44 protein-coding genes and 19 pseudogenes (1 of these 63 running past the window's edge) are annotated in these 57,309 nt (G+C 59.9%); 36 read left to right on the top strand and 27 right to left on the bottom strand.

From position 1 onward, the window contains the following. Positions 1-1,072: 1,072 nt before the first annotated feature. The 5 genes from B0G69_RS18795 (at position 1,073) to B0G69_RS18775 (ending at position 5,689) form a co-directional block, all read left to right on the top strand. A complete protein-coding gene (locus B0G69_RS18795) occupies positions 1,073-2,632 on the top strand; it encodes a tannase/feruloyl esterase family alpha/beta hydrolase (protein WP_241991391.1) in 1,560 nt (519 codons plus the stop codon). A 192-nt stretch (positions 2,633-2,824) separates the two neighbouring features. Next, complete coding sequence (locus tag B0G69_RS18790) at positions 2,825-3,559, top strand: IS6 family transposase (protein ID WP_121319966.1); 735 nt, start codon at positions 2,825-2,827, stop codon at positions 3,557-3,559. A gap of 143 nt (positions 3,560-3,702) precedes the next feature. Further along, positions 3,703-4,629 (top strand): transposase, encoded by a 927-nt coding sequence (locus tag B0G69_RS18785; RefSeq protein WP_241991390.1) that lies wholly within the window; start codon positions 3,703-3,705, stop codon positions 4,627-4,629. Between the two features lie 494 nt (positions 4,630-5,123). Further along, entirely contained in the window at positions 5,124-5,354 is a 231-nt protein-coding gene (locus B0G69_RS18780) for a hypothetical protein (RefSeq protein WP_121319964.1), read from the top strand. Then, a complete protein-coding gene (locus B0G69_RS18775; protein ID WP_121319962.1) occupies positions 5,351-5,689 on the top strand; it encodes a hypothetical protein in 339 nt (112 codons plus the stop codon). Before B0G69_RS18780 ends, B0G69_RS18775 begins: the two co-directional genes overlap by 4 nt. A gap of 72 nt (positions 5,690-5,761) precedes the next feature. Here the strand turns inward: B0G69_RS18775 and B0G69_RS18770 are convergent. Together B0G69_RS18770 and B0G69_RS18760 are read right to left on the bottom strand one after the other, a co-directional pair. Then, positions 5,762-5,986: pseudogene (locus B0G69_RS18770) on the bottom strand (DDE-type integrase/transposase/recombinase); the annotation flags it as partial. Between the two features lie 507 nt (positions 5,987-6,493). Further along, positions 6,494-6,817 (bottom strand): annotated as a pseudogene (locus B0G69_RS18760) (transposase); the annotation flags it as partial. A 173-nt stretch (positions 6,818-6,990) separates the two neighbouring features. Between B0G69_RS18760 and B0G69_RS18755 the strand changes: the two are divergent. Next, positions 6,991-8,784, top strand: coding sequence for a radical SAM protein (locus B0G69_RS18755; RefSeq protein WP_121319958.1), 1,794 nt, complete (start codon positions 6,991-6,993; stop codon positions 8,782-8,784). 56 nt (positions 8,785-8,840) lie between these two features. Here B0G69_RS18755 and B0G69_RS43000 read toward each other — a convergent pair whose 3' ends face one another. After that, positions 8,841-9,224 carry a hypothetical protein gene (locus tag B0G69_RS43000; protein WP_121323762.1) on the bottom strand — a complete coding sequence of 128 codons (384 nt, stop codon included), beginning with the start codon at positions 9,222-9,224 and terminating at the stop codon, positions 8,841-8,843. A 229-nt stretch (positions 9,225-9,453) separates the two neighbouring features. Here B0G69_RS43000 and B0G69_RS41895 point away from each other — a divergent pair. The 7 genes and pseudogenes from B0G69_RS41895 to B0G69_RS18720 all read left to right on the top strand — a co-directional run. After that, positions 9,454-10,461: pseudogene (locus B0G69_RS41895) on the top strand (O-antigen ligase family protein); the annotation flags it as partial. A 303-nt stretch (positions 10,462-10,764) separates the two neighbouring features. Next, positions 10,765-11,910: a glycosyltransferase family 9 protein gene (locus B0G69_RS41890; protein ID WP_241991530.1), complete on the top strand. Its 1,146-nt coding sequence runs from the start codon at positions 10,765-10,767 to the stop codon at positions 11,908-11,910. A 421-nt stretch (positions 11,911-12,331) separates the two neighbouring features. Next, positions 12,332-13,498: a radical SAM protein gene (locus tag B0G69_RS18740; RefSeq protein ID WP_121319954.1), complete on the top strand. Its 1,167-nt coding sequence runs from the start codon at positions 12,332-12,334 to the stop codon at positions 13,496-13,498. A gap of 227 nt (positions 13,499-13,725) precedes the next feature. Continuing rightward, a pseudogene (locus B0G69_RS18735) lies at positions 13,726-14,340 on the top strand (IS6 family transposase); the annotation flags it as partial. 130 nt (positions 14,341-14,470) lie between these two features. Further along, positions 14,471-15,489 (top strand): annotated as a pseudogene (locus B0G69_RS18730) (IS110 family transposase). A 281-nt stretch (positions 15,490-15,770) separates the two neighbouring features. Further along, positions 15,771-15,857 (top strand): annotated as a pseudogene (locus B0G69_RS41435) (IS6 family transposase); the annotation flags it as partial. Positions 15,858-15,944: 87 nt separating this feature from the next. Next, positions 15,945-16,136: pseudogene (locus tag B0G69_RS18720) on the top strand (IS30 family transposase); the annotation flags it as partial. A 23-nt stretch (positions 16,137-16,159) separates the two neighbouring features. Here the strand turns inward: B0G69_RS18720 and B0G69_RS18715 are convergent. The 7 genes and pseudogenes from B0G69_RS18715 to B0G69_RS18690 form a co-directional block, all read right to left on the bottom strand. Next, a complete protein-coding gene (locus tag B0G69_RS18715) occupies positions 16,160-17,254 on the bottom strand; it encodes a phosphoserine transaminase (protein WP_121319948.1) in 1,095 nt (364 codons plus the stop codon). After that, the gene (locus B0G69_RS18710; RefSeq protein WP_147440742.1) at positions 17,254-18,522 is read right to left on the bottom strand and encodes a RimK family alpha-L-glutamate ligase; all 1,269 of its coding nucleotides are present in this window, start codon (positions 18,520-18,522) and stop codon (positions 17,254-17,256) included. The genes B0G69_RS18715 and B0G69_RS18710 overlap by 1 nt, the downstream gene beginning before the upstream one ends. A 630-nt stretch (positions 18,523-19,152) precedes the next feature. Next, a pseudogene (locus B0G69_RS18705) lies at positions 19,153-19,295 on the bottom strand (DDE-type integrase/transposase/recombinase); the annotation flags it as partial. Beyond that, the gene (locus B0G69_RS41030; protein ID WP_158608951.1) at positions 19,286-19,444 is read right to left on the bottom strand and encodes a hypothetical protein; all 159 of its coding nucleotides are present in this window, start codon (positions 19,442-19,444) and stop codon (positions 19,286-19,288) included. The pseudogene B0G69_RS18705 and the gene B0G69_RS41030, both read right to left, overlap by 10 nt. Positions 19,445-19,524: 80 nt before the next feature. Beyond that, a complete protein-coding gene (locus B0G69_RS42995) occupies positions 19,525-19,773 on the bottom strand; it encodes a transposase (RefSeq protein WP_347232486.1) in 249 nt (82 codons plus the stop codon). Then, positions 19,691-19,975: a hypothetical protein gene (locus tag B0G69_RS41025; protein ID WP_158608950.1), complete on the bottom strand. Its 285-nt coding sequence runs from the start codon at positions 19,973-19,975 to the stop codon at positions 19,691-19,693. The genes B0G69_RS42995 and B0G69_RS41025 overlap by 83 nt, the downstream gene beginning before the upstream one ends. A gap of 200 nt (positions 19,976-20,175) precedes the next feature. Beyond that, a pseudogene (locus tag B0G69_RS18690) lies at positions 20,176-20,726 on the bottom strand (transposase); the annotation flags it as partial. Between the two features lie 447 nt (positions 20,727-21,173). On the opposite strand from B0G69_RS18690, the gene B0G69_RS18685 reads away from it, so the two are divergent. From B0G69_RS18685 to B0G69_RS42990, 3 genes and pseudogenes are all read left to right on the top strand, one after another. Then, complete coding sequence (locus B0G69_RS18685; protein ID WP_121319940.1) at positions 21,174-22,841, top strand: alkaline phosphatase family protein; 1,668 nt, start codon at positions 21,174-21,176, stop codon at positions 22,839-22,841. 730 nt (positions 22,842-23,571) lie between these two features. After that, on the top strand, positions 23,572-24,912 hold the full coding sequence (locus B0G69_RS18680) for a PAS domain-containing protein (protein ID WP_347232485.1): 1,341 nt from the start codon (positions 23,572-23,574) through the stop codon (positions 24,910-24,912). Beyond that, positions 24,834-25,148 (top strand): annotated as a pseudogene (locus B0G69_RS42990) (diguanylate cyclase); the annotation flags it as partial. The gene B0G69_RS18680 and the pseudogene B0G69_RS42990, both read left to right, overlap by 79 nt. Here B0G69_RS42990 and B0G69_RS18675 read toward each other — a convergent pair. The 5 genes and pseudogenes from B0G69_RS18675 to B0G69_RS18655 all read right to left on the bottom strand — a co-directional run. Continuing rightward, a pseudogene (locus tag B0G69_RS18675) lies at positions 25,069-25,524 on the bottom strand (IS30 family transposase); the annotation flags it as partial. The pseudogenes B0G69_RS42990 and B0G69_RS18675 sit on opposite strands and share 80 nt — an antisense overlap. A 142-nt stretch (positions 25,525-25,666) precedes the next feature. Continuing rightward, positions 25,667-27,241, bottom strand: a complete 1,575-nt coding sequence (locus tag B0G69_RS18670; RefSeq protein WP_121319815.1) for an IS66 family transposase — start codon at positions 27,239-27,241, stop codon at positions 25,667-25,669. Positions 27,242-27,271: 30 nt separating this feature from the next. Continuing rightward, positions 27,272-27,625, bottom strand: coding sequence for an IS66 family insertion sequence element accessory protein TnpB (tnpB, locus tag B0G69_RS18665; protein WP_014194213.1), 354 nt, complete (start codon positions 27,623-27,625; stop codon positions 27,272-27,274). Continuing rightward, the gene (locus tag B0G69_RS42760) at positions 27,613-28,032 is read right to left on the bottom strand and encodes a transposase (protein ID WP_121319813.1); all 420 of its coding nucleotides are present in this window, start codon (positions 28,030-28,032) and stop codon (positions 27,613-27,615) included. The genes tnpB and B0G69_RS42760 overlap by 13 nt, the downstream gene beginning before the upstream one ends. A 121-nt stretch (positions 28,033-28,153) precedes the next feature. Next, positions 28,154-28,339: pseudogene (locus B0G69_RS18655) on the bottom strand (IS30 family transposase); the annotation flags it as partial. Positions 28,340-28,395: 56 nt separating this feature from the next. On the opposite strand from B0G69_RS18655, the gene B0G69_RS18650 reads away from it, so the two are divergent. Beyond that, positions 28,396-29,373 carry an IS5 family transposase gene (locus B0G69_RS18650; protein ID WP_121319938.1) on the top strand — a complete coding sequence of 326 codons (978 nt, stop codon included), beginning with the start codon at positions 28,396-28,398 and terminating at the stop codon, positions 29,371-29,373. Between the two features lie 1,038 nt (positions 29,374-30,411). Here the strand turns inward: B0G69_RS18650 and B0G69_RS18645 are convergent. Then, the gene (locus B0G69_RS18645; RefSeq protein WP_121319936.1) at positions 30,412-31,716 is read right to left on the bottom strand and encodes an acyltransferase; all 1,305 of its coding nucleotides are present in this window, start codon (positions 31,714-31,716) and stop codon (positions 30,412-30,414) included. 99 nt (positions 31,717-31,815) lie between these two features. Between B0G69_RS18645 and B0G69_RS18640 the strand changes: the two are divergent. Beyond that, positions 31,816-32,567: pseudogene (locus B0G69_RS18640) on the top strand (IS5 family transposase). Positions 32,568-33,065: 498 nt separating this feature from the next. Here the strand turns inward: B0G69_RS18640 and istB are convergent. Further along, a pseudogene (istB, locus tag B0G69_RS18630) lies at positions 33,066-33,775 on the bottom strand (IS21-like element helper ATPase IstB); the annotation flags it as partial. A 112-nt stretch (positions 33,776-33,887) separates the two neighbouring features. Here istB and B0G69_RS18625 point away from each other — a divergent pair. The 10 genes and pseudogenes from B0G69_RS18625 (at position 33,888) to B0G69_RS18580 (ending at position 41,448) form a co-directional block, all read left to right on the top strand. After that, entirely contained in the window at positions 33,888-34,223 is a 336-nt protein-coding gene (locus B0G69_RS18625) for a PepSY domain-containing protein (protein ID WP_121319934.1), read from the top strand. Positions 34,224-34,277: 54 nt separating this feature from the next. Further along, positions 34,278-34,874 carry an undecaprenyl-diphosphatase gene (locus B0G69_RS18620; protein ID WP_121319932.1) on the top strand — a complete coding sequence of 199 codons (597 nt, stop codon included), beginning with the start codon at positions 34,278-34,280 and terminating at the stop codon, positions 34,872-34,874. Positions 34,875-34,942: 68 nt separating this feature from the next. Then, complete coding sequence (locus tag B0G69_RS18615) at positions 34,943-35,725, top strand: hypothetical protein (protein WP_121319930.1); 783 nt, start codon at positions 34,943-34,945, stop codon at positions 35,723-35,725. 27 nt (positions 35,726-35,752) lie between these two features. Next, positions 35,753-36,205, top strand: coding sequence for a hypothetical protein (locus B0G69_RS18610; protein WP_121319928.1), 453 nt, complete (start codon positions 35,753-35,755; stop codon positions 36,203-36,205). An 11-nt stretch (positions 36,206-36,216) separates the two neighbouring features. Then, positions 36,217-36,604: pseudogene (locus B0G69_RS18605) on the top strand (hypothetical protein); the annotation flags it as partial. Between the two features lie 22 nt (positions 36,605-36,626). Then, positions 36,627-37,292 carry a response regulator transcription factor gene (locus B0G69_RS18600; protein WP_121319926.1) on the top strand — a complete coding sequence of 222 codons (666 nt, stop codon included), beginning with the start codon at positions 36,627-36,629 and terminating at the stop codon, positions 37,290-37,292. Beyond that, complete coding sequence (locus B0G69_RS18595; RefSeq protein ID WP_121319924.1) at positions 37,268-38,653, top strand: ATP-binding protein; 1,386 nt, start codon at positions 37,268-37,270, stop codon at positions 38,651-38,653. The genes B0G69_RS18600 and B0G69_RS18595 overlap by 25 nt, the downstream gene beginning before the upstream one ends. A 37-nt stretch (positions 38,654-38,690) precedes the next feature. Further along, positions 38,691-38,834, top strand: a pseudogene (locus B0G69_RS42985) (IS110 family transposase); the annotation flags it as partial. Between the two features lie 720 nt (positions 38,835-39,554). Beyond that, a complete protein-coding gene (locus tag B0G69_RS18585; RefSeq protein WP_018422420.1) occupies positions 39,555-40,127 on the top strand; it encodes a phosphatase PAP2 family protein in 573 nt (190 codons plus the stop codon). A gap of 517 nt (positions 40,128-40,644) precedes the next feature. Further along, the gene (locus B0G69_RS18580; RefSeq protein WP_147440741.1) at positions 40,645-41,448 is read left to right on the top strand and encodes a DUF6675 family protein; all 804 of its coding nucleotides are present in this window, start codon (positions 40,645-40,647) and stop codon (positions 41,446-41,448) included. 399 nt (positions 41,449-41,847) lie between these two features. Here B0G69_RS18580 and B0G69_RS18575 read toward each other — a convergent pair. Then, positions 41,848-42,327, bottom strand: a pseudogene (locus tag B0G69_RS18575) (response regulator transcription factor); the annotation flags it as partial. Between the two features lie 2 nt (positions 42,328-42,329). After that, positions 42,330-42,517 (bottom strand): annotated as a pseudogene (locus B0G69_RS18570) (DUF3579 domain-containing protein); the annotation flags it as partial. A 447-nt stretch (positions 42,518-42,964) separates the two neighbouring features. On the opposite strand from B0G69_RS18570, the gene B0G69_RS18565 reads away from it, so the two are divergent. The 7 genes and pseudogenes from B0G69_RS18565 to B0G69_RS18535 form a co-directional block, all read left to right on the top strand. After that, positions 42,965-43,978 (top strand): ABC transporter substrate-binding protein, encoded by a 1,014-nt coding sequence (locus tag B0G69_RS18565; protein ID WP_121319916.1) that lies wholly within the window; start codon positions 42,965-42,967, stop codon positions 43,976-43,978. Positions 43,979-44,081: 103 nt separating this feature from the next. Further along, positions 44,082-44,879 (top strand): ABC transporter ATP-binding protein, encoded by a 798-nt coding sequence (locus B0G69_RS18560; protein ID WP_121319914.1) that lies wholly within the window; start codon positions 44,082-44,084, stop codon positions 44,877-44,879. Between the two features lie 44 nt (positions 44,880-44,923). Next, positions 44,924-45,766, top strand: a complete 843-nt coding sequence (locus B0G69_RS18555; RefSeq protein WP_199731385.1) for an ABC transporter permease — start codon at positions 44,924-44,926, stop codon at positions 45,764-45,766. Between the two features lie 103 nt (positions 45,767-45,869). After that, positions 45,870-47,240: a sensor histidine kinase gene (locus B0G69_RS18550; protein ID WP_121323761.1), complete on the top strand. Its 1,371-nt coding sequence runs from the start codon at positions 45,870-45,872 to the stop codon at positions 47,238-47,240. A gap of 10 nt (positions 47,241-47,250) precedes the next feature. Then, complete coding sequence (locus B0G69_RS18545; protein WP_121319910.1) at positions 47,251-47,925, top strand: response regulator; 675 nt, start codon at positions 47,251-47,253, stop codon at positions 47,923-47,925. Between the two features lie 192 nt (positions 47,926-48,117). Continuing rightward, a complete protein-coding gene (locus B0G69_RS18540; RefSeq protein ID WP_121319908.1) occupies positions 48,118-49,245 on the top strand; it encodes a porin in 1,128 nt (375 codons plus the stop codon). Positions 49,246-49,359: 114 nt separating this feature from the next. Beyond that, positions 49,360-49,473, top strand: a pseudogene (locus B0G69_RS18535) (hypothetical protein); the annotation flags it as partial. 46 nt (positions 49,474-49,519) lie between these two features. Here B0G69_RS18535 and B0G69_RS41430 read toward each other — a convergent pair. From B0G69_RS41430 to B0G69_RS18525, 3 genes are all read right to left on the bottom strand, one after another. Continuing rightward, entirely contained in the window at positions 49,520-49,693 is a 174-nt protein-coding gene (locus tag B0G69_RS41430; RefSeq protein ID WP_199731433.1) for a hypothetical protein, read from the bottom strand. A 665-nt stretch (positions 49,694-50,358) separates the two neighbouring features. Further along, positions 50,359-51,057, bottom strand: coding sequence for an IS6 family transposase (locus B0G69_RS18530; protein ID WP_121319906.1), 699 nt, complete (start codon positions 51,055-51,057; stop codon positions 50,359-50,361). Positions 51,058-51,288: 231 nt separating this feature from the next. Further along, positions 51,289-51,540 carry an IS3 family transposase gene (locus tag B0G69_RS18525; RefSeq protein WP_121319904.1) on the bottom strand — a complete coding sequence of 84 codons (252 nt, stop codon included), beginning with the start codon at positions 51,538-51,540 and terminating at the stop codon, positions 51,289-51,291. Between the two features lie 367 nt (positions 51,541-51,907). Here B0G69_RS18525 and B0G69_RS18515 point away from each other — a divergent pair, with 367 nt between their 5' ends. Next, positions 51,908-52,942 (top strand): IS630 family transposase, encoded by a 1,035-nt coding sequence (locus tag B0G69_RS18515; protein WP_199731291.1) that lies wholly within the window; start codon positions 51,908-51,910, stop codon positions 52,940-52,942. Positions 52,943-53,128: 186 nt separating this feature from the next. On the opposite strand, the gene B0G69_RS18510 is transcribed toward B0G69_RS18515, so the two are convergent. The 5 genes from B0G69_RS18510 to B0G69_RS18485 form a co-directional block, all read right to left on the bottom strand. Continuing rightward, positions 53,129-53,380: a hypothetical protein gene (locus B0G69_RS18510; RefSeq protein ID WP_121319900.1), complete on the bottom strand. Its 252-nt coding sequence runs from the start codon at positions 53,378-53,380 to the stop codon at positions 53,129-53,131. Positions 53,381-53,741: 361 nt separating this feature from the next. Beyond that, the gene (locus B0G69_RS18505) at positions 53,742-54,788 is read right to left on the bottom strand and encodes a glycosyltransferase family 2 protein (RefSeq protein ID WP_121319898.1); all 1,047 of its coding nucleotides are present in this window, start codon (positions 54,786-54,788) and stop codon (positions 53,742-53,744) included. A 1,250-nt stretch (positions 54,789-56,038) separates the two neighbouring features. Continuing rightward, entirely contained in the window at positions 56,039-56,587 is a 549-nt protein-coding gene (locus B0G69_RS18495) for an MbcA/ParS/Xre antitoxin family protein (RefSeq protein ID WP_121319894.1), read from the bottom strand. 3 nt (positions 56,588-56,590) lie between these two features. Next, positions 56,591-56,842: a hypothetical protein gene (locus tag B0G69_RS18490; protein WP_121319892.1), complete on the bottom strand. Its 252-nt coding sequence runs from the start codon at positions 56,840-56,842 to the stop codon at positions 56,591-56,593. A gap of 295 nt (positions 56,843-57,137) precedes the next feature. Then, positions 57,138-57,309 carry the 3' end of a hypothetical protein gene (locus B0G69_RS18485; protein WP_121319890.1) on the bottom strand. Its footprint extends 224 nt past the window's final position, so only the last 172 of its 396 coding nucleotides appear in the window; its start codon lies off the right edge, out of view — the gene reads right to left on this strand; its stop codon occupies positions 57,138-57,140.

Genomic DNA, 57,309 nt, shown 5'->3' with positions numbered 1-57,309 from the left:
AACAGCCGATGCATTGACCTCGCTCCTTAAGATTCTCGGAGGGCCTAAGCTTCTGCTCCACATACTGTTTTTTCACACAGAGCAGTTAGCGCTGGAGCTCATGGCGAGAGCACGGAAATTCGAAGAACAGGATCGACGGCCTCGTCGAGAAAAAACCTGTCGCGCACTCGATGGCAGCATGCCGCTCCTGGCGCGTACCGATCTGCGTTCGTGGCTCTTCACGACCATGCATGACCTCTTTTTCATACAGATACGCAAGACATCGGTGCACCGATATGTGGACGATGCTCTGCCCGCTACGCGCCTCGCGAACATCTGCCGTGCACTTGATCTCCATTCGTCGTCCGATATGAGTGTGAACGACCATCATGTATTGAACAATTCTTTCGGGGTCCGTTAGAACTGTATGCTGCGTGAGCTGGTTCCGTTTCGACTTCGATAACCGAACGCGGCGGACTTTGCCGCATTGCGGCTCGACCGGTCGAGGCCAGGCGGGACGACTGCCGCGCAGTTTTGGCATTAATCGTCGGGCGTTTGCTGAAGCGCAATGATCGACCCGTCCTGCGGCAGATGCATCGCTATGCGTGGGGAAAGCGCTTAACCGTATCTCTCGCACCGCACCGCGCCGCGAACGCTAATGCTACGACCTTCGCAAATTGCGTCGACGGGCCGGCGAAGTCTTCTACTGGGTTGACCGGTTTGATTATGCGGTGTCGGGCGGGTATCGCGCGCAGCACTGTGTTGATCGACGTGCACGCGGTAGCCGCGCACTTGACTCGAAAGGGATACGGGTCACGTGTGCGTTGTGTGGCATAGAGGCCGATGCCGCAACGTCCGACGCCGTCTCCGTGCCTCATTTGAAGGAGACAAGGTGATGAACTCGATCAAGGGATTGTGGCGCGCGTCTGGGTGCGTGCGGTCGTGGCGGGGTGCGTTCTGTGCGCTAGCACTATGCGCCATGTGGAGCGGCGGCGTGTATGCGGCATCTGCGGCAAGCTCTTGTCGAGGCGCTGCATGCCGATCAGGCGGGGCGCCCACATCGTCGAAAGCAAGTTGTCCGCAACTGAAGGGGTTGACCATCCAGGCCAGCTCGATTGGCCTGCCGACAACCGGCGCCGTCGTCACATCAACGACGCAGATGGCGGCGAGCGGCCGCGGTGCGACGGCTACCGGGTCGTACTGCCTTGTGGCCGGCGCGATTCATCCGATCGATCCGTCCGCACCGGACATCCTGTTCAACGTCGCGTTGCCGGACCAGTGGAACAGCAAGATCCTCATGCTCGGCGGCGGCGGGTTCAACGGCTCCATTCCCGACGTGACAGGCAACGTGCCGAGCGCGCCGGCCAATCTGCAAGGACCGCTGTCGCGCGGCTACGCGGTGTTCGCGAGCGACTCCGGGCACGAGGGAGTTGACTCGGTGGACGGCGCCTTCTCCGTCAACGCAGAGGCGTACGACAACTTCATGGGCAACGCGCTAAAGAAGACGCATGACGCCGCGCTCATTATCATCAACAGGCGTTACGGCACGCATCCGTACAAGGCGTATTTCGCGGGTGGCTCAACTGGCGGGCGCGAGGCGCTGACCGTCGCGCAGCGCTGGCCGCAGGACTGGGATGGTGTGATCGCGTTTTATCCCGCGTACGACTTCACGACGCTGATCCTGCAGCTGTTGCGCGTGACGAAAGGCTTCGCGGCGCCTGGTGCGTACCTCGACACGGCGCAGCGCGCGCTGCTCCTGAAAGCGGTGATGCAGGCGTGCGACGGGCTCGACGGCGCCGCCGACGGGCTGATCAGCAACGTGCAGGCGTGCAATGCGACGTTCAATCCCGCGACGGCTTACGTCGACGGCAAGCGACTGCGCTGCCCCGGCGGTGCGGCGCGCGGCGACACGTGTCTGTCGAACCGGCAGATCGCGGCGCTCAATACGATGAACACGCCCCTCGTGTTTGAGTATCCGCTCGAAAGCGGCGAAACGCAGTACCCTGGCTTTAACGTGTATGGCGCAGATCTCGGCATGGGCAGCAGTTCTCCACTCGAGGAAACGGTCACGTTGCTCGCGCTCGGTACGACGCAGCCGTCGTACCCGCTGCAGATCACCACGATGTTCGACGGACAGATCAGCGATGAGTTCGCCCGCTACACGGTGATGGGCAATCCCAACTTCAACTCGCTAAAGTTCAATCCGGCGCTTGCCGGTCAATGGTCCGGGCGGATCAGCGCGCTGTCTGGACTCGACGCGACCAACGCGAACCTGACGCCCTTCATGCAGCACGGCGGCAAGCTGCTGATGGCGCACGGCACTGTGGACCTGACCGCCAGCACGCGGGCAACCGAGAACTACTATCAGCGCCTGGTGCTGACGATGGGCTCTGGCGCCGTCGCATCGTTCATGCGCTACTACGAGATTCCAGGGATGCAGCACGGGAGCGGCACAGAGTTCAACGCATCATGGGACTCGCTGACGACGCTGGAGAACTGGGCCGAACACGGCAAGCAGCCGGTGCATCAGGTGGTCACCGACACTGCGGGCGTACCGGGACGCACGCGACCGCTGTGCCAGTATCCAACGTGGCCTAGCTATAACGGCGCGGGCAACGCGAACAGCGCGGCATCGTTTACCTGCGTGCAGTAAAAGCGCACGCAGGCCGTGACGCGCGAGCGGCTACCACACCCGGTGTCGCCGCGCGTCTCGTGTCAACTGCAATCTGGACACCCGAAAGTCCCATCACGCTATCGAAGGTGATACACGCGGGGCGCATCGTTGACGATCCTGCTCGCAACTCGGCGTTGTCACGTTACCGTGGCGGTCGCGTAAGATGTCGCGATGAAAAAGACGAACTCGCTCTATCACGGTCACCGCTTTCCCGCCGCAGTCATCAGTTGCGCGGTGCGTTGGTATTTCCGCTTCCAACTGAGCCTGCGCGATATCGAGGAATTGCTGTTCGAACGCGGCGTGGTGGTGAGCTACGAGACGATCCGCCGATGGTGCGACAAGTTCGGCGTGGGCTTCGCGCATCGCGTCATGGTTGCGCGCCGCAAACCGGGCAGCACCTGGCATCTCGATGAGATGTTCGTGACGCTGCGCGGTGAGCCATACCTGCTGTGGCGGGCCGTCGATGAGCATGGTGCCGAACTCGAGATCCTGTTGCAGAAGCGGCGTGACAAGGCTGCAGCCAAACGTTTCTTGAACCGCGTACTTCGCTCATGCCCTGTGCCGCGCAAGATCGTGACCGGCCAATTGCGCAGCTACCCGGCCGCAAAGGCCGACATTCCCGAATTGGCGAACGTCAAACACGTGTTCGTTAAAGCCGCGGCGCGCGTGAACAACCGAGCGGAGAACAGCCACCAACCTGCCCGCGAACGCGAGCGTCGCATGCGGGGATTTCGCGACTGCAAGCGCACGCAGGCATTCCTCTCGTGTGTCGGTCCGATACGGCAGCATTTCGCGCTCAAGCGGCATCTGCTGCGTGCTTCGCTCTATCGCAAACACCTCGCGGCCCGATTCGCTGCGTGGCACGAATTCACCGACCTCACCCAGAATCCGTCGAATGCTTGCTGAGCAATGGTGACCTCTGCCACCATTTCGTCTCGCTACCGGCAAGTTGATAATCATTGAAAGGCCTCCTGGCCGCCCAAGAAAAGGGGGCGGCCAGGGTCTAGAGTTGAGATGCAGCCCTCAACCGACCCTTTCAGGAGGCTGAAATGAAGTATAGCGGCATCGATCTGCACTCGAACAACGCCGTAGTCGCCGTGATTGACGACCGGGACCGGGTGCTGTACTGCAAGCGGCTTGCCAATGATCTACAACTCATAGTGGCCGCGCTGGAGCCCTATCGGGATGAACTGCAGGGAGTGGTCGTGGAATCAACGTTCAACTGGTACTGGCTTGTCGACGGACTGATGGCCGACGGTTTTGCCGTACATCTGGCCAATACTGCAGCGATCAAGCAGTACGAGGGCCTGAAGTACTCAGGTGACGAACACGACGCCGTATTCCTTGCCCACATTTTTCGGCTTGGATTGCTGCCCGAAGGCTACATTTATCCGTCTCACGAACGCGCGTTACGCGACCTGGCGCGCAAGCGCATGCAGCTTGTCCAGCAACGTACCCTGAACATCCTGAGTATCAAAAGCCTGCTCGCCAGGCAGCTCAATCTACGCATCAATGGAGAACACGTGCAACGTCTCGACGACGCAGCGGTGCGAGCACTCGTGTTGCCGCCGCACGTCGAGCGCGCGCTGATGGCTAACCTTGCCGTGCTCCATACGCTGTGCACAGAGATTCAGGCGCTTGAGGCCATTCTCCACAAGGAAGTCAAGCTGCGCCCACAGTTCGACATCCTCAGGAGTGCGCCCGGAATCGGCAACATCCTTGCGGCCACCATCATGCTCGAAACCGGCACCATCGCACGCTTCGCCAGCGTTGGCCATTTCAGCTCCTATTGCCGCTGCGTGGACAGCAAGCGCATCTCCAACGGCAAGAAAAGGGCGAAGGCAATGCACGCAATGGCAACCGTTACCTTGCCTGGGCATTCGTCGAGGCCGCCGCTGGAGCGTTGCGCTGCTGTCCACAGGCCAGGCGTTTCTATGACCGCAAAAAGTCAAAGCGCCTGCCCGTCGTGGCTATGAAGGCACTCGCACACAAGCTCGCGCGTGCCGCTTATTACATGATGAGGGAGGGCAAACCCTTTGACCTCAACCGATGTTTCGGCTGACCTTGGCGGGGGGTGACGAGCCCGACGGCATTGTTGGCATCAAACCAGCAAGTTGATTGGGACACACCCCCGGCCATTCCCGATGCAGCGTAACGACTGAGACGCCCAGACCACGAGCCCGAGCAAGCCTGGTACCCACACGGGTAACCACATTGTTGTCTCACCCCTTGGACATTGGCCTGGTACCGACGGTTTTCTGGGGCTCCACGTGAGCCAGGGGCGAAGGCCAGAACACCGGCACTCGCCTTGAACCCGATGGGTGACTGGTGCGGATCAGCTCCGCAACCAGATGAACGAAATACCGGGTGCGCCGCGACGTTTCGCTTCGCACGGGGCCAGCGACCGCTTTGCAACAACGCAAGGCCGCGCCTTGTGGCTAGTGCTGTACCGCTTTCCAACGGCCTTTCAATGGGTGACAAAGCCTTGCTGACGTATGTCGGCATTCATGCGGGCATCGGGCTTCTGTTTCTGATCAGCAATCTACTGCGCATCGGCGCCGGCTTCGTCTCGCCGCGACGGCTCACGGACCTGCGGCTCACTCGCTTGTGGCTCGACTACACGCTGACGACGGGCATCATTGCGCTGGTCCTCGTGCTCGCGCTGCCCTCGCTGGTCGCGATGCTGGGAGCACGGCCATGAACGGACGGCCGCTTGCGCCACGGCGTTTGTGGTGGCTCGCCGTGGGCTTCACCATCTGGTGCGTTGCGCTCGTGATCCTGTATGCGCTGCACGCGATCGGCTGCGCGTTCGGCTGGCCGAGCGGGCCGCTGCGTGTGAGCCTTGCCATCGTGTTGCTGCTGCATCTGGTCGCGATCGGCTGGCTGTGGCGCTATCGCGCGGCGGCCATGCGCGATCCGGGTCCCGAGCGCATCAGTACGTTCATGCATACCGTCGTCATCTGGACCTTGATCGCGGCGCTGGTTGCCACGGCTATCACGTTTGGGCCCGCGCTCTTGCTGACTACTTGCATTTGAACGCGACGACCGGCGACGGTTGTGTCGCAGTAAGACGGGAGGGACGAGAAAATGCGATATCCAAAGGATACCTTATGAAACGAGCGAGTAGAACTGCTGCGCAGCGGACAGCGGGATTTTACCCCGGCATTTCATCTGCCCTTTCTTGATCATGTGCATGGTCTCAATGCCAGTGAGAATAACGCGAGCACAGTCAAAGTCCTTGAACCCCTGCATCGGCCGAGTGATGCGTTTGATGGCCCGATGGTCCTGTTCGACCACGTTGTTCAAATACTTGACTTGACGCATCACGTCCAGCGGATAGTGCAACCGGTGCAGCACCTTGGCAACGCCAGCAGCAAGGGCCATTTGTGGTGTTGCGGTCTTCTTCATCGTGGGCACAAGCAAAGTTCTGCCAACCTGCACTTGACCGCAGCATCGCTATTGCGACAAAACCAGATAGCGGACCTTTGTCCCTCAACAATCCACGTCGCGTTCATGCTACCAGGGATAGAAGCCCGAACCTACTGGCCGGGGAACGCCATCGAACATGTCACCGAAAGGTGGGCCGATCGCCAAGCGCACGCCCGGTTTGTTGACCGCCTGGTCGCAGGTTTGTCTACAGCACATATTCAGGAATGCGGCATAACTGCCGTGCCGCTTCGGCATAGAATCCTCTGAGGAGGTTCCAGTTATGGCAGCTATCAAGCGCATCGATCCGGGCCATCCCGCCTATCAGGCCGCGCCGCACAGGACAACCCGCTACCCTGCGGAGCACGTTACGTTGACGGTCGGCTCCAGGAAGAGGCTGCGCCGCTGTGTGCCTCATTTCAAGGTCGGGCGCGGCAAGGTCGGCGTCGGTGGCGTCAGGTTGTAGGCCGCCTGCGTCAGGAGGAACCACTGCTCGACCCGCTCGCGGCCACGATACATCGCCTGACGAATCCGGCCTACCGTCTTGCTCCAGCCGAAGACCTGCTCGATGCATTTGCGCTTGCGCTGGCTGATGGCGTAGCCGGCCCGGCGTGTCGTGCGACCGTCAATCGCTGAGCCACCTCCGCGGCCGTCGTTTTGCGCCACATGCGGCGTCACACGATTGGCGCGGCAACTCGCCGCGAAGCCCGCCGTGTCATAGTTCTTGTCGGCCCCAACAGGATCCCAATCCTCGAAACTTGGCGCCTGCGGCATTGTAAACACAGCAGGGGGCCAAGCGGGTAGGATGCGGGTTGTTGTACTGCTTGCCAGTTTACGATCCATCTCCGATTTTCTGAAGACGGACGACCTTCACGGTTTTGTGACTTCCAGACAGGGCTACAGAGCAGACCATGGACACGATCTACTCGATTTCTGACAGTTTCCGATTCTCTCTCGTCCTCATCAAGCCGACGCATTACGACGACGACGGCTACCCGATCCAGTGGCTCCGCTCGGTCATGCCTTCCAATACACTGGCCTGTATGTATGCGCTCGCTGATGACGCGCGAAAGCGAGAGTTGCTGGGCCCTGGCGTCCATTTTGAGATCGAAACATGCGACGAAACCAACCAGCGGGTGTGGCCAGAGCGCATCATTCGTGACCTGAAGGCAAAGGGCGGGAGATCGATGATCGGTCTGGTCGGTGTGCAGTCGAACCAGTACCCGCGCGCACTCGACCTCGCCCGCCAGTTCCGTGCCGCAGGCTTGCCGGTTGCGATCGGTGGCTTCCACGTTTCTGGCTGCATCTCCATGCTGCCCGAGATGCCCGCTGAACTTAAGGAAGCACAAGCAATGGGTGTGGCGCTATTCGCTGGGGAGGCCGAGGAACGGCGTCTTGATGAAGTCCTTCTCGACGCGTGGAATAGTGCAATGAAGCCCTTGTATAATTTCATGGACACGTTACCCTCGCTCGAAGGTGCTCCCCAGCCCATCTTGCCGCGCAAGCATATCGAACGCACGGCAGGTACCTATACCTCGGTTGACCTCGGTCGTGGTTGCCCGTATCAGTGCTCGTTTTGTACCATCATCAACGTGCAGGGGCACAAGAGTCGCTTTCGCACCCCCGACGATCTCGAGAAGATCATCCGCGAGAACGCAACGCAGGGCATCGACCGGTTCTTCGTCACGGATGATAATTTCGCACGCAACCACGACTGGGAGATCCTTCTCGACCGCGTCATCGAACTTCGGGAAAAGGAAGGCATTCACTGCGGCTTCACGATCCAGGTCGACACGCTCTGTCACAAGATTCCAGACTTCATCGAGAAGGCAACGCGCGCGGGTGTGCGTCGCGTGTTCATCGGGCTTGAGAATATCAATCCCGAGAATCTGATCGCGGCCAAGAAGCGGCAGAACAAGATCACCGAATACCGCGCCATGCTGCAGAAGTGGCGCGCCCACGGCGCGATTACCTACGCTGGCTATATCATCGGATTCCCGGCGGACACGAAAGAATCGATCCTGCGCGACATCGAGATCATCAAGCGTGAATTGCCAATCGACATTCTCGAATTCTTCATGCTCACCCCACTTCCAGGCTCCGAGGATCATCAGACGATGATAAGGAACGGTGAATGGATGGACCCGGACATCAACAAATACGACACCAACCACCGGGTCACGCACCACCCGAAAATGTCGGACGCTGAATGGGAAGAAGCGTATCGGTGCGCCTGGAGCGCGTTCTATTCGTACGAGCACATCCGCACGATCGTCAAGCGGGCAGCGCAGATCCCGAACGGCCGACCGAAGACGATCATGCGCACAATCGCCTGGTTCAGACTGATGATCGAACACGAGGGTGTGCATCCGCTCGAAGGGGGAGCCCTGCGGATGAAACACCGCCGTGACCGCCGTTGGCGGCTACCGGTCGAATCGCCGCTTCGCTTCTATCCGCGCTACTGGAGTGAGACCGCTGTCAAGGCGACAAAATATCTGCGCTTCTACCTCAGGACAGAGGCTATCCTCAGGGAAGTCGTGAAGGCTCCGGAACGTTACGCCTACACGGATATCGCCATCACGCCGCTGCAGGAAGAGGAGTTCGAGCAGCTTGGACTCTTTCACTCCACGAGCGGCGGCGAGGCAGCGCTGGCTGTCCACCACCGGCGTATTGCCATCCGGTCATCGGGCCCGTCTGCAGCGTGATATCGTTGACAATGTCATCCAGTTTTCCTAGTACACATGCGACACAAAGCAGTAGATCAGTCTTGTCGCGGTAACAGCACGAACGACTGGTGTACATTCGTAAGCTGCCGTAGATTAGCTCCGGAATTGAAGGGCAGTTCAGGGTCGAATTCTGCCCGACGCGGACCGATCGATGGCGGCTCACTCTGCCAGTTCAACGTCGGACCGGGTTCGGTCTTTTCTGGAAAGCAAAGGCGCAGATTGACAAGTACAACATGTTTGCGGCGACTGGGAAGCGCATACGCCGCTGCACCGAGCGCGCTGCCAAACCTCGCGACCAAAGAGTATGGAAGCACTGAGAATGCTCGCGACAGCATTGCGACGAGGAGGTAACCGAGTTGTGCCACGATCTTTCCTGCGGGTAGTGGATGGTTGCACCAGGTGGGAATGTTGTCATGCATTGACAACGGACACTTGAGAGCGGCCTTTGCCACAATCTCGCGCCGAGCTGCGGAAGTAGGTCGGTCACCGAAGCTCAAGCCTAACGCGTCGGAGCGGGCCGGTCGAACGATTTCGAATTTCCGGGCTCGGCTCAGCTTGAGCCATTCGCTTCTCCATTCAATATGGACGCCGCGCATGGCCCAATCGGCTTGGGCTGCTGCTCCTCGCTAGACTTCAGGTTCTGACGTGATGCGTACCAACCAACTATCAGGCTGTGTCGCTACCTTGGCTGTCGTCTTGTCGCCGGCTGTAATGCTGTCGATCAGAGGGGGCACCGGCTACTGCTTTTTCGTTATTTTCGCGCTCGCTTTGGTCTACCTTGGCAAAGCCGAGCATCGGCGTTGCGCGGCGGCGCTGTTTCGCGAGCATCGGCTCTTCGTGCTGGGTCTGATCGGCCTGCCGGCGGTCGTGCTGTTCCAGCTAGCGGTTTTTCGAAGCAGCACGTTCCCGGCTCTCGATCCATTCCTGCGGCTGGCTCTCGTCGTCCCCAGCTTTTTCTATCTGACGTCGCTGGCGTACCGGCAACTCCGCCTCGTGCAATGGGGATTTGTGGCGGGCGCACTGGGCGTCGGTACGTGGGCCATCTACGCGCACTTTCATCCAGCCGTCTGGGTCGCCCCCGGTCGCCTCGGCAATTCATTTACCAACCCGATCCCTTTCGGCGACACAGCATTGCTGCTCGGTTTCCTGTCGATTGTGTCGATTACGCGAGGCAGGCGCGCACGCATAACAGAAGTGGCGATCAAGATCGCGGCGTTTCTGCTCGGCGGATATGCGTCATATCTGTCGGGCTCGCGCGGGGGCTGGATTGCGGTGGCGCTGCTCGTATGGACAACCGTCGGCGGCCGGCACTGGCTAGCCAGCAGGCGGGCACGCATGACATTGGGCTGTGCGATCGTGGCGTTTTTCGTGGCACTCGGATCCACCAGCATTGTTCGCCAGCGGGTCGACGCGACCGTGTCCGACATCAAGCAAATGCAGCAAGGCAACATCGATACGTCGCTTGGGCTGCGGCTTCAATTGTGGCGCGCGTCCGCGCTCCTGTACTCGCGCCATCCGGCGTTTGGCGTGGGGCGCGGCCGTCTGGAGGAGGCGCTGAACGAGCTTGCCCAACGCGCCGAGGCGCCGCGGGCGATCGTCAACGCGGGCGCACATAGCGAGTTCTTTTCGACGCTTTCCCAAATGGGAACGGTGGGCGTGGCCACACTGCTGCTTCTGTACGTCGGGACCTTCACACCGTTCTGGCGGAACCGGCTCAGCGCGGACGGCGAAATCGCTACCGCATCGTATCTGGGACTCGCCGTGGTTGGCAGTACGATCATCTTCGGGTTGACGATCGACGCGTTGACGCTCGTGATGAGCGCAGCCTTTTTCGCGCTGAATGTAGCAACACTGCTTGCGTGCATCGAGGCGCGCAAGCGGGAAATCGGCGAAGTGGGCAACTCACGTGCGCTGAAGCGGGGACGATCCGCGCGAACGAAGGTGGACAACTCGCGTCCGCTGAAGCTGGAACGGCCTCCGCGAACGATTCTCGTGGCCTGCCCGCGTCGCATAGGCGATGTGTTGCTGGTGACGGCGCTGGTCCGGTCGATGAAGACGCAATGGCCCGAGGCCATGATCGACATGATCGTGTTGCGGGGCACAGAGGGGGTCCTTGAGCACAACCCGGACCTGCGCCGGGTCATTGCTGACGCTCAGCGCGTGCCGCTGCGTGAGCGAATTGCCGGCGCGGCGCGGATCTGGCGGCGTTACGATCTGGCCTGCGCAGCCACCGACTCCGATCGCGCACTGATTTATACGTGGCTTGCCGGCCGCAAGCGGATCGGGCTCGTCAATGCCGATCGTGTGAAGTGGTTCGCCCGCGTCATGCTTCACCGTATCGCGCTCGACCGGCAAGCGCAGGCACACGTGGTGCCGAACACCCTCGAACTGGCGCGGCTGGTGGGCGTGACGCCTCGCGGGGAGGTGATCGCACCGGGCATCGGTCCCGATCCCGAGCGCAGGGCCCGGTTCGAGGCGCGGTTCAACGCGCCGCCCGGCGCGATGCCGGGGCAGCCCATGGTCGTGCTGCACCTGTGCGCCATGTACGGGTATAAGCAATGGACCGTCGATGGCTGGGTCGCGACGATCCGCTGGCTGCGCGCGCAGGGCTTTGCTGTCGCGCTGAGCGGAGGACCAGCGCAGGCCGAGCGCGCGTATGCCGCGCAGGTGGTCGTGGCGGCTGGCGAGCCGATCCTGAATCTTGTCGGTGAGCTGACGTTCGGCGAAACGGCGGAAATGATCCGGCGTGCGAAGATCTTCATTGGTCCCGACACGGGTACCACGCACGTTGCGGCCGCATGCGGCACGTTGACGATTGCGCTGTTCGGCCCAGGCGACCCGGTTCGCTGGGGGCCGTGGCCATGCGGCTGGCCGGTGGGTGAGGCGCCATGGGCTCGACGCGGCTCAGGCCTGCGCGGCAACGTGTACCTGTTGCAGGGGGAGAACCAGTGCGTTCCGTGCCGGCAGGAAGGGTGCGGCCGGCACGAGGAAAGCACAAGCGATTGTCTGACCGGCCTGCGGGCAAGCCGCGTGATTGCTGTCGCTGCGCAACTGCTTGGTATTCAGGCGCCGACACAGGCCAGGATCGTCGACATCAGCCGATAGACGCGCCCTGTGGGCGTTGCCTGAAGGGCCGGACTTACAATGGGATGCCAGATAAAATAAATACACTTCGACGGCATAGCAGTTCAAGCGAAGACTATTCAACTGCATGCTCGTGGCCAGCGCGCTTTGCGACAACGCTATGCGCCTGTGTAGTAATAGTATGGGCTTTGAATAATCCGTAAAAGCAACGGAAGTTGCGACAGCGGACGTTGCTGCTCCGGTTCTGCGACGATTCGCGAGTGTCCGCTCAGGCCAGTCGACTCCGGATGGCCGTCTTCCGCCTACACCGGTCCGCCGCAATCTCTACCGCTTCAGTCCGCCTTTACCTGACCCCATACCCGCATCTATTGCGCACAGGCTAGCGTGTGAAGCGTATGCTTGGATGCTTCGTGCCGAATTCGTCAGCCGACCGTGAGGGTCCATGGATATGACAGAACGGATCATTAAGTGGCGCAATCTGCGGCACTCAGACGGCGTCGCCAGTGAGCCGCGCAATCCACTGCCTGCGGTCTGTGACGTATCCGTAACGAACGTTTGCAACGCCGCATGCGACTTCTGCGGGTTCTCGCGGGACAAGAACCTGGCAGGCCCCCGGCGCTATCTGGATCCTGATGAGTTCGCGCGTGCGCTGCCGATCCTGCGCAGACGCCGGATTCGCTACATGACGCTCCAAGGGGGCGAGCCGCTGGTTCACCCGAAGATCGAATCGTTAGTGGCCTCGGCGACGAAAGCCGGCATCGATTGCGGTCTGATCACGAACGGCTGGTTCCTCCCCCGCCACATCAAGCAACTGGCGGCGGCCGGCCTCAAGCGTCTCCTGATATCGATCGATAGCGCGGACATGGGCGAGCACGAGCGCAATCGCGGCCTGCGCGGTCTGGAGGCCCGTATCCTCGATGGAATCGCTCAGGCGCGCGCCTTTGGCATCCCGGTCTGTGCATCGGTCACGGTGAGTCGCCTGGTCCGTTACGCGTCGCTTCCAGAGACGCTCAACCGGCTTGGCTTCGATGCCGTCGCGTTTTCCTATCCAAGGCGCGAAACGCTCGGTTCCACATCGCTCGTTTACGACGAAACATCGGCGCTCGTCGACCTAAGCCGTGACGAACTACTCGAAGCGTTGAGCGCAATCGCCCGCCTCAAAAAACGCTTTCGTGTTATGGACCCGAGCGCTGCGCTGGCCGAGGTCGGGCGGTTCGTGCGCGGCGAACAGCAACTGATTCCATGTATCGGCGGCAGCAAGTATTTTTATATCGACTGGAACCTCGATGTCTGGCGTTGTGAGGCGTGGCCCGAGCCAATGGGCTCAGTCTTCGACCTCGACCGCCTGCCCGATCAACGGGAGCCCTGCAATGACTGCATGATGGGGTGCTACCGGCATGCCAGCGTCCTGATGCACGGCGCCATTGCCGTGACCGACTCGGTATACGCGCTGGGCAGGGGCGAGCTTCGCGCTGCTGTCGGTACGTTGTTCCAGCGCAGCGTCGCATATTCGCTGTGGGCGCTTTCAGTTGAAGAATTGCCTCGAGCGGCGCTTACCTCGCTAGCAAGACGGAATGGCGGACGCCGTTCGTCACCGAAAAGTTCATAAGCCCGATCTGCCGCAACTGGGGCTCCTGGCGGAAGGCCACGTCGCTTGTTCGAACTCAAACGGACATTCTCGCGGCGATTCCGGGCGTCTTTAACGGGTCCGGCATATGCCCCTTGCATAGGCCGTCGACGGCCAAGAGTCAAGCGATCGATTGATCAGGCAGAGGGTTCTGTTGCAATTGCGAGGGCTGGTATCCTGCGGGACCTAACAGAATGATGTGAACGGCAATGAAAGCGCTGAGTCCGGCGGTAGCCAAAGTGCTGAAGCGGTTGCACTATCCGCTCGAGATAATGTTGGTGTGCGTGCGTTGGTACGTGGCCTACCCGCTGAGCTTGCGCAATCTCGAGGAGATGATGGCCGAACGCGGGATCGCGGTCGATCATTCGACCGTGCACCGGTGGGCCATCAAGCTTCTGCCGGTGCTTGAAAAGGCGTTCCGCCGCTGCAAGCGCCCAGTCGGCAAGAGCTGGCGGATGGACGAAACCTATGTGAAGGTCCAGGGCACATGGAAGTATCTCTACCGCGCCGTCGACAAGGCCGGCAATACGGTCGACTTCCTGCTGCGAGCCAGGCGGGACAAGGAAGCGGCCCGACGATACTTCGCGAAGGCCATCGATCAGAATGGCGCGCCCGAAACCGTAACCATCGACAAAAGCGGTGCCAATCTGGCCGGGCTGCACGCCATGAACGCCGAGCGTGAGACGCCCATCAAGATCCGCCAGGCCAAGTATCTCAACAATATCGTGGAACAAGACCATCGGGCGATCAAGCGACGTACCCGACCCATGTTGGGATTCAAGGATTTCCGTTGTGCCCGCATCTTGCTGAGCGGCATTGAACTCAATGAAATGAACGCCTCCCACCCGTAAGCAGTTTGGATAATGAAGGAGAGCGGACCGTCCAGGCCTGATGACATCAGAGTGCCCAGATAGAAGATCATGTAGGTCTTGACAGGCAACCGAAGCATTCGACATGAAGCTTACGCCAGTAGGGATCGATATCGCAAAGAGCGTATTTCAGGTGCACTACGTTGATGAAGAGACCGGCGAGATCGTGAACAAGCCGATCAAACGAGTGAAGTTTCTTGAGCACTTCGCGAACCGTACACCGTGCCTGATTGGAATGGAGGCGTGTGGTGGTTCACAACACTGGGCACGGCAACTCACGAAGCTGGGACACACGGTGAAGCTGATGCCGGCCGAATTCGTCAAGGCGTTCAACATCCGCAACAAGAGCGATGCAGCGGACGCCCGAGCGATCTGGCTGGCAGTGCAGCAACCAGGCAAGGCGGTGGCAGTGAAAACCGAACCGCAGCAGGCGGTGCTGGCGCTGCACCGGATGCGCCAACAACTGGTGAAGTTCCGTACGATGCAGATCAACAGCTTGCGCGGACTGTTGACGGAATATGGCGAAGTGATGGGCAAAGGTCGATCTGCGCTGGACAAGGCCATACCCGCGGTGCTGGCCAGAGTCTCAGATCGGCTGCCGGCTGTGCTGGTCGATACGTTGCGCGAGCAGTGGAACGGTTTGACGAGGCTCGACGAGCAGATCGTCGTGATCGAACGGCGGCTACGTCAGTGGATGTTAGAGGACAAGGCGGTCAAGTCGATCACCGAAATTCCGGGCGTCGGTGTGCTGACTGCAACAGCTGCAGTCGCGACGATGGGAGATGTGAAGTCGTTCAGATCGGGACGCGAGTTTGCGGCCTGGATCGGTCTTGTGCCAAAGCAAACGGGCTCAGGAGGCAAGGTGACGCTGCTTGGCATCAGCAGGCGCGGAGACACTTATCTGCGCACGCTGCTCATTCACGGCGCGCGCAGCGTGCTCAATCATGCCAAAGTGCCAGGCCCGTGGGTCGAGCAGATCAGCAAGCGGCGGCCGCAAAACGTAGTGACTGTGGCGCTGGCCAACAAGATGGCGCGTACGATCTGGCAGTCCTGGCCCACGACCGGCCTTACCAGAAGGGACACGTGAGCGCGAAGCCCGCCTGAACGGTTGAAGGCACCTCGCGAATAGATGTCTACAGCATGACACGATCGAAAGGTTGCGTTGGTACTCGAATGTGATGACACGACAGGTCGGACCTGAACTCGCTAAACCTGAATATGCATCAGAGCTGCAAGCTCGTGAACTCAATGAGGTGCGAGTCAGCGAATTTCATAGAGGCCCGCAGCGTCCGTATCGGCTGCAATAAGGCCGCATATACAGCCGCAACCGATTCTGTATGTCAATGCACGCGAAATTCCTCCGCAAACGGGAGGCGTTCATATATATGCATATGATCGCCAAAGGGCAGATGAAAGACGCAGGCAAACTCAAGCCATCGGCCGCCCAGCAATTCTACTCGCTGGCGATGTAAGCAATCCTTATCATATCGCGATCGTTCGCCCAAATCGCCTTACCGCGACAGAACCTGAACAAATTGCCCTCGACCAGATCAGGCGACTGGCAGCGCGGCTCGAACGAAAATACAAATGGGTTGTTAAGGCAGTACTTCCCCAAGGGCACCGACCTGTCAATGTATTCGCAGGCCAAACTCAACGCTGTGGCAAGGCGACTGAACCAGCGTCCAAGGAAGACGCTGGACTACGAGACGCCCGCCGAACGATTCCAGCAAACTATTGCATTCACCGGTTGAATCCGCCGAACCGGCATTGCTGTTCAGGCCCGTTGCATACTGAATTCCGCAAGTGCGTTTGCCAGAATGTCCACGGCTTGCTCGGTAACGGCGTTGTACAGAGACGCACGCAACCCGCCAATTGAACGGTGCCCCTCCAGTCCAACGATACCCTGTTCACGAGCCGCCCCGATAAACGCATCGCCGAGCCGAGAATCACCAAATTTAAAAGCCACGTTCATTTGTGAGCGCCAGCGACGGTCCGCGTGGACGGTCACGACCCCCTCCAAAGCGTCCAGCGTGTCATACAGCCGCCGCGCCTTTCTCTCATTGATGCTTTGCATCGCATGCAGACCGCCAACATCGAGGCGCAGCCAGCGCGTAATCAACATCAGCACATAGATCGCGAATACCGGCGGCGTGTTGTAGTTGGAACCGTGCGAGACGTGGGTGCGAAAATCGAGGATCGCTGGCAAGCCGTCGGGGATCCGTTCAAGCAGCGAACGCTTGATTACCGCTACCGTTACCCCGGCCGGACCTAGGTTTTTCTGGGCGTGGGCATAAATCATCGAGTATGCCTCTGGCCGAATGGGCTTCGACAGAAAATCGGACGACATGTCCGCAATCAGCGGTACCCCCGTCGCCTCTTCGCAAACCGGAAATTGCAAACCTTCCACGGTCTCGTTCGACACGTAGTGCAGATAGGCGGCCGAGCCGGAGATGTCCAGCTTATCGAGGGCGGGCAACTGCCGGTAGCCCGTCGCGTGGCCGTCCCACGCAACTTTCCTCTCAGTCACCTTGGCCGCCTCCGAGGTCGCCCGACCGCTCCAGTAGCCGGACGTCACATATTCGGGCGGGGCGAATCCTTTCGCGGCAAAATTCATCGGGATCATCGCGAACTGCAGACTACTGCCGCCCTGCTGAAAGGTAATGGCGTAGTCGTCGGATATACCGAGCAGAACGCGCAGATTCTGTTCCGCTTCGTCCAGTATGGAGCGAAACCAGTCCGAGCGATGGCTCATGCCGAGTACGGAGATGCCGGTTTCCGGTAGCGCGGTAATCGCTATCCGCGTCTGTTCCAGCACGGTTTCAGGGAGCGCTCCGGGACCACCGGAAAAATTCAATGCATTGGACTTCACTATGCCTCCGAGGCCAGCCGTTGGTTTTTGTATGCGCTCGCAGCCGCGCGGCGCAGCATTTCATGAAAGGCGTCAGCAACCCGGCGAATTTGCGGAACCTTATAAGGAAAGATGCTCTGGTCGTCCAAGTCATGCACAACCATGCCCGTCGCGATCTCGAATATGAGCAGCAGGCCATCGCTCGTTTCCGCGCAATCGAATCCTACGTAATCGAGACCGGTCAATTCCGCGACGTTGCGAAACGCCTCGCGGTGACGCACAGCAAAATCGGTGTCAAAGCTCGCCATCAGGTGCGATTCTTCCTCTCGCCGGTCGGGATGCATCGACATTTCCGCGTAAGGGTAGTGAACCATCCATTCCTTCGAGATGCCCATATGGCACACGAATGGCGTTCCCTCGATCATCACGATCCGGTATTTGCGAAACAGACCGTCGGCGCTGCTGTAGTCGATAAAAGGCGCCATATAATATTCCACGGCGTCAGACTCAGCCATGTAGCGCGCGAGTTCCTGAGCGTCGGACACTTTTGCCAGACCTTGTCCGGCGTGCGATCCCATCGGCCGTATGATGAGCGGATAATTTGCGCCGAGTACCTCGGACAACTGCAACGCTCCCGAAGCCGCTTCGTTGACCCGCTCACGGGAAAGGCGCACCGTGCGGGCCATACAGATACCGGGGGCAGCGCCGAGCAGAGCATAGGCGGTGTCACGCATTGTCTTTGCAATGTGTTCGGACCGGTTCAGTACGCGGCAACCCGTCCCGCTCGTCAGCGACGCGATTTGGGCAAGAACGCCCGCGGTTTCATCCGACGCGCATGCCGCAACGAAGATAACGTCGTGCTCGGGCAACTCGGCATCCCCCAGCGGCCGCGTGTCGACATACAGGACCTCTACCTGCAGGTCGGCGTTCTCAAGCAGGCACTCAAAAGGCGTGTTCGCCATCAGATCGCCCGGAGCCTTGAGCACCAGCACCTTCAAAGGAGGCTTGATCGTCTGGGCGCTCTTTAACCGATAATGTCTGGTCATTTGAAGCGCTTGCTGCTGGACGGCGAGAGCGGCTGCCTTCTGGTATTTGAATTGCAACACTAGCGACAAATCGAGCAGAGCGTACGGGTCGTCATGGCGCTTTATGTGCTCGAGCAGGCTCTCCCCCAGCGGCGTCAGATCGTTCCCAGCCGTTGCCGCCCGGAGCAACGCAGCCAGTCCCAGTGGCTGATGCATCGATGGAAGGCCGGCATCACCCGTTGATTCAGTTCGAGCAGTATTCATGAATGGCGCGTTTCAGTGGAGCGATACCCGGGCGAAAGAATGCGCTCGCCGGCATTACATTTACGTGAAGTTCACTCACGTCATTGACGGTGGGTGTCAGTCGGGATGCGGGTACACGCCGGCATTTCGCCGATGTAGCCGACTTCTTCCTCGAACCATGCTTCTGGCATCGGCCCGGCTGTCGTTGCTTTACAGTCCGCGGGAATCGCGACGGCACTCGATGTGTTGGCTACGAGGGACAATCTGGCGGAGCTCGCGCGTCGCTTTGCAATTGACATGTATCTCTTCCTTCGATAGAAATGTCAGGGTGTTGTAACCTACAACATGTCCGACACACTGCATTAAGCGCAATGTACAGCCCCATGATACGAGGTTGGGGCTGAACCAAACGAGGGAAAAGAGGGGCGATTGACCACCTATTCAGAGGACTTTGAGGCGACGACAGGCCAACGCTGACTGTTTTCCGTCCTTAAACTCAAGCATGGTTCACGACCCGCCGTGTGAATGGTTATGGTGCAAATAGCGAAGGCGAGCGAGAAGACCGCCTTTCCTGGCGGCATTAGCGAGCCGAAAGAACCGCCGTCGAAATCGAGGGCGCAGAAGTATCTTTAGATGCGCGGCCGCGAGATCGAACTCACATTTGCGAATGCGATGCATCAGCTCGATACCGGAGATTGTCACGGCCGCGTTTGGAAGCGTTTGAACTCGAGCATAACGTTCACCCGCGATTTGATGTGGCGATGATCCTGCTCGATCAAATTGTTCACGTACTTCGACGATCCAATTGCACCACAACCACGCCGAGCAGTTCGCCGGCGCGTCTTGCAACATCACTGCTTCTGGCGTGAGTGGCGATCTGCTGGTCGCAGCGGGCGAGCCGCAGGTTCAGCGCGGCGAGTTGTTCGCGCACTTCGAGCAACATGGAGCGCACCGGATCAGGCAGCCTGGCAACTTCGATCAACTGCGGCAAGGCTCTGAGAAAGCGGTGTGCAGAACGCGCAATTACCACTCCGAATTCTGCCAGTAGCCGCGGATGCGGTTCAGCAGTGCCGTGCGTTCCTCCTGCCAGCCATTACGCACGCTATGTGACGCCAGGATCGCCTGCTGATCGACGGACTTGATCGCCACAAATCGCATCGTCGCCTGTCGCGCCGCAACAGCGATGGCCTCAGCATCGGCTGCATCGTTCTTGCCTCCCGGCCTGAACGGCTTGACGAACTCCGCCGGAATAAGCCGGGGGCGTATGACCACGCGCGGCAAACCAACGACCCCAATGGTGGGAAGAACCGCAGGCTTCCATCGCGGCGCGGCACGATGACAGTTGTTCGGCCCATCGGATGAATGCCTCGCGTCGCAGCACGCGCCGGTGCAGCACCGCATCCACCGCATCGAGTACGCAGATCGCGAACACATCCTTTGCCAGGTCGATACCGACGGTAGTAAGCTGGTTCATGACTTCCCTCCTTTTCAGATTGATGGCTGATACCTCAATCCTGGCACTCGATGCCGTGCGACTTCAATGTCGCCTCAGGTTGGCGAAGTCCCTCACATTTGAAAAGTCGCCCGTGGTTCGGAACGTTCGGTATCCAGGAAGACATCGATCGACCGGAGCGATTCGTCATGATGGGCCCCAGCAACGTCGGATTGTGTCCAGTCTGCCGTCGCCAACGCGGAAAGATATCGCGCGATGCTCTCATCAATTTGTTGCAGACGCGCCTTGACCTTCCCGCTAGATAAAATTCCGACCGCGATTATTGACGGCTTTGAACTTGCTACCGTCGATGGCCACTATCGATTCTGAAAAGAGGTCAGACTTCGGCATAGCACGATGAACTGGCTGCAGACAATGCGGATTGCCGGGCCGTTGTTGTCTCGGAAATCGGCGATGGTCTTAAAGTCCGGTGAAAGGCGGCCCGTAAGCCACATAAGCTCGATGTTGCGCTGGGTCTCACGCTCAAGACGCCGACTCGACTGAATGCGATTCAGATAGCCGTAGACGTGAATCTTGAGCAGCACGGGTGGATGATATGAGGGCGTCCCGTCATCGCGGGAGCGGCTCCCTCAAAGCCCAGATCATGAAGATCAAGCTCATCGACAAAGACGTCGACTACGCGCACTGGATTGCCGTCGGACACATGGTCCTCGAGGTACTCGGGCAGCAACACAGCTTGCTTACGGTCTTCGCCTTCAACGAATCGCTCCATGTGCCCGCCCGACCTGAATGGGTTACTTCAGTTTGGGCGATCAGCACGCGTTTTCACACAAGCTGGACCCATCTCCGACATTCACGCGGCAGCACTGAAAGTCCGAGTCGCCAATCATTGCGGACATTCCTGCAGCCCATTATCCGTCGAACTGATACGCACCGCCCCCCGACGTTCGCATCCGTCAGCGCAGCACCCTAACAGTCAGGACACGAGCAATGGCCAACGACCGTTCCCGCATTTCAGCGGATAGGATACTGCAGTCTTTCGTTATGTCTTAAAAGCATTCCGCCGATACAAATTCTTACACTCTCTCAAATGCACGCCCCTTGAGCCTTCTGGCGCCCGTCGGAAGACAACCGAAAGCAACCCTTCACAGGACTTTCTCATTTCAATCCTTACCTCTCGTAGGGCGCGGTCGTTCACAATCAACATACGAGGTGACGAATGGACAACATCAGGAAGTGGGTTGGAGGCGGTGCAATATTCAGCGCGAGCGTGCTGGCGTTCGCGAGCATGGGCGCGACAGCGCAGGATCACGATGGCGATCACCACAACCAACACTACACGCATATCTTGCTGATCAGTGTGGACGGGATGCATGAGGCCGATCTGGTCAATTACGTCAGGACACACCCGGGATCGACCTTCGCGAAGCTCGTCAAACATGGTGTCGAGTACACACATGCTTCGACCTCCAGGCCCTCGGACTCGTTTCCAGGGCTTCTGGCCTTCGCAACCGGCGGCAGCCCTCTTAGCCACGGCGTATTCTATGACGATACCTATGACGCTACCTTGTATCCCCCGGGCAGCAATTGCACCGGCACGCCCGGCACGGAAGTAAGCAACTTCGAAGCACTCGATTGGGATCTCACCAAGCTGGACGGCGGATCGCCGCCACCCGGCGCAACGTTCGACCCACGCAATCCTCACATCAATCCCGCGAACCTCGCGTTGCGCAAGACCGCTAACGGCTGCGAGCAGGTCTGGCCTCATCTATACATGAAGCACCATACAAACACGATCTTCGAGATCATCCATGAGGCCGGTCTGCGCACCGCATGGTCGGATAAGCACCCGGCGTACGAGATCCTCAACGGGCCGTCGGGGTTGGGACTGGACGAACTCTACGCCCCCGAGATCAACTCCACCTCCCTACAAGCGAATGGCTATCCGAACGCGCCTGCGACCGCCGATTGGACCGCCGACCCGACCTATACCCGGACGTACGACGGCTTCAAGGTCAAGGTCGTCCTGAACTGGATCCGCGGACTGGATCAGACCGGGACGAAGCAGGTCGGTGTGCCGGCGATCTTCGGCATGAACTTTCAGGCGGTCAGCGTCGGACAGAAGGTCACGGTGGCCATGGAAGGCACCACCACGACCCGTGGTGGCTATCGTGACGCAGCCGCGACCCCGACAGTGCCGTTGGATCAATCGCTGGACTTTGTCGATGCCTCGCTGGGTCAGATGTACGATGCACTCAACGCGGGCCATCTGCTTCAATCGACACTGTTCATCGTCGGCGCCAAGCATGGCCAGTCGCCGGTCGACGTCACGAAGCTTCACATGCTTAGCGGTTCGAAAAACGCTTATGCGACCGCCGACGTGAGTGACCCCGCCACCCTGCTCACCAATGGCGGCGTAGCGGTCGCCCAGGAAACGGCCGACGACGTGGCGCTCTTATGGCTCAAAAACCACGGCGATAGGGACCAGGCAGTATCGATCCTCAGCGCTGACCAGGGAAGCGTCAATTCCACCCGCATTCAGAGGCTCTATGACGGCGCAACCTTGAAGTCGATCTGGGGCAATCCAGCGGAGGGCCGTGTTCCTGACATCATCATCCAGCCGATACATGGGACGATTTACAGCGGGAGCGCGGCAAAGCTCGCCGAGCACGGCGGCCTTTCGGGTGACGATACGAACACACTGTTGGTGGTCTCCAATCCGAAGCTGGAAAAGAAGGAGGTCGATACGCCTGTGACGAACATGCAAGTGGCGCCGACCATTTTGAAAGCGCTCGGCCTCGACCCACACAAGCTCGTGGCCGTTCAGCGTGAAGGCACCCATAGCCTTCCGGGCCTCAAGACCAATGGGGACGACGATTTGGAGTAACGGCGGTGCAAGCGCCGGCGGCCACTTTTAGCTCCAGGCTGCCGGGGCGTGTTACTGAGAGGAGCGGCGTCAGCACGGGAATGCTCGTTGAGTCCAATAATTCGCCATGAGTTCGCAAATCTGACGTGCAACGCGTGCTCAGACAGCCGAGCATGGTGAGCCCCGCACTGTAAGTGCGGGGGTTAAACGGCCGTTCTGGATATAAACATCGGCCTTCGAAGCGACGCCGCAACTGTCTCTTCAATGGCCGAACTCGGTCCGGCGCCGATCGGTCCCACCGGTGAGAGCCGCCGCCTTCCTTGCTGTTAGCAGCGGGCGACACGAACGACTGCGGGCTGTCGCTACAGCCCGCAGGCCGGGCATCCGTAGCGAAACCCATCCTTGGCGGTCGTCGCGAACCAATTCGCCCTAAATGTACTGCGTGCGTTGCCGTTATACAGTCGTTTGCCACGGCTCGCGGCTCCTCCCTGTAACGGCTTACTATGCTGGTTCGCAACGATTTGCACGACGGCGTTGTTCCGCCTACCGTACCCACGGTCGACGAATTGGCACCGACAAGGGCCAACACCGAATGTCAGGCGTTGGTAAGGCTTGCGCGGGCTCATTTCGGCGTCACAACTTCTCTCGTCACCTTATCGACCCGCTTGGGGCAAAGGCCAAAAGCAGTGGACGGCGTCTTGCCTGACGCGCTGCCTCCGGACCTGACAGTGTGTCGTCACAAGCATGCTCAATGATGGACAGGATGGTCATCGTGCCGGATACGCACGACGACGAGCGCTTTCGCGGTGGGCCTTCCGATCTCACGGTGCGATTGCCACGCTTCTACGCTGCCTGTGCGCTGACGGACGCCACCGGACGCCATCTTGGCGCGCTATACCTGCTGGATGATTTGCCCCGCGCGCTAGATGACGCGCAACGGAGGTTTCTGTACGAACTGGCCGGGGTGATCGCCCGCGGGCTTGAACGTACGGATGTGCTCACGGACCTAAGCGACCGCGTGAAAGCACTGGAGGAACGCGCGGAACTGATGACGCTGGCGCTTGACGGCAGCGCAACCGGCGTCTGGGACCGCAATGTTGCCACCGGCGAAATTCATTACTCGCCTGCATGGAAAGCGATCCTCGGCTACGAGTCCCACGAGCTTGGCAACAGGATCGAAGACGCCTATCTGCGTTTGCATCCAGACGACCTTGCTTACGTCAGCGCAGCGATGCAGGCGCACTTTGAAAGCAGATCCGACAGCTACGCGGTCGAGCACCGGATCCGATGCAAGGACGGCAGCTACAAGTGGATCTGCAGCCGCGGCAAGGTGGTCGAGCGCGACGGCAACGGGCGAGCGCTGCGCATGGTCGGTACGACGACCGATATTACAGCGTTGCGGGAAACGGCCGAGCAGCTCCAGCAGTCCGTCGACCTGGTCACGAACCTGACCGACGAGGTGCCGGGCCTCGTCTTCCAATACAGGTGGATGCCCGATGGACGCTCCTTCTTCTCCTATGCAAGCGACGGTATCCGCGACATTTTCGAATTGATGCCACAGCAGCTCGCGACGACCGCAGAAGCCATCGACGCACAGGTCGATCGGCGTGATCTGGCCGCGTACCGCCAGTCGCTCAGGCAATCTGCCGCAAGCCTATCGTCGTGGCACCTCGAATTTCGCGTGCAACTGCCGCGACAAGGCTTGCGCTGGCGGCAAGGGGATGCGCGGCCGCAACGGCTGGCTGACGGCAGCACATTGTGGCACGGCTTCATCACGGACGTGACCGAGCGCAAGCAGATCGAGGCTGAACCGCAGGAACTCGCGACTATCGACTTCCTCACGCAGTTGCCTAATCGCCGGTACTTCATGAAGCAGAACGAGGCCGAGTTGGCGCGCATCCGCAGCACCGACAACGACGTGGCCGCGATTGTGACGTTTGATCTGGACTACTTCAAGGCTTCAAGGCGCTCAACGACCGACGGGGGCATGCAGTTGGCGATCTTGCGCTCGCGCATTTCGCCATGCTTCTACGTGCCGAAATGCGGGTCGGTGACATCGTTGGGCGCCTGGGCGGCGAGGAATTTGCAATAGTGCTGCCGAATACGGGTCTCGACGCTGCGATCAAGGTCGCCCGGCGCGTCCAGCAGCGTGCATTTCGAACCCCCTTAATTCACGGCGACGTGCGCATCGAGCTGTCCGTCAGTATTGGCGTCGACATTATGCGAACGACCGATGCAGGGTGCAGATTCAACCGGTCGATGCAACAGTTTGATGAAATCGCTCAGCTGGTGTGTCGAAGTTTAGTGTTTTCCGGGGGCGTTCATTGAGCCGCCTTGCTACTGCATTAAGCCGGGCCTGTGAATAGACGGAGAGATCGGTACCTTTCGGGAAGTACTGCCTCAGCAATCCATTCGTGTTTTCGTTCGAGCCGCGTTGCCATGGATGCTGCGGATCGCAGAAGTAAACTGCCGTGTCAGTAGCCACCGTGAAGCGCTTGTGCCCGGCCATCTCTTTGCCCCGATCCCAGGTCAGTGATCTGTACAGTTCCTGAGGCAGCTTGCCAGCATGTTTTATGAGGGCGTTGACGACGGTCTCTGTATCCTTGCTGGCAATCTTCACCAGCATGACGTAGCGGGTTTGACGTTCGACGAGAGTTGCAATCTGGCTGGTCGCGTTACCAAACAGCAGATCGCCTTCCCAATGGTAAGCGACTCGGCTGGGCCAGTTTCTCATTCGCGCGCGCGTGAGGCATGATGGTGCTGTCGTGGTGGAATTCGTACAGATCACGGGGGATCGTGTCCATGATCGGCGATCGTGGACAGGATCCACGCAAATCTATCCAGATCTACCCGGTTAAGGGTGTAGGCGCAGTGGCCGGCTTCAGTTTGTCGGCCACGTTCCAGGGCAGCAATTCGTCGATGCGTGAGATCTTGTGATCAGCGATATGGGTCAGGACGTATTCCAGATAGGCGCGCGGGTTGATCCCGTTGAGCTTTGCCGACCCGATCAAGCTATACATCGCGGCGGCTCGCTCGCCCCCGCTGTCGGAGCCGACGAACAGATAGTTTTTGCGTCCGAGCGCGACACAGCGCAGCGCGTTTTCGGCAAGCACGTTGCTGATCTCGACTCGACCGTCCTCGCAGTAGAACACGAGCGCCGCCCAGTGGTTCAGCGAGTAGTTGATTGCTTTTGCGAGCGCGGACTTCGTCGATAGCGTCGCCAGTTTCACCCTGATTGTCGCTTCGAGCTTCGCGAGCAACGGCTTGCTCTTTTCCTGCCTCAAGCGCAGACGCTCGTCAGGCGCCTTGCCGCGGATGTTGGCTTCGATGCTGTAGAGTTCGCCGATCATATCGAGCAGTTGCTGGGTATCTCGAGTCGGTGTGCGCGCATGAACATCGTAGATGTACCTCCTCGCGTGATCCCAGCATGCCGCTTCGTGGATCTCGCCGCTCGCATACAATTGATCGAAACCGGCGTAAGCATCGGCCTGCAGGATCCCGCGGAATGCGGCGAGCCGGGTCTGAGGATGGACGCCTTTGCGATTCGACGAGAAGTCGAACCATACCGCAGCCGGCTCAGTCGAGCCCGAGCGGTGATCGTCACGCACGTAGACCCAGAAGCGACCGGTCACCGTCTTTCCGTTGCCTGGCGCGAGCACCGCAACCGGTGTGTCGTCGACGTGTACCTTGCCGGGGACCAGCACGTAGCGCTGGATTGCTTCAACGAGCGGCCCGCAGAGCTCGGCGATCTGCCCGATCCAGCGGCCCATGCTGGCGCGATCCAGCGTCACGCCGTCGCGTGCCGCAATCTCCGATTGGCGGTACAGCGGTTGGTGATCGGCGAACTTCGATACCGCAATGTCGGCCAGCAGGCTCGGATGCGCGATACTGTGCTCGATGGGCAGGCTGGGCATCGCGGGCTGTTCGATGTGGCCGCAGTCAGGACAGCACAGCTTGTGACGGATCGTGCGGATCACTTTGAACGCGGCTGCTACGCGCGCGAGCTGCTCGGAAACATCCTCCCCGAGTCGCTGCATCGTTGTCGCACACTTGGGGCAAGCCGGATTCGGTGTAAGTTCGATTTCATCGCGTGGCAAGTGCTGCGGCAGCGGCTCTCGCGTGGGCGCTCGACCGGGCGGCGCCGTCGACGTCTTGTCTCGATGCCCTCGCATCTCGGCAGCGCCCTGACCGGCCGTCAGGTCTTCCAGCTGCGCCTCGAGCTTATCGATCTGCCGGGCCAGTTTCTCGGACTTGCTTCCGAAGTACATCCGCCTAAGCTTGTCGATCTGCGCCTTCAGGCGTTCGATTTCGTCGTCCCGTGCGGCGATCTCCCGCACCATGTTCTCGATCGACGCCTGCTGCTCGAGCACCAGAGCTTGGAGCTCCGCGACGGTGGTGGGAAGCGGCGCAGATTGGGACATGCGTCGCAGTTTACGAGCCTTCGATGTGGTTTACAACATCGACAGAGCAGCGGTGCGTTGCGGGTGTCGCCAGTCGATGCCTTCGAGAAGCATCGATAGCTGTGCGCTCGTCAAATGGATCTTTCCACCGTCGGCCTGGGGCCAGATAAACCGGCCTCGCTCCAATCGTTTTGCGAGCAGCCAGAGCCCATCGTCGGTCGCCCAAAGCAGCTTCACGAGATCGCCGCGGCGGCCGCGGAAGATGAATACGTTGCCACCCAGCGGATTCTCTTCGAGCGCTGTCTGCACTTTCGCGGCCAGCCCCTGGAAGCCACAGCGCATATCTGTCACGCCGGCCACGAGCCAAACGCGCGTACCTGCCGGCAGCGCGATCACTTCAGGCATTCCCGCAGGAACGCTTCAGCGCGCTCGGCAGACAGGCCGCGAATCCTCACACGCCGTTTGCCGATCTCCACCTCGATTTCGCACACGGGCGCCGGCATCGGTACGCCGCTCGGCGCTTGCGACGCCACTGCCGACTCAGGCGGCCGCAGTACCAATGCCGAGTCGATCACGTCGACGCTCAATAGCTTCGTGCTGGGCACGCTCGGCGCAGCTTCGAGTGCAGGTATGACCAGCTTGCCTTCACGGTATTGCTTGCGCCATGCGAACACCACATTGGCGTTGATGTCGTGCCGTCGCGCAACAATCGACACCGACATGCCGGGTTCCAACGTCTCCCTGATCACCTGCTGCTTGAATTCTTGCGCATACGTGCGATGGGGATGCGTACGGCCCGCTGCGTTCGACATGGCTGACTGTCTCCGTCAAGTTGAACGCGCCCATCATGCGTCGAAATATTGAGCACTGGGAAACGGTCGTGCCGAGTCGCTTACTCCCAATGCCCGGGTATCGCACGGTCTTCCACTGTCGCTCCTCGCGCTCGGCTAGCGTCAACGCGAGTCTGGAACGACGTCGCGGTGCCGGCTGTATTCCGCCTGTCTCCGCGAGAATTCCCTGTATCGACGAGTGATTCCGATCGAACAGTTGCGCAATATGCTGGAGCGATTCACCCTTCCGCCAGAGTTCCCACCTTAAGGCAATGCTGATCAAGTCCACCGAGTTGGTACTTCACGCGTTATATAGATCGTGTTTAAAGAGGCAGGCAGAACAGGATGAAGCAGCAGACGCTGGCGATGGCAGCCGATCAAAGTGCGGGTTTCGAGACGCACCGCAAACGCACGCGGCGCGACGAGTTTCTCGACACGATGAATGCGATCGTGCCATGGGCGCAGTTGTGCGCGGTGATCGAGCCGCATTATCCGAAGCGCGGCAATGGCCGCCCGCCAATTGGTCTGGAGCGCATGCTGCGGATCCACTTCGTGCAGCACTGGTTCAATCTGGCCGACTTCGCTTGCGAAGAGGCACTCTACGACAGCGCCAGCCTGCGTCGCTTTGCCGGAATTGACCTGGGTTGTGAAGCCGTACCGGACGCGACGACGCTGCTCAAATTCCGGCGCCTGCTGGAGACGCACAAACTGGGCGAGCAATTGTTTGCCGAAGTCGGCCGGGTGCTGCAGGCCAGCGGCCTGAAGCTCAAAAGCGGCACCATCGTGGACGCGACGATCATCGGCGCGCCGAGCTCGACGAAGAATGAGCACAAGGCGCGCGACCCCGAGATGCACCAGACCCGCAAGGGCAAGCAATGGTACTTCGGTGCAAAGCTGCACATCGGTGTGGACAGCCAGAGCGGCCTGGCGCACAGCGCGGTGCTCACGCCGGCCAATGTGCATGACAAGCATCCACTGCCGCGATTGCTGCACGGCCAGGAGCGGCGCGTCTACGGCGACAGCGCCTATGCGAGCCAGAAGGAACTGATCCACAGCAAGGCGCCTAGGGCGCGCGACTTTACCAATCAGCGCACGCGCCGTGCGGGAGGCGAAGTCGACGAGGTGCAGCGCGGCAAGAATCGCAACAAGTCGAAGATTCGTGCCCGGGTGGAACATGTCTTCGCGGTCGTGAAGCGACTGTGGGGATTTACCAAGGTGCGCTATCGCGGGCTGGCAAAGAACGCCCACCGGGCGTTCGTCGCGCTCGCGCTGGCGAACGTCTACCTGTCGCGAAAGAAACTGATGGCACCGGTACGCCCATAGTGGGCGAAAGGCGGGCAAAGTGCCCGCCCAACAGGCCTGCGAGGGCCGAAAAGCAATGGCTTAAGCCCGGCCTCATGACTTGGCGACGTTCAAGTCGCTGACACGTCGCCGATTTAGTGGCTTGTTCAGCTTAGCCTTAACGCCTTCTGGCTTTCGCTGTAATAGATCTGGCGCCTCTGTTTCATTTGCAACACTCCCGCCGCTCATGCGACGTTCATTGTGTTGCATCGACCGGTTGAATCCGCCACCCCGAGCGGACTTTCGGCGCGCTCGAGACCGAACGACTGAAGTCGGGCCGTCATCGCCCTTCGCGAAAGCCCCACCTAGACGCGTGCACTGCCGCTCGACTATCCTTGTGGCACCATCAAGCGCTAACCGCGTTCTACCTCGCTACGTTTCTTCTGCTTCCTTTCACTTGTCGGCGATGCGTGAAAACACACTCGTTCCGCGTCGGGAGTGTGCGCGCAGGGAATACGCGTTCGCTCGCCTGCGTGTTGCAACGGCTCGTCTTATGCGTGCCGATTCGGCTGTTGAAAAGGCTCTGGCTACCTGCTGGGTAAATGCCTGGGCGAGCGCGATTGGTGATCTTCACTTTCATGGATTCGTCGCGGGGCGGGCCGGACACAAGCCGAGGCGGTGATTTTTCGAAATCCAGACGATTCAATCCTGGAATATTCGAATCGGCAAAGCACTCTGCGGCAGACTGCATCTGACCTTGCGTGGAACTTCCGAAGTTGACCCTGTGGACCTTCGACCCCCTTTTCAATGCCGTCGCCACGGCCGCACTTCGCGCCAATGCATGCCGACTTGACCTGCCTTGCCCTTTGCTCGTCGAGGTGAAATCGTGTAGTGGTCAAGCTGATTGTCGCCCCCCAGACGGACACTCAACGGGCGGCTCCGGCAACCGAGCAGCGGACGCCCACCTATCAACCAAGGAATCGCTTCGGTCACGGACCCGCCCGGCGGCAATGCCATTGCGATTACTGCGGGCTACGGTTGCGATAGCGGCATTCCCCAAGTTGAGCCGTTCGCAAGTCCTCATGTTTTGGAGGTTGTGTGATCCTGCGTGGCGCCGAGCACGACCTCTTGCCACGTCCTTGGAGCGGAAGGCGAGAGCATATTTGGTGGCAACGGTGGACCCCACCGGCGCGTCAACATGCGACGCAAGGGCTCCCTAAGAGGCGCGATAACCTTTTCCTGGAAAAGGACCGACGCGAAGAGAATCATGACGAGATAGGCCGGATAGGCCGAAAAATGCAGCGGCACTATTCTGGCCGCGTCTTTGCATAAATGAAATCGATGAAAGCAGGACAGAAGCGGGTACGGAATATCCAACGCCTTCTGAACTTTCAGAAATAAAGTAAAAAGCGGTATTTGCAGAGCAAAGATAGACAAAGAAGCGTTTCCGAGACGCCTGGCCCATCCGGCAGCACGCGGCGAGGCACCTTGTAGCACGCTGGCGGAAACAAATATCAACGCGATTTGCGCCGGCAAAATCGCACCGTTATGGAGGAGGACCTTCCAGGATTGCGGACCATCCGCGAACAGATAAGCGGCGCCGATGTAAAATGCTGCCAGCGTGAGTATCACGATGCGCCGGTGGCGTGCGACGAATCCCGTGATCTGCTCAGCGTGTCCGGCGAATATGCCGTATGCGAGAATGCCCGCCAGAAATTCCGGAAGACGTAGCAGCGGATTAGTATGGAGCGTCCCTATCGTCCACGCTCCATACCACCCGTTCGCGACAGTGATTATCGCCGGGAGAAGGCAGGCAGCCCACATCGCGATCAGCATCGTCCACTTGCGACGCATAGAGATCAAGCGGGGGGCGAGTATCGGAAAGAACAAATAGAAGAAAAGCAGCGTCGAAAATGACCACGCCGGAATGTTGAATGCCAGATAAAAAGGATTCCATGCCTGAAGTAACAGCACTTGCAAAACCGAATTGACCGCGACTTCCGCGGTGCTCATGGTGTGCATTATCGCAGGTGCAGAATCAACCATAGACATGTAAACGTCATATGGGCGAGAAGTCACAGCCATCACTGCAATCGCCAGCAGTAACGTAATAATGTGTATAGGATAAAGATTGGTGAACCGATTGATAAAAAATCTCGATGGTGAAATCTTTATGTTTTCACCGCGTGTCGTTCCAACGTAAACGTGCGACAGAATGAATCCGGATAAGATAAAAAAGATACTCGTCGCGCAACCACCGAGCCTAAACACTTGACCCAGCGGCATCGTGTCGGCCTCCGCGTAGTAAGGGAGCGTGTGGTACAGGACCAGATAGCATGCGAGCAAAAAACGCAGGACGTCCAGGCCGGGAATCATCTTCTTCATTTTTCTTCCTTTCGCCCCAGAGCCTGTTGACAATCAGCAACGAGGGGGCCGTTAACTTGTGAAGAATTCTGTTTACATCCTGTCTTTTGCGGGGACAGGATGCCAGGGTTGATGCTCAACGATGACCAATACGAACGGATCGCACCATTGCTGCCCGGCAAGGCCGCGGATCCGGGTCGAACGGCGGCAGACAATCGACTCTTTGTCCACGCCGTGCCGTGGATGGCGCGTACCGGCAGCCCATGGCGCGATCTACCGCCCGATTTCGGAGCGTGGAACAGTGTGTATAAACGCTTTGCCAGATGGTCTCGGGCGCAGGTGTGGCACACGGTATTTGCTGAGCTTGCGGGCGACGCCGACTTCGAGGACGTCTTCATCGACAGCACCAATGTGCGTGCCCAGCAGCATGCCGCCGGCGCACCCCAAAAAAAGGCGATCAGGCGATCGGCCGCCCGCGTGGCGGACTGACCATCAAGATTCATGCGCTGGTCGATGGATTGGGTATGCTCGCGCGCTTTCGCCTGACCGGCGGCCAGGCGGGGGACCGCCCCGAAGCGCTGTCTTTGCTTGACGAACTGAAACCCGCCGGTGTGGCGGCCGACAAAGCCTACGATTCGAACGCGATCCGGCAACACCTGGAGTCCGCAGGTATTCAAGCCATCATCCCCGGTCGCGCCAATCGTCTTGAACAACGCCCCCTGGACGAGCATCTGTATGCCTCACGAGATTAGGTCGAACGTTTCTTCTGCCGCATCAAGCAATTCCGCCGCGTTGCCGCCCGTTACGACAAGCTCTCCCAACGCTTCTCGTCGTTCGTTGCGCTCGCCGCGGCATTCATCTGGATCTGCTGATTGTCAACAGCATCTAGTGGGCTAATGTGTTGGTCTCGCAACCGCCCGCTCCCCTTTCAGTTTCTTGACGAAATATTTTTTTATTGAAAGCTTGGCGCGACACGATGGCATTACAAGATTATGTTGTTATCAAATTCGCAATATGTACGGTGCCTCACACTTTGTCGCATCACAACCGCAACTTCGCAGCTACTGGCTCAACTTCCCGGTTATGGCTTTCGACGACCACACGATTGCGAGTTCGCTAACTGAAAAGATGCCGCCGTTGAGGTAGCGTAGGCTGCCAACGGCCAAAGTGGGTCCGATCGCCGCCTAATAAGGCCGGCCGAACGCCACTCGACAGCCGCGACGTGCGCTTTTGGCAGAAGCCGGTGGCATTGCGTTATCAAGGCCCGGGCAGGAACTGGATGTCTCCGTACCAAGCGCGTGTCGTGGTACCGGGTTTGTCGGTATCGGTCAGCAGCCCGTAGCCGGTGATTCGTCCCGGCGTGGACAGCGTCAAGCAGGAAGTCCGGTCGTGCTGTTGGGCATGATTGTCGCTCCCTTCGGATTGTCAGCGGGTAATTGATGGCGCCGCTCCTTCTGTTTGTCGCTGGCTTTGCGGCGTCGATAGCTTTCAACGTTCAGTTCGAAGATCGTCGAGTGATGCACAAGCCGGTCAATGGCCGCCACTGTCATGCCGTTGTCGGGGAAGACGCATTCCAGCCTGAGAACGGCTGGTTGGCTGTTACCAGAAGATTTTTCCCTTCATACCTGTCGGCGATCAGCTCGAACAGCACGCTGGTTTCGGCCTGGTCTTTCCTCACATACGACAGATCATCGAGGATGATCAGGTCGAAGCGGTCAAGTTTTGCGAGCGCCGACGGCAGTTGCAGACTCTGGCGCGCGACCCGGAGCTTCTGCACGATTTCGCCGGTGCGCGTGAACAATACGCGATAGCCGGCGTCGATGAACGCAAGGCTGATGGCGGACCCCAGGTGGCTTTTTCCGCCGCCGGGTGGACCAAACAGGAGGATCCTGGCGCCTTTCTCAAGCCACGAATCGCCGGTGGCCAGCGCCATCACATGCGCCTTCGAGACCATCGGCACAACGCCGAAGTCGAAGGTGGCGAGCGTCTTGGTCGGATCCAGATGCGACTCGGTTCGATGACGCTCGATTCTCCGTTTGGCCCGCTCGGCGAGTTCATGTTCGAGCAACGCGCCGAGTAAGCCATTACCTGCGTCCTCGGCGATAACGGCGACGGCTTGGCTCAGTAGCAGCTAAGTCTGCTTGCGTAGCTTCTCCATCGTGCAAATCCCTGCACTCTTCTGGAGAAGCATCATGTACCGCTACACCAAACTTTCCCTGCTGGCCATCGCCATTGCCACGACGGGCGCTGTCGCCTATGCCGCCAAAGGCGGCATGGAGAACGACGCACTGGCGATCAGCAAAGCAAAGATTCCGCTCACCCAGGCTGTGACCGTTGCCGAACAGCACGCCAATGGCAAGGCGTCACGCGCCGAGTACGAGAACTCGAAACAAGGCTGGGTTTACGACGTGGAAGTCGTCAGCGGCGCCAAGGTCTTCGACGTTCGGGTCGATCCTGACAAGGGTACGGTCATCTCGTCTGCCGAGGACAAGGGGGATCACGATGACGACCACGACAAGCAAGACTGACACCGCCAGTGTGGCCGGATCACGCGTGACGCGGCGGTCCGGCCCGGAGACCTCATGGAACATCTCAATCAAACACTCTTTCTATGGCTCAACGCGCCTGAACACCCGAATGCCCTCGTGTTGACGCTGACCACTTTCCTTGCGGAATGGCTTATCTGGATCATTCCTGCCCTGATCGGTATCGGCTGGTTGCGCGGCAACGAGGGGACTCGGAAAGCGATGCTCATTGTCACGGCCTCGGGTCTGATGGGGTTGCTCATCAACCAACTCATCGGCCTGGCCTGGTCGCATCCCCGGCCTTTCATGATCGGGCTGGGTCATATGCTCATTCCGCACGTCGCTGATTCATCATTCCCGAGCGACCACCTGACGCTGTGGTGGTCGGTTGCCCTTAGCTTCTTGCTTCAGCAAAAGCTGCGGCGCGCAGGCGTCGCATTGGCCTTGTTGGGCGCACCCATCGCCTGGGCGCGCATATACCTGGGAGTTCACTTCCCGCTCGACATGCTCGGAGCCATCGCTGTCGCTGCGCTCAGTGCCTGGCTGACGTTGCGCGCCGCAGACTCGTACCTCGGGCCGAGCTACCAGCTTGCCTCTGGCATCCATCGCAGGCTTTTCGGCAGGCTGATCACTCTGGGATGGGTGCGCGACTGAACCTATGGCTCGGCTAAGTCAGCCTGGTCAGACTGATTACAAGACCTCACATCGGCAGGAGAATCACCATGAACAAAATGCCCACGGCCAGCTTCACAGGCTGGCTCAACAAAGCCCCGGAAGTCGCGCTGTCGTTCTGGATCATCAAAATCATGTCCACCACGGTGGGCGAGACGGGAGCCGATTTCCTGGCGGTCAACGCGGGCTTGGGCCAAGGCGTGACACGCACGGTCATGGCCGCCTTGCTGGCGGCAGCCCTATTTATGCAGTTGCGCACCAGCCGCTACACCCCTTGGATTTACTGGCTGACGGTGGTGTTGGTCAGCGTGGTAGGCACCCAGATCACCGACTTGCTGACCGATGGCCTGGGCGTCAGCCTGTACATCAGCACCTCGGCGTTCGCCGTGGCGCTCGCCGCGATCTTCTTCGTCTGGTATCGAGTCGAGCGCACCTTGTCCATCCATGACATCGTGACGCGCAGTCGAGAGCTGTTCTATTGGGCTGCCATCCTCTGCACCTTCGCGCTGGGCACCGCTGCTGGCGACCTGGCCACCGAGGCATTGGGCCTAGGCTTTACGTGGGGCGCGGTGGCGTTCGGTGCGCTGATCGGCATTACCTACGCCGCCTGGCGCATGGGTGGCAATGCGGTACTGACCTTCTGGATCGGCTACATCCTGACTCGTCCGTTTGGGGCCGCGCTCGGCGATCTGCTGACGCAAGCCAAGACCTACGGTGGCCTTGGCATGGGTGCCATGTGGACCAGTGCCTTGTTCCTTTCGGTGATCGTCATGCTCGTGGCCGTCGCACAGATCGGCATGAACGGAAGCCGCTCTGCGCAAGCCGCCAAGTAACCCTCTTTCTGCTCTCAAGGAGAAATCATGCCCCTGCAGCACTCAATCGCTCGTCCTATGGCCGCCGTGTTGGCAGCCGTGCTCCTGGCCCTGGCGGCCGGTTGTTCCAAGCCAGCCGATCAGAGCAACGCGAGCACAGCACTTACCACACCGGCCCAGACTGCCTCGGCACCGCAGGGCAAAACCGCCTCCAGACTGGGCGACCTGTCGGGGTTCCGCAGCATCGCCACGGATGTGGCCACCATTGTGGACAAGGGCGATCTGCCCGCAGCCAAGATCCGCATCAAGGACCTGGAAGTCTCGTGGGATTCGGCCGAGGCAGGCTTAAAACCACGGGCAGCCGAAGACTGGCATGTGCTCGACAAGGCCATCGACAAGGCGTTGGCCGCCCTGCGTGCCGACTTGCCGAACCGGGCGGATTGCAAGGCAGCCATGGCGAACCTGCTGAAAGCTTTCGACACGCTGCAAGGCAAGGCCTGATTAGCGAGTGGTCCGTGTCGGTGAGTACCGTCAGTTCGCCCAAGGCGGAAGCCTTCTACTGGCTGGATCATGTTCTGCCAGACCTTGGGTACGGCGTTGGGTGACTGGACGGCTGACACGGCGGGCTTGGGTTACACAGGCGCGGCCATCGTGTTCGGCGGGCTGCTCGCCCTGGTCGTGGCAGCCTACTACTGGACCGGCGTGTCCCGCACTCTGCTGTTCTGGGCGGCGTTCATCCTGACTCGCCCGCTGGGTGCCGTGCTCGGTGATTTTCTGGACAAGCCGCTGAGCGCTGGCGGTCTGGCCTTAAGCCGCTACTCCGCATCGGCCGCGCTGCTCGCTTTCATGATGACGGCTATCCTGCTGTTCAGGCAGCAGGCGGCCAGGACGGCACATTGAACAACGATTGAGGGGAGGGCGGATGCGGGTATTGCTGGTCGAAGACGATCCCATGATCGGTGAAGCCATTCAGGGCGCATTGAAGGATGCGTCTTATGCGGCTGACTGGGTGAAGGACGGGCAGACGGCGCTCACGACACTGGGATGCCAGCACTACGACCTGGTGCTGCTCGACCTGGGCCTGCCCGGCAAGGATGGGCTAGAGGTGCTGGCCAGCATCCGTGGCAAGGACAACCCGATTCCCCTGCTCATCATCACGGCGCGCGATGGCCTGGATGACCGCCTGCGCGGCCTGGACGGTGGGGCCGACGATTATGTGCTCAAGCCCTTTCAGATGGCGGAGCTGCTGGCCCGGATGCGCGCCGTCCTGCGGCGCAAAGGCGGCACCGCAGTGCCCGTTCTCAGCAACGGCGTGGTATCGCTCGATCCGGCCACGAAGGAAGCCAGCGTCAACGGTGGCCCCTCGGCGCAACTGTCCAACCGTGAGTTCTCGCTGCTGCAAGCCTTGCTAGTTCGGCCTGGGGCCATTCTCTCGCGCAGCGAGCTGGAGGATCGCATCTACGGCTGGGGGGAAGAGGTCGAAAGCAATGCCGTCGAGTTTCTGATCCATGCGCTGCGGCGCAAGCTCGGCAGCGAGATCATCAAGAACGTAAGGGGAGTCGGATGGATGGTCTCAAAAGGCGCTTGAGCCAATCGGTTCGGATCAAGCTGTCGTTCACCCTGTCGCTCGCCATCCTCGCGGTGGCCATCGTGGCCGGCGTCTTCTCGTTCCTGTCGGCTTTTGACGAGGCCCACGAGCTACAGGATGATGCCCTGCGCCAGGTGGCGCAGCTCATGGATCGGCAGCGCCTCTCACCGGCCTCTCCAACCACAGATGCCCGTCTCAAGGATGGCGATGAAGAATCGCGCGTGATCGTCCAGCGCTTGGGCGAGGCCAGTTCCTCTCCGGCAGGCGTGGATGCGGGAGGAACACTCCCGCTACCGGCTACACTGGCCGATGGGTTGCATACGCTGGAGGTTGGCGGCGAGACATTCCGCGTGCTCGTCAAGACAACGACTGCTGGCGAGCGCATTGCCGTGGCGCAGGAATCCGGCTTCCGCAATGAAATCGCCCGCGATGGGGCGCTTCGCACTGTGATGCCTTTGCTGATTCTCGTTCCGGTTCTGCTGCTGATCGTCGCCGACCTGGTGCGCAAGATGTTCCGCCCCATCGCCGCGCTCTCCAAGGAAATTGACCAGCGCGCCGAGCAGGAACTGCACCCCGTCGAAGACCGTCACCTTCCGGTCGAGGTGCGGCCGTTCGCCGTGGCGATCAATCGCCTGCTCGCCCGTGTCGGCCAGTCCATGGAGTCACAGCGCCGCTTTGTGGCAGATGCCGCGCACGAGCTGCGCTCGCCACTGACCGCCCTTTCGCTGCAAGCAGAACGACTGGCGGAAGCGGAAATGTCCGGCCTGGCGCGCGAACGATTGACGGTGTTGCGCCAAGGGATCGAGCGCGGCCGGCGCCTCCTGGATCAACTCCTGACCTTGGCCAAGGCGCAGTCGGCCGCCGACTCGCCGAAGTCGCCTGTATCCGTCCAGGGCATCTACCGCCGTGTGCTGGAAGACCTCATGCCGCTGGCCGAGGCCAAGCACATCGACATCGGTGTCGAAGGCATGCAAGACGCCGAAGTTTGGGTGAGCGAGCTGGACATGATCGCCGTGGTCAAGAACCTGGTTGATAACGCCATCCGCTACACGGCAGAGGGAGGGCGTGTCGATCTTTCGGTGGGTGTGTCGGACGGGAAGGCCGAGTTGCGCATCCAGGACAACGGACCAGGCATCCCGTTGAGCGAACGGGAGCGGGTTTTTGACCCCTTCTACCGCACGCTGGGCAGCGAGCAGATCGGTTCTGGCCTGGGGCTGTCCATCGTCCAAACGATTGCCAATCGTATTGGTGCGGAAATTCGCCTCGACTTCTCTGACCTGGAGAAGCTAACCGGTCTGCACGTCACCGTCCTCTTTCCGACTACCGCCACAGTCCATGCAGTTCAGAAGGAGTCAGATTAGGCTATACCTCAACTGGACGTCAGGCCAACCCTCGAAACACGTCACACTAAGGGCCCTCGCATTCAAGTGGATCCGCGTCCTGTATCGTTGCTGGCAGACGCGCACGCCGTACAACGAGGCCGTTTACCTTAACGTGCTCAGGAAACGCGGTTCGCTCCTTCCCGGAAAGCTGGGCACTTAGGTCAAGGCTGATCCTGCTCTTTTATCTGATTGGGGCAAGGCGCGCAGCGGCGCGTCAGGCCAAGGCGAAGCTCGCGGGGAGGTGGTGGGCAACGAGGGAACCGCCGTCAGGCGGCTGTCCACAGCCTCGTGCTGTGGGCAGCGTCGTTGTCCACGGGCGGGCGCGGGATGATCGTCTTGGCGAGATGCAGATGTCAACAAAAACTTGACGGACCTACTCAGGGCATGATCCTACCAGTCGATTTCTGCCCTTGGCGTCGATAGCAATCGCGAAGCAGACCTGGGAGCGCTGCAGTGACGGTAGGAGCAAATCATGCTTCCTAGCTGAACCCGGTGTGATGGCACCGAAAAGCGGACACCGCTCGGACTGAGTGGCCGGGCAAGCGGCGACGACGAGCAAGTTAGTGCGTATGCAGTTCGCCTAATGCCGTCCCGTTGGAACTTCCATTGGTGCACAAGGGCGATCGGGCCACGAATATCAGAACCGATTCGCCGCCACGGTGGAGGTATGCCGCTAGGCCGGTTCCCGACGATTCGAGCTGGGGTCTATCATCCGGGCATGTGCGTTGCGCCTGGCACGTTGGAATGTTTTCTGGCAGTTTCTCTGTTTGTTCGAATGCGTCAGGGGCTGACCGGTAAAGTCGAATCTTTCGCGTGAGGTCCATTGGGATTGTCCACTCCTGGAATGACGGTAGGAGCAAGACGGTGCGGTGCCGCCGCGATGACGGCGTTGGCTTTTTCGGGCGCATATGCCGGCGGGATCGACCGCAAGGTCGCCCTGGATCAGAGCGGCATATGGAACCGCAACGTTCAGCTCGGACTTGAATATGCCGTGATCGCCACGACGGTGGGCGGATCTCTGTGGCTGGGGAACGACAACGAACTGGGCCATACCTTCTGGCAAACGGCCGACGCTACGGCGATATCGGCGGTCGCTGCGCAAGGCATGAAGTACGCATTCGGTCGCCAGCGGCCCAATGCGGGCCAGGGACCTAACCAATGGTTCAGCGGCGGACAGAGTTTTCCAAGTGGCGAGGTCACCCTTCAGGCGAGTTTTGTGACGCCGTTCATCGTCAACTATGGTCGGCGTGACCCGTGGGTATGGGGACTGGAATTGTTGCCGCTCTACGATTCGATTGCACGCGTGAAAAGCCAGGCACATTGGCAGACTGACGTTCTCGCTGGCTGGGCACTCGGCACGGCGGTCGGATACCTGAGCACGACATGGCAGACACCCTTGTTCGTCCAGATTCTCCCGCACGGTTTTACAGTTGGCTTTGCGAAGCGGTTTTAGCCCGGACTGTGAATCGGACGAGTGGTGTGCAAGTGAAGGTGCGGCCGCAAGTGGCTGTTATGGTCCTTGCAGCTGCCGGTTAGCCGACTCGTGTTCAGCCGTCCGCTGCGGGTCGACGGACGCCCATGGCGCTCTGTTGATCTTAGTTTAAGAGCTGTTGCGATGACGTAGGAAATGCGCTCGGTAGCTGTGTCGTTGCGATAACTTTTCTGACTCAACACACTCCTTATTCGACTAGACTCCATATCACGAAAGCGCGCCTCACTTTCTGCTCCGCTTGCGCGCCGGTAACGGACAGGCTTTCCGGACGCGTTGAAGGCCGCGGCGAGACCGAGTGGCTCGCGACGATCAACTGACCGGTGCTGATCGCCCTTCTCAGATCGGCGGCGTTCCTGTCCGTCAGATGGTCAGGATCCTTGATGCGCCACTACGTCGCGCTGTGATATTTGCACATCGGCGCCGCAGCGATCTACGTCGGCAAGTTCCTGGCCGAGCCGCTACTGAGAGGCAAGCCCGGATGAACGTTACGCGTCCTCGCAGTACGTATTGCCTGAAGGCAGCCGCCCGCTGCGCGGCGCTGGTGGTTGCCGCTGGCATCGCCGCGGCAACCCCATTACCAACGCCGCCGTGCGGAACACCGCCGGTGCCGGCCTACGCGTCGCTCGGCATGCAACCCGCGATGGCGATCGTGCGCGCCGAGGAGCTCGATACGGGGGTGTGGCGGCCGTCCTCGTGCACCGGATGGCCTGCCGCGTCCCGCTCACGGGTTGTCGTTGCGGTCGCAGGGTTGGTCCGCGTCGCAGACGGTCCCGAGACGCTGTTGGGACGTGCCGGGGCGGTCTCCACCCTGCGCACCGTGCGCTACTGGTCCACGACCGACAAGAGGTGGCGTCCCTTGTTCCTGGATGCCGCAGCGCTGTCGGCCCAGGGCGGAGAGCGGCGCGGTGATTTCCGCCCGGCGGAACTGCAAGCCGGTCGAACCTTTTACTACTGGGTGGACGACAGCCGCTCCGGACCCTTGGTATACCGGGTGCGGGTGCTGGAGCATAGTCCGCACCGGGTGGCGCTGGCCGAGGAAAATGTGTCGCCGGTCCGAGCGTTCGGACTGATGCTGTTTCAGCCGGCTGCGCTGCAGACGGTGGTGTTCGCACAGCGCCAGACGAACGACGTATGGGGCCTGTACATTCTTGTGCGTATCGACCGGCAAGCCAGCAGTTTCATTGCGAGCGGGCACGAGGCTTCTACGGCGAACCGGGCGCTGGCACTGTTCCGGCACTTGGCCGGCGTCCCGACCGACGCCGATCCACCGGCCGTGCGATGACTTGGGTCGTAAAAGCGTGATCTGAAGCGGACAATCCCTTCGTCGATACCTCAATCTCCTGCGGCGCCTCGCGCGCGGACGTTTGCGGGCGTGTTGTACGGCCTCGCGTTTCGCAGTGGTGTTCGTTCTGGTCGAAAACCGTCAGTGGGAAGTCAATAATTCGATTTGGGCAAACACTGAGTTTCCCGCGTCCGACTACGAGCCGGTTCGCGCCAAAGGGGGCGTATCGGCCGCTGTTCTGTTCGAGTGACAACACCCGGCCCCGAAACCCTGCCGTTGGCCGGCCATCGCCCTCCATTCAAAAGTCGAGTCGACTCGCGCTGAACGTACGGTTGTCTTTACGGAACCGGGCGATGGTCTTGAAGTCCGGCGCCAGGCGGCCTGCAAGCGGGTCGTCTCCAGCACGCCGTGCCGGACCGAATAACGGATTAACTCTGAATTGTTAGCTATACAGAGCTTTTTCATCAGCCGAAACTTGTGCGTGCTGATAGTCTTCGCGCTGATCGCGAACGTATCGGCAATCTCGCTGACACGTTTGCCGTGCGCGAGCATTTGCAAGACCTGAAATTCCCGATCGGCCAGCAGTTCCTGTGGGAGCGCGTCGCCAGATTGCGGGCCGAACACCAGTGGGTCGACGTGCCGTGGGTCAACGAACTGCCCGCCGCTCGCGAGCTTACGTATCGCGCCGTTCAGGGTCTCGGGATCGGTGTCCTTCGCAACACAACCCGTTGCGCCGGCCCGCAGCGCGCGCGAGACGGCCGGTGCCTCGCTTTGCTCGCTCATGATCAGGATGGCGAGTGCCGGCCATTCGACTCGCACGCGGCGGATCACTTCGATACCGTTAATATCGGGCATCGACATGTCGAGCACCAGAAGGTCGAACATTTGAGATCCTGCTCCACCACCGGCATTGCAAGTCGCGTGCAGGCGAGATGAATGCCGGGGCCGCGCCCCCAACGAACAGCGTGATGACCCCGGCCAGGCGTTCGGCCCAGTCGCCTGGCCGGAACAGCTTATGTTGCTGCGTCACGCCGCGGATCAGGTAACAGTCAATGCCGTCGTCAGTCATGTTCTGGAATCGTCGGCGTGTGCGCCGTCACGTTGCGGGCTGGATGTCTGCGTTCGGGTAGTTTGTCCGACGCTGCGTGTCGACGTGCACATGCCGGTCGGGAGAATCATTGTTCCGATTGCACCGGTCACCAGGGTTGTTTCACGAACGACTCTTCCCTGTCAATGATGCGATTCTAAGAAGGTAAAACCTTCGCAACGCTTTCACCAGTGATGAGTTTTGATCGGTGTTTTCCATGCCTGGGATCAGTCTCTCTTGAATCAGGCGGCGAAAGATCGGCCCAGACGTAAGGTGGCCGCGCTTCGCGTCCGGCGACGGCCGTCTCATGGAAATCCCCTAATAAAAAGACTTTGCCGCGAAAGCCGGCCGAAGGATTCGCTCTTCCATAATCGCGCCATCGATGCAGACAGGCAGCACTTCGCGTGCCGACAATAACGGAGACTATCGATGCAACCGAAAATCACTGCGTTCCGTCACATTGCTGGCGCCTGCTGCCTGCTGTTTGGTCTTGCCTCGCAGCATGCAACGGCCGCCGACAGCGGGAAGATCACGATCATGGTGGGCGGCATCACGAAGCTGATCTATCTGCCGGCACGCCTGACTGAACAGCTTGGCTACTTCAAGGACGAGGGGCTTGACGTTGAACTGCTGTCGCAGCCTGCCGGTGTCGACGCAGAGAACGAACTGCTGGCCGGCGCCGTCCAGGCTGTCGTGGGTTTCTACGACCACACGATCGATCTGCAGACCAAGGGCAAGGACGTCAAGGCGATTGTCGTGTTCGGCCAGGTGCCGGGCGAAGTCGAAATGGTCTCGACCAAAGCTGCCGACACGGTCAAATCGATGGCCGATGTGAAGGGCAAAACGCTGGGTGTGACTGGACTGGGCTCATCCACGAGCTTCCTCACACAATACCTCGCGGGTCAGCACGGCATCCAGTCGAACGAGTACACGATGCTACCGGTGGGGGCTGATGCCAGTTTCATCGCGGCAATCAAGCAGAACCGTATCGACGCCGGCATGACGACGGAGCCCACCATATCCGCATTGCTCAAATCGGGCGAGGCGAAGGTGCTCGTCGATATGCGCTCGGTCGAGGGCACGAAGGCGGCGCTGGGCGGCACCTATCCCGCGTCGAGCCTCTACGTGCAGGCCGCATGGGCTGATTCGCACAAGGCGGAAGCGGCCAGGCTCGCGCATGCCTTCGTTCGCACGATGCAGTTCATCCACACGCATAGTGCGGAAGAGATCGCGGCGAAGATGCCCGACGACTACCAGAAAGACAAGCCGCTTTACGTGAGCGCCCTGAAGGCGTCGCTGCCGATGTACACCGTCGACGGCAAGATGCCAGCTGACGGCCCGGCGACCGTACTCAAGGTGCTCTCGGCGTTCAATCCGTCGGTCAAAGGCAAGCATGTCGAACTGCGCAAAACCTACACCAACGAGTTTGTCAGCTCGAAATAGGTTGCTGCCGCGCCCGGAGCGTTTGTGCAACGGGCGCCGTCCGGCTCCGTTGCACGTGCGGTGCCGCCCATGCGGCTCCGCTTAATTCCCATGGATGTACTGAATGAACCACGTTGCTTCCCAGAACGCGCCGGTCATCGAGTTTCGCTCGGTGTCATGTCGCTTTATCAGCCCCGATGGCAGGGCGACAGTTGCGTTGCGCAACTTCAGCATGGCCGTGGCAAAAGGCGAGTTCGTCGCGGTGGTGGGACCGACCGGTTGTGGCAAATCGACCACGCTCAGCATGATCACCGGGCTGCTCAAGCCGACCACCGGAGAAGTGCGTGTGATGGGCGCACCGGTTGACGGCATTGATCCACGCATCGGCTTCGTGTTTCAGGCCGATGCAGTGTTCCCCTGGCGCTCGGTGCTCGATAACGTTGCAGCGGGCCCTCTGTATCGTGGCCGCTCAAAGTCCGCCGCGCACGACGAGGCGAACGAATGGTTGCGCCGCGTCGGGCTCGAAAAGTTCGGCAAGCACTATCCGCATCAACTGTCGGGCGGCATGCGCAAGCGCGTCGCGCTCGCGCAGACTTTCATCAACAAGCCGGAAATCCTGCTGATGGACGAGCCATTCTCAGCGCTGGACATGCAGACCCGCACGCTGATGCAGGATGAACTGTTGCAGTTGTGGTCGGCCAATGCGGGCTCGGTGGTGTTCGTCACGCACGATCTCGAAGAAGCCATTGCGCTGGCCGACCGGGTGTTCGTGCTGAGTGCGCGGCCAGCGACGCTGAAAAAGGTCTATGAAATTGATCTGCCACGTCCGCGCGTGACGTCGGAAGTTCGCTACGACCCGCGTTTCATCGAGATTTCGCGCGATATCTGGCACGACCTGCGTGAAGAAGTACGTATCGCATGACAAAAACTCTGGCTCAAAAGACAATCATGGGCACCTCTGAAAACATGGCGGAAGCAGGCATCGACGCTATCTCACTCGCCGCAGTTGAGCGAATTGCGCAGCGACGGCTGCGCCAACGGCACGCGCTGATCATCGGCTTGCGTGTCCTCGTTCTGGTGGTTGTGCTCGGCGGATGGGAAATCGGCGGGCGGACGAAGTGGATCGATCCGTTCTTCTTCTCGATGCCGTCGCTGATCTTCCAGCAGATCGTCGACTGGTTCGTAAACGGCACGTCGCAAGGCCCGCTACTGGTGCAGGTCTGGGTCACGCTTGAGGAAACGTTCCTTGGGTTTCTGATCGGGTCGGTTGGCGGCATCGTCTGCGGGGTTGTGCTCGGTCGCAACAAACTGCTCTCCGATGTGTTCAGCCTCTACATCCAGATCGCGAATTCAATTCCGCGGGTTGTCCTCGGCTCAGTGTTCGTCATTGCGCTTGGCCTTGGCATGGCGTCGAAAGTGGCACTGGCCGTCGTCATGGTTTTCTTCGTCGTGTTCGGCAACGCCTTCCAGGGGGTACGGGAAGCTGACCGCTACATGATTGCGAACGCGCAGATCTTGGGCGCATCCAGGCGCCAGTTGACCACCTCAGTCGTGATTCCATCGGCACTGTCGTGGATTCTCGCAAGCCTCCATGTGAGCTTCGGCTTCGCCCTCGTTGGCGCGGTGGTTGGCGAGTTCCTCGGCTCGAAACAGGGCATTGGCCTGCTGATATCGACTGCTCAGGGTGCATTCAACGCCAGTGGGGTTTTTGCAGCGATGATCGTGCTCGCGGTGGTCGCCCTTACGGCGGACTATCTGCTTACCACGCTGGAAAAGCGCCTCCTGAAATGGAGACCTGCTGCGTTCTGAGCGCCAGGAAGCGAACGTTGCATTTGCGGTCAGCCAGGGGAGACGAAATGGCCAGTGCTCATCGCAGGCGCGGCAGGCGCGGAACATGCCCGGGGGGTCCACGATGATGCATAGCCTGCGTGCACGGCTGCTCGGGTGGCTGCTGGTTCCGGTTGCGGTGTTTGTATTCGTCACCGGCCTGATGTCGTATGAAGCGGCGCGCGAGACTGCAGGCCTTCTGCAGGACAATGCATTGCTCGCGTCTGCGCGCATCATCGGCGAGGAAGTTAACTGGGAAGATGGCGTACTGATTGCCAGGATTCCGCCCGCAGCGCTCGAGATGTTCGAGTCGCCCTACCAGGACCAGGTGTTCTACAGGGTCGTCAAGGGTAGTGCGGGACTGCTCGGCGGCAATCCCAACCTGGCTCTTCCTGCACATGCAACGCCGCGCCCCCTGTTTTACGATACGGCGCTTGATGGTCAGCCGATTCGCGCGGTCGCCTATGAGCGGGAGCTATACGATTCTGGCGCAACTGAACCGGTCACAGTTATTGTGGCCAAAACGCAGGCATCGTACCAGGCCATTCTGCTGACCCTGTGGCGTCCCCAGTTAGTCCGGCAGGGGCTAATGCTGGCGCTTGTGGTAGCACTGGCGCTGCTGGGGCTGACCTTCGAGTTGCGACCGCTCATCAGACTGAAGGATGACGTGGCCGATCGCGACGCGTTGCGACTCGAGCCTATCCGGATCGAGCGCCTGCCTTCCGAGTTGCGCCCTGTCGTCGACGCAATCAATCAGTGTATCGCGCGCCTGAAACTGCATGCGACCACACAGCGAAAGTTCATTGCGGACGCCGCGCACCAGTTGCGTACTCCCCTTGCGCTGCTCGGGGCGCAGATCCAGTGTGCCCACCCGTGCAGGCATTGCGGGCCACTGCTGGCAGATGCGCTGGCGGGCATACGTCGCAGCAGCGGAAAGATGACCGAGATGACCAACCAGCTGCTGCTATTGGCCCAGGCGGAGTCGTCACCGCCCGATCGCACACCCGTCAAGGTTGACCTGGTCGCTATTGTGTCGTGTGTACTGGAAGAGCTCGTGGCGGCCGCACAGCGGCGCCAGATTGATCTCGGCGCCGAGCTCGGCGAAACGGCGTGCGTCACGGGCAGCGCGACGCTATTGACGGCGCTCGTGACGAATCTGGTTGATAACGCCATCCGCTACACACACGAAGGCGGGCGGGTTACCGCAACTTGCCGGGAGGAAGACGACGAGGTTGTACTGCAGGTTATCGACAATGGTCCAGGCATTCCGGCGGAGGCGCGCGCCCAGGTGTTTGAACGTTTCTACCGCGGGGCGACTGACGCCGAGGGAACGGGTCTCGGCCTGTCGATCGTGCGCGAAATCGCGCATTCACATGGCGGATCGGTCGCATTGAAACCGGCTGTGGAGCGTGCCGGCCTTGTGGTCAGCGTCCGCCTGCCGAGGCGGCGTGATTGAGGACAACGCGATGAAGTTACTACTGGTGGAAGACAACATTGAGCTTGCGCACTGGATTGTCAATCTGTTGCGCCAGGAGAACTTCGCGGTCGATTGTGTCCCTGACGGTGAACGCGCGGATGAGGTGCTAAGGACGCAACGTTATGACGTGGTGCTGCTGGATCTTCGGTTGCCACGAATGGACGGCAGGGAGGTACTGGCACGGCTACGCCGCCGCGGCGACACCGTGCCGGTGTTGATGCTGACGGCGCACGGTTCGACCGGGGACAAGGTCGACTGTTTCAGTACAGGTGCCGACGACTACGTTGTCAAGCCGTTCGACGCACGCGAGCTGGTCGCGCGTATCAAGGCGCTGATCCGCCGTCAATCGGGTGGCATGTCGTCATGCCTGACCTGTGGCGATCTCCAGTACATCTCCGATACGCGGGAGTTCCGTCACCACGACGCACCCCTGGCGTTGCGGCGTCGCGAGCACACTGTCCTCGAAACGCTCATGTTGCGACAGGGTAAAACGGTCTCGAAGACCATTCTGATGGAAAGTGTGTTCGGTCTTGACGATGAGCCGAGTGCGGACGCCATCGACATCTATATTCACCGCTTGCGCAAACATCTCGCGAAGTGCAGCGCGCAGATCATGACGCTGCGGGGTCTGGGCTACATCCTGCGGCAAAAGGATCCCGAGTAATGGGCATGAACCGTCATTACGTATATCAGTGTATTCACTTAGTTGTACGAATGATACGGGAAAGGATCGTGAAGGATTTGGGTAACTAGGATTGCGTCCATCGCATACCAGATTCACATACCTGGACGGACGGGTTGCAGCAGCCGTGAGCAGAAAATTAATTTTTCAACGCAGCAATCAGAGGAGACGATCTTGAAGAAAAAATATCTTACGCTGGCTATCGCGGCCAGTGCACTTGGCGCGACCGCGGCCCACGCGCAGTCGAGCGTGCAGCTTTATGGCCTGATGGACCTGAGCGTGCCGACCTACCAGACGCATGCCGACGCGAACGGCAATCACGTCATCGGCATGGGTATCGGCGGCGAACCGTGGTTCAGCGGCAGTCGCTGGGGCATGAAGGGTGCGGAGGACATCGGTGGCGGCTCGAAGATCATTTTCCGGCTCGAGAGTGAATTCGTCGTCGCGAACGGGCAGATGGAAGATCCGGGCCAGATCTTCGATCGTGACGCGTGGGTCGGCATCCAGAACGAGACGTTCGGCAAGTTTACGGCAGGGTTCCAGAACACGATTGCGCGTGACGCGTCGGCGATCTACGGTGATCCGTATGGTTCGGCCCAACTGACCACCGAAGAGGGCGGCTGGACCAATGTAAACAACTTCAAGCAGATGATTTTCTATGCGGCCAGTGCGACGGGCACCCGTTACACCAATGGTCTCGCGTGGAAGAAGCTGTTCAGCAACGGCATCTTTGCCAGTGCCGGCTACGCATTCGGTAACAGCACGAGCTTCGGCACCAACTCCAGCTACCAGGCAGCGCTTGGCTACAACGGCGGCCCGTTCAACGTGTCGGGCTTCTATAGCCACGTGAATCGCGTCGGTTTCACGAACCAGTCGTATTCGGTCGGCGGCAACTATACGTTCGGCATCCTGCGTGCCAACGCCGGTTACTTCCGTTACCTGGGCAATCAGGGAGCGCTCGGCCAGCGCCAGGATAACGCATGGACGGTATCGCTCAAGCTGTCGCCAAGGGGACCGTTCGACTACCAACTCGGTTACCAGCAGATGCGCGTGCACAATGCCGCGTACAACAGCGACGGCGACATCCCGAACGCGAACCTCGGTGCTTTCGATCCGACGTCGGGTCTCCACAACGGCTACAAGGAAACGCTGTACTGGTCGGCTTTCTATCACCTGTCGAAGCGTACCGAAGTGTATCTGGCCGGCGACTACATGAGGCTGCATGGCGGCTATACGGTCGGAACCACATTTGGTGCGACCAACCAGCTTGAACTGACGACGGGTGTTCGCACCCGCTTCTGATTCTGGAAGCCACTCCTCTTGGCTGATTCATCGACGAACAGTGCTCCTTTCTGCGGCGCCGGATAAAAATCCGGTCGCCGCTTTTTTCTGTTCCGCGGGTCGAGGACGACTACCATGTTCAGAAATACCACCATCCGCACCGCCCTGGCAGTGACGATCGCCGGCTACGCGGCCGCATTGGTGTTCGTGATCGCCGCGGCGGTCGGGGGTCTCAAGACGGTCAACGCCGCGCTCGAAAAAATGTACAGCGAAGAGACGGTTGCATTGCGCCACCTCACCGCGAGTCACGCAGATGGACAATGCGACCCAGCGAGAATGCCGCGCTGGTCGAGCAGGCCGCGCGGAGGCGGCGTCGCTCGAAGATCAGGCGGGCGCGCTTGACCATGCGGTTGCCGTGTTCCGGCTGCTTGAATCGCGCCAGCGGCACGACGAGGAAGATCGCAGGCACGATCGGGTGGCGTCAGAACTGTCGTCCACCTGAGCATAACGTCGTCGAGCACTTTGGGCGTGATACAAACAGGGCCGTCGCAGTGCAACCCCGGGCATGGTTGCCGGTCCAATCAGTAGAGCGGGCGGTGTGCGAGGAGGTGTAAGATGGGCGCTCGAGCGAGGTTTTGGCGGCTTGGGGTTGTGTTGCTCACCTGCATGCTGCTGGGCAGCTTAGCCGGATGCGACGCGTTCAGTGGACCGCCGGCGCCTGAATGGCCGGGCCCGCATGCACCGTATCCTTTCCCCGACGACGTTCCGCATCGAACCAGATGATGACGCATGGGCGGGCATGTTCGCGCGTGTTCAGGGCCAGTCTTGGAACCTGACATGACCGGATGTCGACCGGAACAGGTCTCGGGGATCTGTGAGAGAACTTGACCCTGTCCCGCGGTGGGTGCCGGCATCGCCTTAACGTACTGTGTCGCCCCTTTTGTCAAACGCCCTGATAGAGTGAAAGGCTGATGACTACGATAGCCACCCGCCAAACTCGACCTATCAGCCATAACCATTTTGACCATGCCGATCCCGGCATACGAACACGCATCAGAGTAGCCCCAGCACCGCCGGAAGGTTGTGTCGCAGTAAGACGGGAGGGACGAGAAAATGCGATATCCAAAGGATACCTTATGAAACGAGCGAGTAGAACTGCTGCGCAGCGGACAGCGGGATTTTACCCCGGCATTTCATTTGCCCTTTCTTGATCATGTGCATGGTCTCAATGCCACTGAGAATAACGCGAGCGCAGTCAAAGTCCTTGAACCCCTGCATCGGCCGAGTGATGCGTTTGATGGCCCGATGGTCCTGTTCGACCACGTTGTTCAAATACTTGACTTGACGAATCTTGATGGGCGTCTCGCGCTCGGCATTCACCGCATGAAGCGCTGCCAGATTGGAACCGCTCTTGTCGATGGTCACCGTCTCGGGCGAGCCGTTCTGACCCATTGCCTTTTCAAAAAACCGCCGGGCAGCAGCCTTGTCCCGCTTGGCTCTAAACAGAAAGCCGATGGTGTTGCCCGCCTTGTCCACGGCGCGATAAAGATATTTCCACGAGCCTTTGACCTTGATATAACTTTTATCCATGCGCCAACTCCTGCCCACCGGGCGCTTGTGCTTGCGAAATGTCTTTTCGAACAAAGGCACCAACTTGATGACCCAACGATGCACTGTTGAATGATCCACGCCAATGGCGCGCTCAGCCATCATCTCCTCAAGATTCCGAAGACTTAGCGAATAGGCCACATACCACCGCACGCACAACAACATCACGTCCAGCGGATAGTGCAACCGCTGCAGCACCTTGGCAACGCCAGCAGCAAGGGCCATTTGTGGTGTTGCGGTCTTCTTCATCGTGGGCACAAGCAAAGTTTTGGCAACCTGCACTTTACCGCAGCATCGCTATTGCGACAAAACCAGATCGCGTGACCGAATCGAACGTACTCTTGTTTCCCCCAATAGGCACGCCGCGAGTACTTGGGAACTTGCAGTTAATTGTGTCGCCTAAAATTTTGCATATTCATCGCTGTTGAGTGGGGCGCAATAAGTCCTGGGTAGCGGTCAACTAATTTCGGACAGGCAGATAGTTTCTTTCGCTGTCGGTCTCGCCTCGTAGGCGGCGGGCGACAGATAGCCCAGTGTGGAGTGCAAGCGCACCGGATTGTAGAAAGCGACGATGTACGGGTTGATATCGCGCCGAGCCTCGTCGTGGTTGGCGTACTGACGCTGCCACACACGCTCCATTTTGAGGTGTTCTCTGGCAAAGGTAGCGTATGTCTGCTGTCGGTCGTCGGGATGAACTTGCGCTTCCAACTCGTGCGCAGGCGCGCTTCGCGCATTAGCGTACGCACCCGGTAACGACCGATTCGTAGCCCTTGCTCCCGCAGTGCATGCATCACGCGGCGGCTACCATAGCTCGCGCCGCTCGCGGCGAATGCTGCCTTGACGTGCGTCTTTTCCTGCAACCTCTTCGCGCTCGGCGCGGCGCTCCGGTGCGCATAGTAGCCAGAGCGGCTCACCTGCAAAAGCCGGCAGGCGTGACTGACCGATACGGCCCTCCCGTTGCAAATGAGTTACCACGCGCGATCGATTCCGGCACAGTCTGATTGATTACTCATAGGTCAGGAATTTAGCGGACATATGGTCTATGCTTGAGCGAGAGTTACTGACAGGATTCCCCATGAAACGAGACGGTCGGAGCCTTGCTCATAACACGCTTGAAGAGATGCGCATCCTGGCGGTTCAACGCATGGCCGAAGGAGAGCATCCGAATGATGTTGCGGCATCGTTTGCGATGCATCGCTCGTGGGCATACAAGATCCGGGCTCAGGCGCGCGGTCGCGGCCGTGGTATGCGTGTGCTGCTCTCGACCAAAGGCACGGGCCGCCCTCGCAAGCTCACGCCTGCACAAGAACAGCAGGTGCTGCGCTGGATCAATGGCAAGAATCCAATGCAGTATGGATTTGACTTCGGCCTGTGGACGCGCAACCTGGTTCGGGAACTGGTGCGGCGAGACTTCGATGTCACGTTGAGCATGGCATCCATTGGCGCGATACTGGCACGCTTGAAGCTCACGCCCCAAAAGCCATTGCAGCGCGCTTACCAACGAGATCCGGTGGCGATCGAGTGCTGGCAGCGCGACACGTATCCGGCCATTGCCAGACAGGCCCGCGAGGAAAATGCCGACATCTTCTTCTGGGACGAGTCGGGCTTTCGGGCTGACTCGGTGCATGGCAGGACCTGGGCGCAACGCGGCGTAACGCCAGTCGTTGAACGCCCGGGCCAGAGGCAAAGCATGAGCGCGGCGTCCGCCGTCAACTCGAAAGGGGCCTTCTGGTTTGCAACGTACGAAGGTGGGCTTACCGGCGAGCTGTTCGTGACGTTGCTCAGGAAGCTGATGTTCAATCGCCGCAAGGCAGTTCATCTGATTGTCGACGGATTGCCCGCGCACAAGAAAGCTGTCGTCAAGGACTACGTCGCAAGCACCCAGGGCAAACTGACCTTGCACTTCCTGCCGGGTTACGCGCCCGACCTCAATCCTGATGAACTGGTGTGGAGTCACGTCAAGCGCACCGGAGTCGCGCGACGCCCTTTGCAAAAAGGTGAAAAGCTGGGGCCGCGAATTCACGAGCAGCTTGCACAAATTGGACGGAACCCAACGCTCGTGCGCTCCTTCTTCAGACATCCGTCTGTCCGCTATGTTTCTGACCTATGAGTAAGTCAAACCATTGAGGGCCTAGGCAAGCGCCGGCCACGGTCTGGACATCACAGATTGGCGGCAGAACGACCGCGCTGTCGCAGTTGATACCGACTCAGCTAAGAGTGCGATCGTCCATGACACGAGCAGCCTGCTGTGCGCTCTGGATCCGCAGTCCCCGTCTCAGTTGCCGCGAAGCGACCCTTATCCATGCCCTGTCACGAACTTTTTCGTCGCGTGATAGCCGTGCCTTGTTGCATCGGCAACGGCATGGGCGGCCTGCTTCGTACCGTGGCGGACCGCATGCGCGGCATCGCGCGCAGCATGCCCGCTCTTCTTTCCTGCCGTCTTGACATCGTTCTTGAACTCGTGGGCAGCTGTAGCCAGGCTCGCATGCGCCAGCGGGCTGAGCACGGCCAACACGAACAGAATGATCGAAATTCTCGTCTTCTTCATTACTTTGGTTTTCCCACATAACATTGGTGCGCACGATAGTCAGCCGGACAGCTTGAGGACGCCGCTCCCATCCAGTATGACCGCGCCCGCGGGCTCGTCAGCAGACGCCCGCTAATGGATAGCGAGAAAGCGTTCATGCCCGCACTCGGACCTGTGATTACTGGCAGCATCAATGTCAACCGTGATGTCCCATCCGATGCAGCAGACAAACGGCACCTTGCGATGAAGCTCCACGGCCTTGGTGACGCAGTCTGAAAACGCGGACCCTTCAAGCCATAGAATCTGGTCTTCACGTTGTCGCGCTGCAGGCACCCTCACGCTGGCAGTGGCAGGAGGCGATCCGCGGGACTGAAATGCACGTTCAAATAAATCGGCGGCTGATGAGCGTGCTCGCAATGCTCTTCGGCGCGAGCAAGGCGGCGATACTCCATCCCGCAATCAGGAAGCGAAAGCCGGGACGCTCGAAACTTGCGCGAAAGGGAATGCATAACGCGTCGCGCAGGGCGCGGCCGCGGCTGTCGCCGGGGAGCGGATGCTCTTCCGGTGTCAGGCGCAACGATGCAACCCGCAATTGAAGCAGATGGGGCCCCGAGAACAGGGTGCTAAGCGGCGGCGGCGGTCGGCCGGTTATTGTGCAGGCTTTGCACGCCGCATGGTGACGTTTGAGCGCACGCGATATCTCGCGATTGAAGTTGCTCGTGTTCGCACTCATGGCGCTATGGTTGGCACCATGCATGCGATAGAGCACCAAAGGAGCGGCAATCGTCTCGACATCGCCGATGTAGGGCGCCATGGCGATGCATGTCGAATCCGTGAATGAATCGCAACTCGCGTCCAGTGGAAAGATCCTTTCGAGGAAGCTGCGTGCCCAAGCGTTTCCCGAGCCCGGCGGCGTGGGATACTCCGAAGTTTTGTAAGCCCAGTGACGAATCGCCTCCGACGACAGTCGCGGCGGGATCTTCGGAATCACGTGTCGAATCTTCGGAATCACGTTTCGTATGGGACGCCTCTGTGCGTCGACTCGCTGCATCAACACCTGCACCTTGCTGAGGCCGGGTCGCCATACCGAAGCGATCGAGCGCAGCGCGCCCGGCACCAGCACGTCATCCGCATCGAGGAAGATGACGACGTCACCCGCGCTCCTTTCGAAGCCTACGTTGTTGGCTTCCCGCTGGCCACCGTTCTCTTTGAAGATGGCCGCGATCTCTTCGCCAAACGAACGAATGACATCCGCGGAGTTGTCGGTCGAGCCGTCGTCGACGACGATGACTTCCACGTTGGGCCAATCCTGTGTCAGGGCGCTTTCGATGGCTTGGCCAACAAAACCCCCGTAGTTGTAGTTGGCGATGACGACCGAGAAAAACAGGTCAGCGAGGTTTGCTAGACTTTCGCTGTATCGAACGTTCATCGACTACCTCGTGCCAGTTTGTAATGGCGCACCTTACTCGCGTTACGGCCTGCACACTCGCGCTCTCACCAATTCGTGACACGCTTCACCGAAGACTTCAACTGCTTCGTTATCTACACGACTACTTCGGTTGCTTCCGGCTGGAGCTTTCATCTAGTGGAAAAGCCCCGCCCTTTCACGGCGCACGCCAGGAAGCGTCATTCGCCCGCTGCGGCCGGGTCATGGAAGTGGGCTGACGCATAACCGATTGCCCAACGGCGACGGAGTTGGGTCTGGCAGCGGTCGTGGGAAGAAATGCGTGCCGCCCCGTTGGACAGAAACGACAACGCCAGCAACGCTGTCAGTGCGGCGATCTGGCGGACTAGACCTTACCAGCATTCCATATAGCGCGACACCTTATCCTCCTGTTCGCGAGTTGAATCCCGGGACACTGCACGCACCACGCAAGGAACATGCAGTCGTCGTGCACCGGAGGGAAACTACGGCCCCTTCCGTGAGACGCCTGATTGAATTACTGGGTGCAAGGGAGACTTCGATCGGTAGGTAGCCGCCTACACGCAACAGCAGATGCTCCATTTTTTAGAGATGCGCATTGGGCTCAGCGTAGGCCAAGACGTTCAGGACACTCGCATCGAGGCATAAAGTCGCGTACTAATGTCCGAAATCGTTGAGCGGCGGTCGGCAGACAGCTCTCAGCCAGAATCCCTTGTACCGATGAGTGGTTCCGGTCAAAAAGCTGGGCAATAGGCTGGACGGATTCACCCTTCTGCCAGCGCTCCCACATCAGCGCTTTCTGGGCCTCGGTGTAAAGATTCGGCGTCGCTGCTTCATCTGCAACACTCCTTGTGCTCGCGCAGTCATAGTGTGTTGCATCGACCGGTTGAATCCGCATGTCTGCAGCCGCCGTTTGAATGGCGGAGCGTCCCTCCTGGCGAGCGTCGCCTAGTGGCCGACTGTACGCGTTCAGCAACGGAACCTTCAGCCATTCGCAGGCTCGCACGATGCCACGGGCCGCTTCGTGGCTTGATAGCTCAGTGAGCGCAACCCGAGCGCACCGGTCAGCCGGATGTCGGGGCTAAAGACCGTTTTTCCGGTTGCGTCCGGAACTGCGCGGCGAAAAGGCTTGCTCAAGGGGATGCCCAGCGACAACATACAAGTTATCGCATCGGATGATCGTCGGCTTCAGGCGATGTGCGGATGCGCAATCGGGCAACAGGTTCTTAGTCGCGCCCCCAAAGTCCGGCCTTTTGCTATCCGTACCCTTCGTCAATCCGCACCAGCGCTTCCTCAACCAGCCGTGCGTCATCCTCGGTCTTCGCCATTTCGAGCGCAGTTCGGCCGGCAAACTGCTTGTGCGGCATGACCAGCCACCGGATCGCCTTATCCTGCTCCCGGAAGACGGCTATCGCCTGCGCGACTATTTTCGCGAGACGTGTCGCAAGGAGTAACGTGCCACGGGACTCGTCTTGCTCGCCGAACAGCAGTGGATTCATCTGGTCCACAGTTACCCGCACGTCGGGTCGGGAAACGACGCCCTTCAGGGCTTCAATCACGTTGTCCGTTGCGGACGGCGGATCAACGCGCAGCCATGACCCGAGCGTATCGCGGAGACACTGCTGACAAAGGTCAATGCTCAGATGGGCACCGTCGCCAAAAACCGAGCCAAAGCCGCCGCGCCAGTCGAGCGACACTTTTTCATACCACTCCCCCTGGTCATCATCGGGCGACATGCGCTGGCTGCAGCGGTCGCATGTGCAGGCGGCGATCTCCTGCACCATCCTGTCACGGTATTCGCGCATGACCTACTCCCTTTCCCAGCCCGACTTTTTCCAGCCCGGAGGCACGAGACCGAGCTGCTTCGCGGTGGCGACCGGCAGGCGCAACAGCACCGTGCCCGGTCCGCGCTCCAGGTTCCCGAGCATCGTGACTTCAGCGGCTACACCGTCAAGTTCCAGATACACGACGTCCTCTGGCTCAAAAATCTCGGCGTAAAGATCCCAGCCGGGCTGACCGCCCTCTTTCGCCTGATACCGGATGTGGTCCCTGCTGCTCATCAATCGCTGTTCCTTTTGCGAGCGTTTAGCCGACGCGCCACGTGTCACGGGCAGTCGCTTCAGATACTGGACGCAATCCGCGTCGTCAATGACCTAAGCCTTTTTCTGCCACGCGGCGGTCGCGCGTTCGGACATGTGCCCATCAGATCGAGCTGACACCTGCATCCTGGCATCAGCGATGCCCGTTGAGAAAGTCGAACCGGTCTTGCGCGTAAGCGCACCCTTGATCGGGAATGCCCGAGCCGGACCGTTCCCGGTCGGAAAGGTCCTGTCGGGTCGGGAAATTCGTCCATGGTTATGCTACGAATGTTCCGCGGAACCGGCGTGCGGCATCAACGACCGTAACGTGGTGATCAAGCGCATCCTTGGGCGCGATCGGGGCGGTACAACCCTCCTCCACAATCCAGCCGTTGGGGAAGTGAAACCAGGCGGCAATTGTCCACGGGTCCGTGGCGGGTCCGAGCTCT

This window comes from Paraburkholderia sp. RAU2J (genome assembly GCF_003634845.1).
GTDB classification, from domain to species: Bacteria; Pseudomonadota; Gammaproteobacteria; order Burkholderiales; family Burkholderiaceae; genus Paraburkholderia; species Paraburkholderia fynbosensis.
Note: the sequence above shows the minus strand (reverse complement) of the source record. Positions and strands in the feature narration are given on the sequence as shown.

Excerpts from the sequence above, each read along its gene's own strand:
- B0G69_RS18790 (WP_121319966.1), top strand. The coding sequence starts at position 2,825 with ATGAAAAAGACGAACTCGCTCTATCACGGTCACCGCTTTCCCGCCGCA.
- B0G69_RS18785 (WP_241991390.1), top strand. The coding sequence starts at position 3,703 with ATGAAGTATAGCGGCATCGATCTGCACTCGAACAACGCCGTAGTCGCC.
- B0G69_RS18780 (WP_121319964.1), top strand. The coding sequence starts at position 5,124 with ATGGGTGACAAAGCCTTGCTGACGTATGTCGGCATTCATGCGGGCATC.
- B0G69_RS18775 (WP_121319962.1), top strand. The coding sequence starts at position 5,351 with ATGAACGGACGGCCGCTTGCGCCACGGCGTTTGTGGTGGCTCGCCGTG.
- B0G69_RS18755 (WP_121319958.1), top strand. The coding sequence starts at position 6,991 with ATGGACACGATCTACTCGATTTCTGACAGTTTCCGATTCTCTCTCGTC.
- B0G69_RS43000 (WP_121323762.1), bottom strand. The coding sequence starts at position 9,224 with ATGCATGACAACATTCCCACCTGGTGCAACCATCCACTACCCGCAGGA.
- B0G69_RS18740 (WP_121319954.1), top strand. The coding sequence starts at position 12,332 with ATGGATATGACAGAACGGATCATTAAGTGGCGCAATCTGCGGCACTCA.
- B0G69_RS18710 (WP_147440742.1), bottom strand. The coding sequence starts at position 18,522 with ATGAATACTGCTCGAACTGAATCAACGGGTGATGCCGGCCTTCCATCG.
- B0G69_RS41030 (WP_158608951.1), bottom strand. The coding sequence starts at position 19,444 with ATGTTGCTCGAAGTGCGCGAACAACTCGCCGCGCTGAACCTGCGGCTC.
- B0G69_RS41025 (WP_158608950.1), bottom strand. The coding sequence starts at position 19,975 with ATGAACCAGCTTACTACCGTCGGTATCGACCTGGCAAAGGATGTGTTC.
- B0G69_RS18685 (WP_121319940.1), top strand. The coding sequence starts at position 21,174 with ATGGACAACATCAGGAAGTGGGTTGGAGGCGGTGCAATATTCAGCGCG.
- B0G69_RS18680 (WP_347232485.1), top strand. The coding sequence starts at position 23,572 with ATGATGGACAGGATGGTCATCGTGCCGGATACGCACGACGACGAGCGC.
- B0G69_RS18670 (WP_121319815.1), bottom strand. The coding sequence starts at position 27,241 with ATGTCCCAATCTGCGCCGCTTCCCACCACCGTCGCGGAGCTCCAAGCT.
- tnpB (WP_014194213.1), bottom strand. The coding sequence starts at position 27,625 with ATGCCTGAAGTGATCGCGCTGCCGGCAGGTACGCGCGTTTGGCTCGTG.
- B0G69_RS42760 (WP_121319813.1), bottom strand. The coding sequence starts at position 28,032 with ATGTCGAACGCAGCGGGCCGTACGCATCCCCATCGCACGTATGCGCAA.
- B0G69_RS18650 (WP_121319938.1), top strand. The coding sequence starts at position 28,396 with ATGAAGCAGCAGACGCTGGCGATGGCAGCCGATCAAAGTGCGGGTTTC.
- B0G69_RS18645 (WP_121319936.1), bottom strand. The coding sequence starts at position 31,716 with ATGAAGAAGATGATTCCCGGCCTGGACGTCCTGCGTTTTTTGCTCGCA.
- B0G69_RS18625 (WP_121319934.1), top strand. The coding sequence starts at position 33,888 with ATGTACCGCTACACCAAACTTTCCCTGCTGGCCATCGCCATTGCCACG.
- B0G69_RS18620 (WP_121319932.1), top strand. The coding sequence starts at position 34,278 with ATGGAACATCTCAATCAAACACTCTTTCTATGGCTCAACGCGCCTGAA.
- B0G69_RS18615 (WP_121319930.1), top strand. The coding sequence starts at position 34,943 with ATGAACAAAATGCCCACGGCCAGCTTCACAGGCTGGCTCAACAAAGCC.
- B0G69_RS18610 (WP_121319928.1), top strand. The coding sequence starts at position 35,753 with ATGCCCCTGCAGCACTCAATCGCTCGTCCTATGGCCGCCGTGTTGGCA.
- B0G69_RS18600 (WP_121319926.1), top strand. The coding sequence starts at position 36,627 with ATGCGGGTATTGCTGGTCGAAGACGATCCCATGATCGGTGAAGCCATT.
- B0G69_RS18595 (WP_121319924.1), top strand. The coding sequence starts at position 37,268 with ATGGATGGTCTCAAAAGGCGCTTGAGCCAATCGGTTCGGATCAAGCTG.
- B0G69_RS18585 (WP_018422420.1), top strand. The coding sequence starts at position 39,555 with ATGACGGCGTTGGCTTTTTCGGGCGCATATGCCGGCGGGATCGACCGC.
- B0G69_RS18580 (WP_147440741.1), top strand. The coding sequence starts at position 40,645 with ATGAACGTTACGCGTCCTCGCAGTACGTATTGCCTGAAGGCAGCCGCC.
- B0G69_RS18565 (WP_121319916.1), top strand. The coding sequence starts at position 42,965 with ATGCAACCGAAAATCACTGCGTTCCGTCACATTGCTGGCGCCTGCTGC.
- B0G69_RS18560 (WP_121319914.1), top strand. The coding sequence starts at position 44,082 with ATGAACCACGTTGCTTCCCAGAACGCGCCGGTCATCGAGTTTCGCTCG.
- B0G69_RS18555 (WP_199731385.1), top strand. The coding sequence starts at position 44,924 with ATGGCGGAAGCAGGCATCGACGCTATCTCACTCGCCGCAGTTGAGCGA.
- B0G69_RS18550 (WP_121323761.1), top strand. The coding sequence starts at position 45,870 with ATGATGCATAGCCTGCGTGCACGGCTGCTCGGGTGGCTGCTGGTTCCG.
- B0G69_RS18545 (WP_121319910.1), top strand. The coding sequence starts at position 47,251 with ATGAAGTTACTACTGGTGGAAGACAACATTGAGCTTGCGCACTGGATT.
- B0G69_RS18530 (WP_121319906.1), bottom strand. The coding sequence starts at position 51,057 with ATGGCCCTTGCTGCTGGCGTTGCCAAGGTGCTGCAGCGGTTGCACTAT.
- B0G69_RS18515 (WP_199731291.1), top strand. The coding sequence starts at position 51,908 with ATGAAACGAGACGGTCGGAGCCTTGCTCATAACACGCTTGAAGAGATG.
- B0G69_RS18510 (WP_121319900.1), bottom strand. The coding sequence starts at position 53,380 with ATGAAGAAGACGAGAATTTCGATCATTCTGTTCGTGTTGGCCGTGCTC.
- B0G69_RS18505 (WP_121319898.1), bottom strand. The coding sequence starts at position 54,788 with ATGAACGTTCGATACAGCGAAAGTCTAGCAAACCTCGCTGACCTGTTT.
- B0G69_RS18495 (WP_121319894.1), bottom strand. The coding sequence starts at position 56,587 with ATGCGCGAATACCGTGACAGGATGGTGCAGGAGATCGCCGCCTGCACA.
- B0G69_RS18490 (WP_121319892.1), bottom strand. The coding sequence starts at position 56,842 with ATGAGCAGCAGGGACCACATCCGGTATCAGGCGAAAGAGGGCGGTCAG.